Origin of the sequence: Ruegeria sp. ANG-R (genome assembly GCF_000813985.1) — a bacterium.
Taxonomy (GTDB): Bacteria; Pseudomonadota; Alphaproteobacteria; order Rhodobacterales; family Rhodobacteraceae; genus Ruegeria.
Genome location: NZ_JWLJ01000005.1, coordinates 1 through 57,671, shown reverse-complemented (window position 1 = coordinate 57,671; position 57,671 = coordinate 1). Strand labels below are relative to the sequence as shown.

The window sequence follows — 57,671 nt, the reverse complement described above, 5'->3', positions numbered from 1 at the left end:
GAAACGCAGTCATCAGCTTGTAGCAGGCATATGCGCCTACAGCCATGAACCCGCCGGTACCTAGCGATACCTGTCCGCAATAGCCCACCAGAATGTTCAGCCCGATCGCAGCGATGGCATAGATCAGGAATGGCAGCAGCAGCGCGTTGGCCCAATAATCGTTGATGATGAACGGAATGATTCCGAACGCCACCGCCAGCACGACGTAATATCGATAGCGGTCGAACTTGATCGGGAAAGTCTGGCTGTCAGCTACGTAGGAGGTCTTGAAGTCCCCGGCCTCACGATAGAACATATCTTACTTTCCCCATTCTTCCTGCGCCCGATTGCGGGCAGCGGCATCCAGTTGATTGGACCCTTTGGCATATCCAGTGGCCTCAGAGGCACGCACCAGCTTCATGTAAGCCAGGATGCCCATGACCAGCCCGGCAAAGGCCAGAAGCACTGCAATCACAAGCTGGCCTTCGCTCAGATCGCTTGATGTCAGGGCAATGTAGCCAAAGGCCCAGAACCCCGCCCATGCGATCACGTTGATGATGGCAATCAGCTTGGTCATACCCTACACCCTCTCGATGATCTTCTCGCCGAACAAGCCCTGCGGCCGGAACACCAGAAAGATCAACGCCAGCACATAGGCAAACCAGTTCTCGGTCGCACCGCCGACCAAGGGGCCGATGGCAAACTCGAACAGTTTCTCGCCTACACCGATAATTAACCCGCCAACGATGGCTCCGGGGATCGAGGTAAACCCGCCCAGCATCAGCACCGGCAGCGCTTTGAGCGCGATGAGTGACAGCGAGAACTGCACGCCCGACTTGGTGCCCCACATGATGCCCGCGACCAGAGCCACGAACCCGGCCACAGACCAGACCATCACCCAGATGAAGTTCAGCGAAATCCCGACCGACAGCGCCGCCTGATGGTCATCAGCCACGGCGCGCATTGCCCGGCCCTGCTTGGTGTATTGGCTGAACGCGACCAAGGCCGCCACCAGCAGCGCCGCGATGATCGTCGCCACGATGTCGAGATTGTCGATGAAGAAGCCGTAGTCGAAAATGTTGAACGTCGTCTCATCGATCCACAAGTTGATCCCCTGCGGCAGACCAACATCCAGTGTCTTGATCTCGGATCCCCACATCAGGTCCGCGACGCCTTCAAGGAAATAGGCCAGACCGATAGTCGCCATGAACAGAATAATCGGTTCCTGCCCAACCAGATGCCGCATAACGAACCGCTGCACGCACCAAGCCAGCAGAACCATCACTCCCATGGTCAGAATGATCGCCAGCAGTGCAGGCACATTCCAACCGAAATAGTGGATATGGGTCCCGAAGATCGCATTGATCAGATGCGCAAAAGGCACCTGCCCGTTCATGATCCCGACCAGCGTCATCGCCGCGAAAAGGGCCATAACACCTTGGGCATAATTGAAAATCCCCGACGCCTTGTAGATCAGCACAAAGCCCAGCGCGACCAACGCATAGAGCACCCCGGCCATGAGACCGTTGAGGATGACCTCCATCGCAAATACGAGTTGTTCAGGCATTAGTTGCTGTCCTCTCTATGCGCATTTTTCTACATCGCTTCTTTGTGATCTGGCTGAATAGACTACCTGCTTAGATTTCGAGAGGTAGAGGGCGCTGATTATGAGATATGACCGTCCATACTCTGCTTCTGTGCATCCAGAAAACTTGAAGTTCGTTTCGGTATATGGGCGTTGACGCTCCAACCCGATCTGCTCCATCTGATTGGTGAGTTGCGCTGCGAAGAAACCCCAATCGAGCTTCGCTGAGTCAGCAGTCTGAAAACTACAGGTCTCTCGATGACCGCTGAACCTGTCCGCATTCAAAACGATTGAAACTGGTACGTTGTCCACCGTCAGAAACACTCTACCCTTCCGAAAATTCTGAAACTCAGCACCCTCGAATACTCGACCACCATCAAGCTTCAGTAGTGTTTGCACACACCGACTACTTACGCCTGATAGTACTTTAGATTCTTCGCTTGCCACTGCAAGCGAGGGCAAAACACAAGACGCAAAGGCCATCAGAAGAAAAATGATATTCTGGCGTAAGTACTCCGAGAGTTGATATCCAAGAGTGTCACATCTAATCATGCGACACCCCCAGATAGGCGTCGATGACTTCCTGATTGTTGCGCACCTCATCGGGTGTGCCGTCCCCGATCTTCTTGCCGTAGTCCATCACAACCACCCGGTCGCTCAGGTCCATCACCACGCCCATGTCATGTTCGATCAGAGCGATGGTGGTGCCGAACTCGTCATTCACGTCGAGGATAAAGCGGCTCATGTCCTCTTTCTCTTCGACGTTCATGCCTGCCATCGGCTCATCCAGCAGCAGCAGTTTAGGCTCCGCCGCCAGCGCACGTGCCAGTTCAACGCGTTTCTTCAACCCGTAAGGCAAGCGGGACACAGGCGTTTTACGGATGTGTTGAATCTCAAGGAAATCGATGATCTTCTCAACCGCCTCCCGGTTCTCGGTCTCTTCCGCCTCAGCCTTACCCTTCCACCAGGCTTGCTGAAAAATGTTGGTCTTCATGTAACCCAGACGCCCGGTCATGACGTTGTCCAGAACGCTCATCCCTTCAAACAGAGCGATGTTTTGGAAGGTCCGTGCAATACCCTGCTGCGCCACCTCAAAGGGCCGCATCTGAGGGCGCTTGGATCCGTGGAACCAGACCTCACCCTCCTGCGGGACATAGAAGCCCGAGATCACATTCAGCATCGAGGACTTGCCAGCCCCGTTTGGGCCGATGATGGCCCGGATCTCACCCTCACGTATGTCGAACGAGATATCCTTGATCGCCACAACACCGCCGAAGCGCAGAGTGATGTTTTTCATTTCCATCACCACACCGCCGATCTTGCGGCCGTCCTCGGTGACATATCCTTCGGAATTATCCAGCATCAGAACCTCCCTGACACAAAAACGGGATGGCGGGCGGGGCGATGACCGCAGGTCGAGCGGCGCACGACCGGCCATCATTCCGCCGCCACCTTGTGCTGCGCGACCGGCACAACCGGGGCGTCGACGATCTCCAACGTCGCAGAAATCGAACCCTTGCGACCATCTTCATAGGTCACCTCGGTGGTGGTCGACACTTGGCCAGACCCGTCATAAAGCGCAGCGATGATGTCGTGGAACTTCTCTTCCACAAACCCGCGCCGCACCTTGCGGGTCCGCGTCATCTCTCCATCATCCGCATCCAGTTCCTTGTGCAGAACCACAAAGCGATGCACCTGACAGCCCGAGAGCATCTCATCGGCCGCAACGGACTTGTTCACCGCTTCCACGTGGCCGCGAATCGTCTCTAACACACGTGGATGACCTGCCAGTTCCTGATAGGACGCATAGGCCACGTTATTGCGTTCCGCCCAGTTTCCAACCGCGGTCAGATCGATATTGATGAAGGCGACACAACGATCCTTGCCATTGCCGAACAGCACGACCTCGAGAATATCAGGATAGAACTTCAGCTTGTTCTCAACATATTTCGGCGCGAACATCGAACCATCAGCCATTTTGCCAACATCCTTGGCGCGATCGATGATCCGCAAATGGCCCGAGCTTTCTTCGATGAACCCGGCATCACCGGTTGCAACCCAGCCCTCGGCATCTTTGGTTGAAGCCGTGGAATCCGGATTGTTGTAATACTCAACAAACACCCCGGGCGAACGATAGTGGATCTCGCCGCTGTCATCGATCTTCAGCTCGACATCCGGCGCGGGAACGCCAACCGTGTCGGCCCGAACCTCGCCATCCGGCTGCACGGTGATGAATACTGTTGCTTCGGTCTGGCCATAGAGCTGTTTCAGATTGATACCCAAAGAGCGATAGAAATCAAAGATTTCCGGCCCAATCGCCTCACCCGCTGTATAACCCACACGGAAACGGCCATAGCCAAGCGTATCCTTGAGCGGGCCATAAACCAGCAGGTTGCCCAGCGCGTATTTCAATTTGTCGCCAAAGCCCACCGGCTTGCCGTCCAGCAGCAGACCGCCGACCTTCTTAGCGTGGGCCATGAAGTGGTGGAACATGCGCTGCTTCAGCTTGCCTGCATCCTCCATACGGATCATCACATTGGTCAGCTGGGTTTCAAACACACGCGGCGGGGCGAAGAAATAAGTCGGCCCGATCTCGCGCAGGTCGGTCATCATCGTGTCGGCGCTTTCGGGGCAGTTCACGCAGAAGCCGCACCAATATGCCTGACCGATGGAAAAGATGAAATCGCCCACCCAGGCCATCGGCAGGTAGGAGAGGATATCCTCATTCCGGGTCAGATGATCGAAGTCCGCTGAGTTCTTGGCGCTTTCGATGACATTCCGGTTCGACAGCACCACTCCCTTGGGCTTGCCCGTCGTTCCGCTGGTGTAGAGCATCACGCAGGTGTCGTCATAGGTGACCTCGGCGATGCGCTTGTCGAGTTCCGCATCAAACCGCGCGTGGCCGGCACTGCCCTCGGCCATGATGTCCTCAAGCGCGTTCATCTGGCTGTGGTCGTACTTCCGCATCCCGCGCTTATCAGTATACAGGATGTGCTTGATCTGATGTACTTTTTCCTGAATCTCGATGACCTTATCGACCTGCTCCTGATCGCCGCAGACGACATATTTCGCGCCGCAATGCTCCATCACATAGGTCATCTCTTCGGCAACCGCGTCTTGGTAGAGCGGCACCGGAATCGCGCCCACCATCTGCGCCGCGACCATCGACCAGTAATGCGCCGGGCGGTTGCGGCCTATGACAGCGATATGGTCGCCTTTCTCAACACCAAGTTCCAAAAAGCCCAGCGCAATAGCACGGATTTCCTTGGCAGCTTCAGTCCAGGTCCAGCATTGCCAGATCCCGAACTCCTTTTCCCGATAGGCCGGGGCATCCCCGAACTGGGTCGCATTGCGGTGTAACAGCGCCAGAAGAGAGTGCATCCCTTCAGCGCCCGACTGCGTCTGAGCCAATCTTTCTCTCCTCCCCATCCGACCCCTCCCTGGGTCGAAAATGGCGGGTTCGGGATGGTGCCCGAACGCCAACGCCCCGATTAGGGACATGCGAAGGATCAGCGTCAACTTTTTCCTGATGTTTTCTCAATTCTAACAAATTGTAACAAGGAAGCAGGGGCAATCGTTCGAATTGTACAAAACTTACATACCTTTGAATTGAACGATCCCATCATCCACCAGATCGCAAGAGATCTAATTGTCGCCCGTATTTAGCGGAAAGAACAAATCAAGATCACGAGTGGAGATAATAGGAACAGCAGCAGGGGTCCCTGAACGCAAAATACAGCGATCTGTGAGGCGAGGTAGACGACTGGCAGAAGGAACCAATGCGTCATAATTCCGCCGGTTTTTTGTGTGACTGGACTTATGTCGGGAGTTTCACGCGGGCGCGGCGCAATGGATCCAACAGAACTGGCACAGGTGGCCATCTCCAAAATCTCGGGCATTGCTGATAACGCAAACCTGCGACATTTTTGGGTATACGTTCTGTGCGGCATGATCATTGCAATCATTGCCCATCGGATTGGGGGAGATGACCGAAGGTTCCTTTCCGTTTTTTTCAGGAAAGAGGTTTGGCGATCCCGTTCGGCGTTTATCGACTACGTAATTCTCGTGCTTAATCCGGTCCTCTATGTGTTTGTACTCGATTGGATTGTGAAAACCCTTTGGCAACTGACGCCTGTAATCGCAGATGAGATCAGAACTCTGGGCGCAAATCTTCAAAATGAAGATGGTTCGGTTTGGGCCGCAGTTGCGCTGACCGTTACGTTGTATCTGGTCAACGATTTCATGCGCTGGTGGTTGCACTATCTACAACATAAGGTTCCATTGCTCTGGGAATTCCACAAGATCCATCACTCAGCAGAACATTTGAACTTTGCAACAGCCGAGCGACACCACCCGTTCGATACTGTGTTTTTCGTGTTTTGCACGGTAGGCGCAGCTGCGATAGTAAATGGTGTGTTTTGGGGCCTGTTTGGAGATCACCTGACGGTCTATCAAATTGGCGGGGCGAACGTCATTTTCTTTGCCTCCAACATCATCGGCGGTGTCCTGCGCCACAGTCCAGCATGGGTCAGCTTTGGCCCACGTGTTGAAAAATGGCTGATTTCGCCAGCAATGCATCAGATCCATCACTCAAGTGATCCCAAGCACTGGGATAAAAACATGGGTGGCGGGTTGGCGATCTGGGATAGACTGGGCGGGACGCTCTATGTGCCTCAAGGCCGCGAAGAACTACAATTCGGTATCGGGCCGGAAACCAAGGATTATCGATCACTTTACGGCGTTTACGTTGAGCCGGTGATGAAGGCAGCCCGGATTTTTCAGCGTAGCTGACCATTTTCGTGAAAGAAAAACTGCCTGTCACCCAGCCAGAGAATGAGACAGTTTGCGCAGCTTTTGACCTACAACCAATCCCGCAGGATCGGAATCAACGGCACGTCCGCCGCAGGCATTGGATAGTTCCGCAGATCATTCGCCCGCACCCATTTCAACGCCTGACCCTCTTTCGATTGCGGGATGCCCTCCCATTTGCGGCAGGCAAAGAGAGGCATGAGCAAGTGGAAATCGTGATAGCTGTGGCTGGCAAAGGTCAAAGGCGCGAGGCAGGAGGCCCAGGTGTCGATGCCCAACTCCTCGTGCAACTCACGGATCAGGGCGGCCTCGGGGGTTTCGCCGGGTTCGATTTTGCCGCCGGGAAACTCCCAGAGACCGGCCATCGACTTGCCCTCGGGACGTTGGGCCAGCAGGACGCGGCCCTCAATGTCGATCAGGGCGACGGCAGACACTAATACTGTTTTCACGAGCGGTAATCCGCGTTGATCTCGATATAGCCGTGGGTCAGATCGCAGGTCCAAACGGTGGATGCCCCCTCACCCAGACCCAGATCGACCGCGATCACCAGGTCCTGACTTTTCATATAGGATGCGGCATCTTCCTCGCGGTAATTGGGGCTGACCCAGCCTTTTTCGGCCACAAGGATATCTCCGAAGGAAATGCTCAGAAGGTCGCGATCCGCGGCGGCGCCGGATTTGCCAATGGCCATGACGATGCGGCCCCAGTTCGGGTCTTCGCCCGCGATGGCGGTTTTGACCAGAGGAGAGTTGGCAATGGCCAACCCGTGGGTCTTGGCGTCGGCATCCGTGGCGGCCCCAGTCACACGAATTTCTACGAATTTCGTGGCCCCTTCACCGTCGCGCACCACCTGCTGCGCAAGGCCCAGCATCACCTTTTCCAAAGCTTCAGCAAAGGCCGCGTTGCCGGTGGTATCGACGCCGGAGGCTCCGGTGGCACATAGCAGCAGCGAGTCTGAGGTCGAGGTGTCGCTGTCCACGGTGATGCAGTTGAAGGTGCGATCGGTCTGCCCGCACAGCATCGCTTGCAGTGCTGATTGCTCGACCTGTGCATCGGTGAAGATATAGACCAGCATCGTCGCCATATCGGGGGCGATCATGCCGGAGCCTTTCGCAATCCCTGCAATAGAGACTGTTTTGCCACCAATATCTACCTGCGCCGAGGCGCCTTTCGGGAAGGTATCGGTGGTCATGATCGCCCGTGCCGCGTCTTCGATGGCGTGGCGGCTGAGAGTGGATTTCAGGTCTTCGAGCTTGGCTATGATTCGGTCATGAGCCAGCGGCTCTCCGATCACGCCGGTGGAGGAGGTAAAAATCCGGCCATCGGCCACACCTGTGGCCTTAGAGACGGCCTGCGTCACCTCGGCCACCGAGGTCTGACCGTAATGGCCGGTAAAGGCATTGGCGTTGCCCGAATTTACAAGGATCGCCGCCGGGCCGTCGTTGGGGCCGCCGATCTTCTCCTGGCAGTCCAGCACAGGCGCCGCGCGCGTGGCTGAGCGGGTAAAGACCCCAGCCACCGACGTGCCCGGATCAAGCACTGCCAGCATCACATCGGTGCGGCCCTGATAGCGCACGCCTGCCTCAACAGTGGCAAAGCGTACGCCGTCGATGGCTGGCAAGTCGGGGAAAGCCGCAGGGGCCAGCGGCGAAACCTTGGTGATCGTGGCCACGCGCGTTACTCCTGTAACAGTTCGAACTGGCGCATGATCTCGGGCCCGGCCCCTTCCAGCGCGGGACGTTCTATCGTCGCTTGCTGGGTCAGTTCATCGATCTTGGCCTGGATCGCCTCTTGCCGGATGGTCTCGGCCAATTCAGCGCGCACGACCTCAAGCTCGGGCGCTTCCGTTTTTCGCTTGTCATTCAGCGTGACCAGATGCCAGCCGAATTGGGTTTGCACCGGTTCTGAAATCTGGCCCTTTTCAAGGCCCAAAACAGCGGTTTCGAACTCGGACACCATCTGGCCTTTGCCGAACCAGCCCAGCGCACCGCCATTGGGACCAGAAGGGCCGGTGGATTTCTCTTTCGCCAGTTCGGCGAAATCCGCGCCCTCGTCCAGTTGTGCTTTGATCGCTTTGGCTTCGTCTTCGGTTTCGACCAGAATGTGGCTGGCGTTGAATTCGTCTTCGCCCTCGAACTCGGCGAATTGTGCGTCATAGGCGGCCTGAATGGCCTCATCCGTGACCTCGGCGGCTGTAAGCGCCTCGACCGTTTGCACCGCGCGCAAAGAACGGGTTTCGTTTTCCAACCGCAGCGCGTTCAGCGGGTTCAGCGCCTCTTGTTCTTGCCCCAGCAGGTGCTGCTGGACCAGTTGTTCAAGGATGAAGTCATACAGGACGTCATCTTCCAACTGCTGATACTGCGCAGGCAGGGCCGAAGCGGTGGCGATGACGTGACCCAATGTGATCTCGTCGCCGTTCACGCGGGCAACAACGGTGTTGGCATCCGGTGCCTCCTGGGCGGCCAGCGGCAGAGCCATCACGGCAGCAAGCGCCAGCGATGGCAGAAAAGTGAGGCCTTTGGGCATGGAATCATCCTATTTCTTTGCCGCGACAGGGCGCGGCGTTGACACTTCAGAACCTGCCGCTTACATCGCTTTGAAGCCTTGGACAGGGCCGCCTTTCACCCCCCGTATCTATGGGTTGCGCGCAAGGTGGGCAAGCCTGTCGCAACCACGATAAGAACAGATCCGCTGGAGTGAACATGCTGGGACTCGGAACGCTCGCCAAAAAGGTGTTCGGAACACCGAACGACCGCAAGATCAAGGCGACCCGCCCCCTGATCGAAAAGATCAATGCGCTGGAGCCGGAGTTCGAGAAGCTTTCCGACGACGGTCTGATCGAAAAGACCGCCGAACTGCGCAAACGCGCGCTGGATGGCGAAAAGCTGGATGACCTGCTGCCCGAAGCCTTTGCCAATGTACGCGAAGGGGCGAAACGTGCGCTGGGTCTGCGGGCCTTCGACGTACAGCTGATGGGCGGCGCTTTCCTGCATCAAGGCAACATTGCCGAGATGAAAACAGGTGAAGGCAAAACGCTTGTCGCAACCTTCCCCGCATATCTGAACGCACTGACCGGCAAGGGCGTGCATGTGGTCACGGTGAACGAATATCTTGCCAAGCGCGACTCGGAATGGATGGGCAAGGTGTTTGCCGCAGTCGGCATGACCACCGGAGTGATCTGGTCGGGCCAGCCAGATGCCGAGAAGATGGCGGCGTATAACTGTGACGTCACCTATGCGACCAACAACGAGTTGGGTTTTGACTATCTGCGCGACAACATGAAGGCCGATCTGGAGCAGGTCTATCAGAAGCACCACAATTTCGCGATTGTGGACGAGGTGGATTCGATCCTGATCGATGAGGCGCGGACACCACTGATCATCTCGGGGCCGGCGCAGGATCGGTCGGACCTGTACACTGCCATCGATGCGGTGATCCCAACTTTGCAGGAAGATCACTTCTCGCTGGACGAAAAGACCCGCAACGTGACCTTCACCGACGAGGGCAACGAGTTTCTGGAAGAACAGTTGCTGGCTGCGGGTCTGATCCCCGAGGGGCATTCTCTGTACGACCCCGAAAGCACGACCGTCGTACATCACGTCAATCAGGGTCTGCGTGCGCATAAGCTGTTACAGCGCGACAAGGACTATATCGTCCGTGATGGCAATGTCGTGCTGATCGACGAGTTCACTGGCCGGATGATGCCGGGCCGCCGTCTGTCAGAAGGCCTGCATCAGGCCATCGAAGCCAAGGAAGGCGTACAGATCCAGCCTGAAAATGTGACGCTGGCCAGTGTGACTTTCCAGAACTATTTCCGCCTCTATGACAAACTGTCGGGCATGACCGGCACCGCTCTGACCGAGGCCGAAGAATTCCAGGAAATCTATGGCCTGGGGGTGGTCGAGGTTCCGACCAACAGACCGATTGCGCGAGTGGACAAAGACGATCAGGTCTATCGCACGACGGCCGAGAAATATGATGCCATTATCAAACAGGTCAAAAGGGCCGGTGAAAAAGGTCAGCCTTGTCTGGTCGGTACGACCTCGATTGAAAAATCCGAAGTGATCAGCCAGCTGCTGACCCAGGAAGGCATCGAGCACAATGTTCTGAACGCCCGTCAACACGAGCAGGAAGCACAGATTGTGGCCGATGCTGGCCGCCTGGGTGCGGTGACCATCGCCACCAACATGGCGGGCCGCGGCACCGACATTCAGCTGGGTGGTAATGTCGAGATGAAGGTGCTGAAGGCGCTGGCCGAAAACCCCGAGGCCGATCCGGCCGAGCTGCGTGCGACAGAAGAAGCCAGGCACGCGGAAGAAAAAGAAAAAGTGCTGGAAGCCGGTGGCCTTTATGTCATGGCTTCCGAGCGGCATGAAAGCCGCCGGATCGACAACCAGCTGCGGGGCCGCTCTGGCCGTCAGGGCGACCCGGGCCGCACCGTGTTTTACCTGAGCCTCGAAGACGACCTGATGCGCATCTTCGGGTCGGAACGGCTGGACAAGGTTCTGACCACGCTGGGCATGAAAGAAGGTGAGGCGATCATCCATCCTTGGGTGAACAAATCACTAGAACGGGCGCAGTCCAAAGTCGAAGGCCGTAACTTTGACATGCGCAAGAACGTGTTGAAATTCGACGACGTGATGAACGATCAGCGTAAAGTGATCTTCAGCCAGCGGCGCGAGATCATGTCGGCGGACGATCTGTCCGAGATTGTGTCGGACATGCGCGAACAGGTGATCGACGACATGATCGATGAATACATGCCGCCGAAAACCTACGCCGATCAATGGGACACGGATGGCCTGCATGAGGCAATCAAGGACAAGCTGAGCATCGATGCCCCGGTTCAGGACTGGGCCGCCGAGGAAGGCGTGGATGACGAGCAAATCCGTGAACGTCTGATCAAGTCCGCCGATGAAATGATGGCGCAGAAGGCGGTCGCTTTCGGCCCCGAGAACATGCGTAACATCGAAAAGCAGGTTCTGCTGCAGACCATCGACGGCAAATGGCGCGAGCATCTTCTGACGCTGGAACATTTGCGCTCGGTCGTGGGGTTCCGCGGCTATGCGCAGCGCGATCCGCTGAACGAGTACAAGAACGAAAGTTTCCAACTGTTCGAAGGAATGCTCGATTCGTTGCGTGAAACCGTAACGCAGCAATTGTCGCGCGTGCGTCCGCTGAGCGAAGAAGAACAGAAGGAAATGCTGGCGCAGATGGCGGCGCAGCAGGCCCAGGCTCAGCAAGCGGTCGATAAGGCAGCGGGTAGGGCCGAGGCTCTGGCCGAGGCCGAGGCTTCTGGCGATGCCCGCCCCGGCTTTGTCGAAGATGATCCGGCAACGTGGGGGAACCCGTCGCGCAATGACCCGTGCCCCTGCGGATCAGGCAAAAAGTTCAAACACTGCCACGGAAGATTGACCTAAGGTCACCTGCCTTCCGACACAATGAGTCCGCCTCACGGCCACATATTGGCCGTGTTTCAGCATCAGATTGCAACTCGCTCCTTCAACTGGGGAGGGTGTCTTGTTTGTAATAAAGAACTACGTGACCACGGGCGGAACCGTTGCCTGCGCCGTGGCCATCGGATATCTGATGCAAAGCGGTTCGGCGCCGCAGCCCGCCGCTGAGCAAAGTGGCGCGCGCATCGCTTCGATCTCGGACCAGGACTCGGGCCTAGTCGGGCTCAGGGATGTTGTTCTGACCTCCTCCTCCCCGGCAGAAACGAGCCACGATATATTGCCTGAACCCTCGCGACCAAGCCCGGAACAAAGCCGTTTGCCGTCGAATTGCGATCTGAGCGCACGCGCTCTGGCGGTGCCCGGCGCGAATGTCCGGTTGCGGGTCAAAGCCCCTTGCCATGCGAATGAAACCATCGAGGTTCACCACAACGGGCTTGTTTTCAGTACCGAAACAGATTCGCTTGGCGGCCTGAACCTGACGGTACCGGCGCTGTCCGAATATGCCATTTATCTCATCTCATTCCCCGATGAGAAAGGCACGGTTGCGACGATTCATGTGCCCGAAATCAACAGTTTCAACCGGATCGCGCTGCAGTGGCAGGGTGAGACAGGCCTGCAGCTGCACGCGCTTGAATTCGGCGCCGGTTATGGAGAAGAGGGTCATGTCTGGTCCGGTTCCGAGGCCGGCGGGACGGGCTCGGTGATCCATCTGGGACAGGGCGGTTCGGACACCGCGCGCAACATAGAAGTGTATTCCTTCCCCGTTCAGTCCACGACCGAGACCGGGACAATCACTCTTTCGGTTGAAACCGAGGTCACCGAGGCAAATTGCGGCAAAGCTCTGAACGTGCAATCGCTGGAATGGCGCACAGATCAGCGCCTTCGGTCGCGTGATCTGACGCTGGATATGCCCGACTGCGATGCAGCGGGTGATTTTCTGGTGTTGAATAATCTGTTCTCAGACCTGACAATCGCTGCCAGATAGGCAGCAGGCAGTTCAACGGTCTCTTATGAAAATTCTTCGTGCGGCACAGGCCGCGCTTTTGGCGCTGTTTTCGGCACAGGTCGCTACGGCGCAGGACATCACCCTGACCTCACATGACGGCAAGGTCGAGGTGGTCGGAACCCTGTTGGGATATGACGGCGAGTTCTACCGTGTCGACACTCAGTTCGGCGAGCTGACGATTGATGGTTCGGGCGTCACCTGCGATGGGCCTGCCTGCCCTAATCTGACCGATTTTGTGGCCGAGATCCGGTTCTCCGGCTCATCGGTCATGGCCGAGACCCTGCTACCCGCACTTGCCCAGGGATTCGCAGCGCAGGAGGGGCTGATACTATCGCAACCCGAGGGTGCCGAAACGCAACATGTGTATGCTCTGCATCATCCTGATCGACAGGCCCCTCTGGCCAGGCTGACATTTCACGCCGCGGACACTGCCCGAGGCTTTGCCGATCTGGCTGAAAACAGCGCCGATATTGTGCTGGCACAACGCGAAATCCGCCCGGATGAGATGGAGCTGACCCGCGATGCCGGACTAGGGAATCTGACGCAAGCGCGCCGGTCACGCGTCGTGGCGCTGGATGCGATGGTGCCGGTTGTATCGGCTGACAATCCGGTACGTCAGATATCCCCGGCTGATCTGGCGAAGGTCTTCGCGGCCGAGGTCATCAACTGGACCGATCTGGGCGGCCCCGACGCACCGATCTCGCTGCACCTGCCGCAAGCCGGATCGGGTTTGGCGCAGGCGGTCGAAGACCTGCTGCTGGCTCCGGCGCACTCCGCGGACATCACGCGTCACGTGCGCAGTAGCGATCTTGTCCGGACGGTCTCATCCGACCCGTTTGCGATCGGTATCGCGAGCCTTGCCGAGGCCGACGATGCGCGCGCGTTGCCACTGACCGGCGGCTGCGGTCATGCCCTCTCGGCAACACGGCAATCGGTAAAAACCGAGGATTATCCGCTGACCTCGCCCCTGTTCATCTATCTGCCACAAAGGCGATTGCCGCGCATCGCGCGACAATTCCTTGCCTATACCCAAAGCGACGCGGCGCAGCCGGTTATTCGCAGGGCAGGCTTTGTCGATCAATCACCCGAGATGATACACGTTGGCCTGCAGGGCGATCGGTTGGCCAATGCCATCACAACCGGGGGTTCCGAGGTCGGGCTGGAAGAACTGCAGCGGATGATCGAAACGCTCCGCCCGTTGTCCCGGCTATCTTTGTCGTTCCGATTTGAAGCGGGATCTTCCCGGCCCGACGCGCAGTCTCGGTCCAACATCCTGCAACTGGCGCAAGCGCTGGAAAGCGGTACGCTTGATGTACAGCAACTGACCTTCGCGGGGTTCAGCGATGGGGAAGGCGCGGCCTCTGCCAATGCGCGCATCGCTCTGCAGCGCGCCAAAACGGTGCGCAACGCGGTCCTCGCTGCGATCGAGACAAGCATCCCGGACAGTATCGAGATCACCGTTGAGGGATTTGGTGAAGCCATGCCCATGGCTTGCGATGACACCGAATGGGGCCGCAAGGTGAATCGCCGGGTTGAGGTCTGGGTTCGGTAAACCTTACAGATACCCTTGCGCCCGAAAGCTAAGCTCGGTTGATTTGCCGATGATCAGGTGATCATGCAGGGTCAGGCCCAGCGCTGAACATGCATCCTGTATCCGATTGGTCATGTCGATATCCGATTGCGAGGGTGTCGGATCGCCGGACGGGTGATTGTGCACAACAATAAGTGCCGAGGCGTTTAGTTCCAGCGCCCGTTTCGCCACCTCGCGTGGATAGACGGGAACGTGATCTACGGTGCCCTTGGCCTGTTCCTCATCCGCGATCAGAACGTTCTTGCGATCCAGATAGAACACCCGAAACTGTTCGGTCTCGCGATGCGCCATCGTTGTGTGGCAATAATCCAGAAGCGCGTCCCAGCCCGAAATCACATGCCGTTGCATCACCCGGGCGCGGGCCATGCGGTGAGCGCAAGCCTCAAGGATTTTCAGATCGGTGATGACGGTATCGCCTACGCCTTTGATCTGGCGCAGCCGTTCCTCGGGCGCGGTCAAGACGCGGTTGAAATCACCAAACGCGTCCATCAACGCCCGCGCCAGTGGTTTCACATCCTGCCGGGAGATGGATCGGAACAGCACCAGCTCCAGCAACTCGTAATCCGGCATCGCCGCCGAGCCGCCGGACATGAACCGTTCGCGCAGCCGCTTGCGGTGATCTTTGATGTAGGAGGGTAACCGACCACTCGGCAGCGGCTGCGCTGGCGCTTCATCCGTATCGAACAGCATCGGGGCTTCGGCAAAGGCGTCCTGTGTCATGGGTTCACCCTGCCGCAGAATCGGTTTCCGATTGGTTAACGCATCTCGCCGGCCATGCCTGCCGTAGCACGGCGGACAATCATATGCAGCAAGATCGAGAACACCCCCAGCGTCAGCATCGCCGCGAACATCAGGTCGGTCTTGGCGCGGCCATTGGCCAGCAACATCAGATATCCCAGCCCTTGCGAGGACCCGACCCACTCGCCAATCACCGCGCCGATCGGTGCATAGACCGCTGCCAGCCGCATCCCCGACGCCAGCGACGGCAGGGCCGCGGGAATACGGATATGCCACAGAACCGCGCCGCGGCTGGCCTGCATCGTGCGCGCCAGGTCCAGATATCCGGCAGGCGTGCGCATCAACCCGTCAAAGAAGGACGAGGTGATCGGGAAATAGATGATCAGTACCGCCATGGCGACCTTGGACCACAGGCCATAACCAAGCCATAGCGTCAGCAGCGGAGCCAGCGCGAACACGGGCAGAGCCTGAGTGAACACCAGCATCGGCTGCACCAGCACCCGCGCGACGCGCGAATTTGCCAGTTGCAGCGCAGTGACCACCCCCAGAAGCGTCCCGCAGGCAAGACCGATGACAACTTCGACAGCGGTGGTCCATGTATGTTCGGCAATCAGCCAGCGGTTTTGCCACCAGGTTTCGGCCACCAACCCCGGACCGGGCAGGATGAATTTCGGCAGGCCGGTCAGCGAAACAACGCCCTGCCAGACGGCCAGCGCAAATAGTGTCGCGGCAAGGGCCGAGAGGTATCTCATGCTGCCTCTCTCAGCAATTTCAGCAGCGCACCCTGCGTTTCCAATGCGTTGGGATCGTCCACAGCGCGCGGCGCAGGTGCCGCGGGCGGATCACAGGGCGTCAATCCGTGTTGCGTCATCACCACTATGGATTGACCCAGGCGCGCGGCCTCGGCCGGGTCATGGGTGACCAGCAAAACGGTCCGACCCCGCAGCGCCTCGGCAGCCAAATCCTGCATGTCTGCGCGGGTGCGGGCGTCAAGGGCCGAGAAGGGCTCGTCCAGCAGAACGATGGGGCGGTCCTCCATCAGCGTGCGGGCAAGGGCCACGCGTTGACGTTGGCCGCCTGACAGTTCCGATGGTTTCCTGGTCAAGTGATCCTGCAGGCGCATCCGTTCGATCAGCCGATCTCGGCGGTCCAGATCGACGGTTTCGCCCCGCAAGCGGGCCCCCAGCGAGACATTCTGCGCCACGGTCGCCCATGGCAACAGCAGATCGTCCTGCGCCATATAAGCGACACGTTCGGACACAGGCCGACCGTCGCTCGCGGTGATCCGGCCGGTGAATTCAGCCCCGGTCTCCAAACCCGCAATCAGCCGCAGAACGGTGGTTTTTCCCACGCCCGATCCACCCAGCAGACAGGTCCACGCCCCGGCCCCAAGGGTCAGGGTCAACGGCGCGAACAGGGTCGCGCCATCTATGGTGGCCGTGCCGCTGATCGACAAATCGGGCGCGGGTGTCATGGGGTCAGGCCCATTTGCCAGAAATTGACCTCCAGAGCGGTGGCTGTCGTGAAGGTCTGGCACAGGCGATCCCAGCGCGGGGAGGTCTCAAAATCCGCCCTAATGCGCCGTGTTAGAGCCTGATCCATAAGCTCTCCAACCGCTTTGCACGCAGCTTGGTAATCCTCACCGGCATAAGTGTTGATCCAGTCGCGATAGGTGTCCGAGGTCGCCTCGATCGCCAGCCGCGCGCCGATCTCGCCATAGCCCATGACACAAGGCGCAAGTGCCGCCAGCAGATCCAGCAGATCGCCGCTGTATCCGGCCTCAAGCACAAATCGCGTGTATGCGAGGTTTTCCTGCCGCTCGGGCGTTGCGAACAGCTGATCCTGTGGAATACCTTCGGCTTCGCAAATACCGATATGCAGCTTCATCTCTTCGCTGATAAGCCCATTCACTGTACGCGCTGCGGCCAGCATTTCCTCATGCGTTTCCGATTTCACCACCGCCAGCGCCCAGGCACGCGAGAAATGGATCAGGAACACGTAGTCCTGCTGCAGATAGTGCAGGAACGCCTTGCGCGGAAGCGTTCCGTCTTTCATGCCTTCGACAAAGGCGTGGCGGGTATAATCCCGCCACGGGTCCCGCGCCGCATCCCGCATCAGGGCGAAGGCTTTGCCATAGCCGCTCATTGCGCGGTCACGTCGATGGCAATGTCACTGACCGGATTGACGCTGTCGATCATGCCGCTGTCGTTCAGGAACGCCTCGAACCTTGCATAACGACCGGCCTCAAGACCCGCCGGGCGCAGGGCAAAACGCGGCAACGTGTCGACCCAGGCGCGGGCGTTCAACTCGTCCTGCAGTTCAGGTGAGGTGGCTGCGAAGATCTCCCAGCTTTTTTCCGGGTTGTTGACGATGAACTGAGTCGCTTTTTCGGTCGCGGCCAGGAAACGGGTTACCTTGTCGGTATCCATGGTTTCGGGATTGGCGACGTAGATCAGCTCGTCATAGGCGGGCACGCCCTCTTCCTCGATATAAAAACAGGTGCCGGGGGCGCCTTCGATATCCATCTGGTTCAGCTCGAAATTGCGATAAGCCCCGATGACCGCGTCCACCTGCCCGGACATCAGCGAAGGTGAAAGCGAGAAGTTGACGTTGATCAGTTCGACCTCGTCGAGTTTCACGTCGTACTTGCCCAGCACAGTGCCCAGAACCGCCTCTTCCACGCCCGCGACCGAGAAACCGATCTTTTTATCCTTCAGGTCCGCAGGCGATTTGATCGGGCCGTCCTTTAGAACCAGCAGGCAGTTCAGAGGCGTGGCAACCAATGTGCCGACGCGCTTCAGGGGCAGGCCCTCGTGAATCTGAAGATGCAGCTGCGGTTGGTAGGACACGGCCAGATCGGCCTGACCGGCGGCAACCAGACGTGGTGGCGCGGACGGATCGGCGGGCGGGACGATTTCAACCTCAAGCCCCTGCTCGGCAAAGTAACCGTTTTCCTGCGCCACAATGATCGGACCGTGATCGGGGTTGATGAACCAGTCCAGCAGGACGGTCATCTTGTCCTCGGCCCAGGCGGGTGCGGCGGCCAACAGAGCAGCGGCCGTGATCAGTTTTTTCATGTCTCGCGTTTCCTTCTGTTCACGAGGTTGAAGCCGCGACGAGAACGATCTCGCCCGGCCAATCTGGTTGGATTTGTTCGGCTGCGCGCCAGGCGCGCAGCCCGGTGGCGCAGCACAGCGCCAGTCGTTTTCCTTTGTTAGGCTCTGATTTTCGAAGTTCGTCCAAAGGCACGCGCTGTGCATCCGGGTGTATTCGGACCGGTGCTTCGTCCTCGCCCCGCAGTTCGATAATCCGATCGTCGGAGGTGAGCTGGCTGGCCGAGAGAAAGCGGAAACAATGGTTCGGCTCGGCTGCGTCGTCAAATCTGAACGAACTGCCGCGGAGCGTACCGCCATCATATTGGACCATCTGGCCCAGAGGCGATGGCCCCATGCCCAGAAGCAGGCTCAGCACCATCTGCGCCTGCATCGCGCCCGTGACGCCAACAACGGGACCCAGAACTCCGGCCGTGGCGCAGCTGGCACCACTGTCAGGCGCATCAGGGAACAACGCCCGCAAGGATGGGGCACCACCGCAGAAGCCGCCAACATAGCCCGATAGGCCAAGCACCGACGCGCTGATCAGGGGCTTGCCTTGGGCCAGACAACTGTCCGACAGGATATAACTCGCCGCATAACTGTCTGCGCAATCGAGGATCACATCCGCCTGGGCAACGAATGCGGCCACATTCTCGGATGTCAGAGCCTGTGCGTGGCCGATGGCCTCGACTTCACTGTTCAGCGCACCACAGCGATCAGCGGCGACATCTGCTTTGAACCGTCCGCGATCCGCTTCGGCAAACAAGGTCTGGCGATGCAGGTTGGAAAGATCGACCGTATCGCCATCCACTATCGTGATTCGCCCGACCCCGGCACCAGCCAGCAAGGGCAGAGCCGGAGCAGCCAGCCCACCGGCACCCACCACCAGCACGCGCGCCGACGCCAGGCGCGCTTGTCCGTCGGCCCCAACCTCGGGCAGTAACATCTGGCGGGAATATCGGCTCATCTTGTGGCCTCAATCCACGCGCGCACACGCGCCTCGGGGTCGCGGTTCAGGGTAATATCCGTGACGACCGAGACGATATCGGCCCCCGCTTCCAGCACACCCGGCGCGCGTTCAACACTCATACCGCCGACGCCGACCAGTGGAATATCACCGACACGGGCTTTCCACTCGGTAACGCGCGGCAAGCCCTGCTGATGCCATTTCATCTTTTTCAGGATCGTCGGATAGACAGGGCCCAGCGCGACATAGTCCGGGTCCATCGTCAGGACGCGCTCAAGCTCGTCATCATCGTGGGTGGAAACACCCAGCTTCAAACCCGCTTTTCGGATGGCTTTCAGGTCTGCTTCGTCCAGATCCTCCTGCCCCAGATGAACCCAGTCACAGCCCAGATCAATTGCGTCCTGCCAATAGTCATTCACCACGAGAACAGCACCGTGTGCCCGACAGAGATCACGTGACATTGCAATCTGCTCGTGCACCACCTCTTCTGGCTGGTCCTTTACCCGCAGCTGCACCAACCTGGCTCCCAAGGGCAACATGCGTCGCAACCAATCAGAATGGTCGAAAATCGGATAAAAACGATCCAGCGTCATGACAGGAAGGCCTTACCGATCACCGGGGTCGAAGGCTCGGCCATATCTCGCGGCTCGATCGGGTCAGCTTGATGAGCCAGCATCCCTGCTTCAATTCCCCGAGCCATGGCCCTAGCCATCATTTGAGGATCTCCGGCGCGAGCCACGGCGGTGTTCAGCAGCACGGCGTCATATCCAAGCTCCATCGCATGGGCGGCATGGCTGGGCAGGCCGATCCCCGCGTCGATGACCAGCGGGACATCAGTAAATTCCGCCCGCATCGCCCGCAGGGCGTATTCGTTGTTCAGACCGCGACCCGAACCAATGGGTGCGCCCCAAGGCATCAACACCTCGCATCCGGCCTCAAGCAGGCGTTCGCCGACGATCAGGTCGTCGGTGGTGTAAGGAAAAACCTGAAACCCATCCTCGGTCAGGATGCGCGCAGCCTCGACCAGTTGGAACACATCCGGTTGCAGACTGTCTGTATGGCCGATCAGTTCCAGCTTGATCCATGGCGTCTCAAAGACTTCGCGCGCCATGTGAGCAGTGGTCACGGCTTCCTTCACCGTATGGCACCCTGCCGTGTTGGGCAGGATCAAAACGCCCAATTCGCGGATCATCTGCCAAAAGGTTTGCCCGGCACCGGACTCACGCCGCAGCGAGACCGTGGCAACCCCGGCGCCACTTTCACGAAATGCCCGCTCCAGAATGGCAGGGCTGGGATATTGCGCTGTGCCCAGCATCAGTGGATTGGGTAAGCGGGTTCCGTAGAAGGTTTTCATCCTCAGCCCCCCTGCATTGGGGCGACGACCTCGACCCGGTCACCATCTGCCAATCGGTGAGAGATGCGCAAACTTGAGGCCACGAAAACTTCGTTCACGGCGGTGGCCACACGGCCCGAGAACCCGCACTCCTCAAGCAATTCTGACAGGGTTTGGGCGCACACTTCACGCGGCGCGCCGTTAAGCACGATCTTCATCGACCATCTCCGAATGTTTGTTTTCCAACGCCAAATCAGCCACGCCCTGTGCCAGTGCGGGCGCCAGCAGGTAGCCATGCCGGTAAAGACCATTGGCATAGATGGTCCGGCCCAATCGTCGGATGCGGGGCAGGTTGTCCGGGAAGGCCGGGCGCAGATCGACACCGATCTCCAGAACCTCGGCCTCACCGAAGGCAGGGTTAAGGGCATAGGCCGCGCTGAGCAATTCCAGCATCGAGCGGGCGGTGATGCGGCTGCTGTCCTCGGATTCGATCATCGTCGCGCCCAGCATGTAGATACCGTCACCACGCGGCACGATATAAAGCGGCATCCGCGGGTGCAGCAGACGCACCGGGCGCGTCAGCGAAACATCGCGGCAGCGGATAACCAGCATCTCGCCCTTTACGCCGCGCAAATCAGAGAGCAGATCGCGCGCGTGCAAACCGCGACAGTCGATCGCGTTCTCAAGACGGCTGGGCGCGAGTTTGCGGTGAAACTCGACCCCCTTGTTACGCAGCTGGCGGCACAGGTCCTGAAGGGCCCGGCGCGGATCAAGATGCGCCTCGGACCGGAAGTAGAGACCCGTGCCGAACGCGGATAAATCAGGCTCTAATAAAGCAATCTCATCGCGACTGACTTCGGAAAAGCCTTCGGTCCGCCGGGCAAACCGGCGCAAATCCGGCACATCCCGGGCGTTCGCAACAACCAATGTACCGCCGCGGTGCACCTGCGTTCGAGCGGCCCACCAATCAATGGCTGTCTGACCCATGCGAAGCACCGGTTCTTCGGCGTTTTCATACTCACACCACGGCGCAAGCATCCCTCCGGCCCACCATGAACAACCATGGGGGCCCGGCAGACCACCGGGGTCGAACACCTGCACCTTTTCGCCACGCGCTGTCAATTCGCTGGCCACTGCCAGACCAGCCACGCCAGCCCCTATGACCGACCAGATTGTCATGCTGGCCAAATCCGATGAAAGTGATGCACGGGCCCATGACCCTGACCGATACCAAGGTCGTCCGCCTGTGCGATAGCCCCTTGCAGATAGTCATGCGCCTGCGCAACGGCTTCCGTCAGCGGCAGGCCCTTGGCCAGGCCTGCGGCAATCGAAGACGACAAGGTGCAGCCAGTGCCATGGGTGTTCTTCGTATTCCGTCGCGGTGCCTTTATCTCGGCAATCACGCCCGAAGCATCAATCAGAAGGTCGTGGCAGATATCCCCGGAACCGTGCCCTCCCTTCATCAGCACCGATTCTGCGCCGATCCCGCAAAGATCGATACCCTGCGAGATCATATCATCCACCGTCGCCGCACTCTGCCCATCCAACAGACGCGCGGCTTCCGGCAGGTTCGGGGTCAAAACCGTCGCGCGTGTCAGCAACACATCGCGCAGCGTCCGAACCGCTTCGTCAGCAAGTAGCGGATCGCCCGATTTGGCCACCATTACCGGATCTAGAACAATCGGACCGCTGAAATCTGCGATGGCGTCCGCCACCGTATGAATGATCTCAGGGGTCGCCATCATGCCGATTTTGATGGCGTCTACATCCAGATCCCCCAGAACTGCATTGATTTGCGCCGCAACCACATCCAGCGGAATGCCATGCACCGCCGTCACGGCGTGAGTGTTCTGGGCCGTCACCGCAGTAATGACACTTGCGCCGTAAACACCCAGAGCCGACATAGCTTTGAGGTCAGCCTGGATACCAGCGCCGCCGCCGCTGTCCGATCCGGCAATTGTCAAAGCGATATATGCCATCTGCGTGCTCCATTTGTTTAGGCAACGGAGCACGGAAAAACGCCAGGCGTGTTTTAAGACCGTTCCCTCCGCCGGTATTGCCCGGATCAGGTTCGATGGGTTAGCGCATCCACGCCTCTCAGCCCTTCAATCAGGGCACCCCAACGGTTGTGGCGACATTCTCAGACGCCGGATTGGAAATCAAGGAGGAAACAGGGGCAACTAAGGCCAGTCTAAATGATAGAATAAGGCCAAGCGCGCCGCGAGATCGGGGGTATTTGCGAGGCTCTGCCTCGCGCTCCGGGATATTTATAGCCAGATGAAGAGCGGGTCCCTGCTTCATCTGGCCAAAATACTCCGGGGGAGTCGCGGCTTGCCGCGGCGGAGGCAGAGCCCCCTTGCCCGGAGGAGAGGCTGATTAACCTTTCATGCCGTCCCAAAAAGACTTTACAGACGAGAAAAAGCTTTTCGATTCCGGATGGTTGTCTTCGCCCAGATCATCAAACTCGCGCAGCAGTTCTTTCTGGCGGCTGGTCAGGTTGACCGGAGTCTCGACGGCCAGTTCGATGAACATATCGCCGACACCTCCACCGCGCAGAGCCGGCATTCCCTTGCTGCGCAAGCGCATTTGGCGACCGGATTGGCTGCCGGCGGGAATCTGGACGCGGCCGCGACCGCCATCGATAGTGGGCACCTCTATCGACCCGCCAAGCGCAGCCTTGGCCATGCTGACCGGCACACGACAATAGAGATTCACGCTGTCGCGCTCGAACAATTTGTGTTCGGACACTTCGACGAAAATATAGAGATCGCCCGGAGGGCCACCGCGCATACCGGCCTCACCTTCGCCCGCCAACCGGATACGGGTGCCGGTTTCGACGCCTGCCGGAATATTCACGGACAGGGCACGATCCTTTTCGACCCGCCCGGCGCCATTACAGGATTTGCAGGGGTTCTTGATGATCTGGCCCAGACCAGAGCACGTCGGGCAGGTACGTTCGACCGTGAAGAAGCCTTGCTGCGCGCGAACCTTGCCCATGCCGGAACAGGTCGGGCAGCTGGTTGGTTCTACGCCACCTTCGGCGCCCGTCCCATCGCAAGAAGAACACGCGACCGCAGTAGGAACATTGATGGTTTTCTGCAGGCCAGCATAAGCCTCTTCCAGCGTGACCCGCAGGTTATAGCGCAGGTCTGAACCACGTGCGGCGCGGCGTCCGCCGCCTGCCCCACGCTGGCCGCCCATGAAATCACCGAACAGGTCATCGAACACGTCCGAAAACGCGCTGGAGAAATCGCCCTGCCCGCCAAAACCACCACCGGGACGCCCGCCGCCGCCCATTCCATTCTCAAACGCGGCATGGCCAAAGCGGTCATAAGCGGCTTTTTTGTCGGCATCGCGCAGAACGTCATAGGCCTCGTTGGCCTCCTTGAACTGCGCTTCGGCGTCAGGATTGTCCTTGTTGCGATCGGGATGCAGCTGCTTGGCTTTCGAGCGAAAGCCTTTCTTGATTTCATCCGCTGAAGCGCCCTTGGACACGCCGAGCACTTCGTAATAGTCGCGTTTGGACATCAGTATTTCCTTCTGCCTCAACGTAATCGGGCCGGCCCGGCAACCGGACCGGCCCAAATTGGCCCGGTTACCCGTTAGTTACGCTTGTCGTCGTCCAGATCTTCGAACTCGGCGTCGACAATGTCATCGTCACCCGGCGCGGCATCTGCGGCGGCAGGCTCATCTTCACCCTCTTCCGCTTGTGCCTTATAGATCGCCTCACCCAGTTTCATGGCCGCTTCGGTCACGTTCTGGATGCCCGACTTGATCTTGTCGGCATTGTCCGTTTCCAGCTCATCCTTGAGCGCGGCAACAGCCAGTTCGATCGCTTCGACGGTCGACGGGTCGACCTTGTCGCCATGTTCCTCGATCGATTTCTCGGTCGCGTGAACAAGGCTTTCGGCCTGGTTCTTGGCTTCCACCAGCTCTTTGCGGGCCTTGTCTGCCTCGGCGTTTTCCTCGGCATCCTTGACCATCTTGTCGATATCTTCGTCCGATAGACCGCCCGATGCCTGAATCGTGATCTTCTGCTCTTTGCCGGTGCCTTTGTCTTTGGCCGAAACCGAGACAATGCCGTTGGCGTCGATGTCAAAAGTCACCTCGATCTGAGGCATTCCGCGCGGCGCAGGCGGGATTTCTTCGAGGTTGAACTGACCCAGGATCTTGTTGTCCGCAGCCATTTCGCGCTCACCCTGGAAACAGCGGATGGTCACGGCGTTCTGGTTGTCCTCGGCGGTCGAGAAGACCTGAGACTTTTTGGTCGGGATCGTGGTGTTGCGGTCGATCAGGCGGGTGAACACGCCACCCAGCGTCTCGATCCCCAGCGACAGAGGCGTTACGTCCAGCAGGACTACGTCTTTGACATCACCCTGCAGAACACCGGCCTGAATGGCGGCACCCATGGCAACAACTTCGTCCGGGTTCACACCCTTGTGCGGCTCTTTACCGAAGAACTTGGTGACCTCTTCGATCACTTTCGGCATCCGGGTCATACCACCGACCAGAACAACCTCGTCGACGTCGCCCGCCGACAGGCCCGCGTCTTTCAGAGCAGCCTGACAGGGCTTCATCGACTTCTTGATCAGGTCACCGACCAGCGATTCCAGCTTGGCACGGGTCAGTTTCATGACCATGTGCAACGGCTGACCGTTCGAACCCATCGAGATGAACGGCTGGTTAATCTCGGTCTGCGAAGTCGAAGACAGTTCGATCTTGGCTTTCTCAGCGGCTTCTTTCAGACGCTGCAGGGCCATCTTGTCGGCAGACAGATCGACGCCGTGCTCCTTTTTGAACTCATCCGCCAGGTAGTTGACGATGCGCATGTCAAAGTCTTCACCACCCAGGAAGGTGTCGCCGTTGGTCGACTTAACCTCGAACAGGCCGTCGTCGATTTCCAGAATGGTCACGTCGAAAGTACCGCCACCAAGGTCATAGACCGCGATGGTTTGGGTTTCTTCTTTGTCCAGACCATAGGCCAGCGCGGCGGCGGTCGGTTCGTTGATGATCCGCAGCACTTCCAGACCAGCGATTTTACCGGCGTCTTTGGTGGCCTGACGCTGGGCGTCGTTGAAGTATGCCGGAACGGTGATGACTGCTTGCGTGACGTCCTCACCCAGATAGCTCTCGGCAGTTTCCTTCATCTTGCCCAGAGTGAAGGCCGAGATCTGGCTTGGGGAGTACTTTTCACCGCGGGCTTCAACCCACGCGTCGCCATTGCCGCCATCGACGATGGCATACGGCACCATTTTCTTATCTTTTTCGACTTCGGCATCATCCACGCGACGACCGATCAAGCGCTTGACGCCAAAAATCGTGTTGTCGGGGTTGGTGACCGCCTGACGTTTTGCAGGCTGACCGACCAGTCGCTCATCTTCGGTGAAGGCGACGATCGAGGGCGTGGTCCGCGCCCCTTCGGCGTTTTCGATGACCTTCGGCTGCGAGCCGTCCATGATGGCCACACACGAGTTGGTGGTACCGAGGTCAATCCCGATTACTTTTCCCATAATTTTGATCCCTTTCAATTTAAGGCGATGTCCCGAGGCCTGAACCCGTTACGGCATCCCGGCCCCGATCTGATGTGCGCGACAGCACTACACCATCGCGCGTCGAGGCGTATATAAGGGCGCAAACTGGGGCCTGCAAGCGGTCAGAAACGCAGGTTTTCGGGAATTTGTGGCCTTTTTTGGCAAGGTTCTGGCAAGGTTTGGGGATTCTGTTATGGCGCGGCTGCTTTTGCGCGGATTCGATATCCGCAAAGGCTATTTGAATACGGCGGCGCAGACCGGTCTGATTGATCTGCTGCGGCCGATTCTGAAAGCCGCGCCGCTGTATCGACCCGTGACTCCATCCGGCAAGGAAATGTCGGTGCGCATGACTTCGGCCGGGACGCTGGGCTGGGTCACGGACCGGGCGGGGTATCGGTATCAGGACACTCACCCAAAAGGTATGGCCTGGCCCGCGATTCCGGATGAGATTTTGACGATCTGGCAAGACCTGACCGACGCGGAACATCAGCCCGATTGCTGCCTGATCAACTACTACGGCGAGGGCACAAAGATGGGTCTGCATCAGGACAAGGACGAGGCTGATTTCTCGTGGCCCGTCCTTTCAATCTCGCTGGGCGATGATGCGCTGTTCCGCATCGGCAACACCACGCGGGGGGGCAAGACCGAGTCGATCTGGCTGAATTCGGGTGATGTCGTAGTTATGGGCGGTCCGGCACGGCTGGCCTATCATGGGGTGGATCGTATCCGGTTCGGCTCGTCCCGGCTGTTGCCAAAAGGCGGACGCATCAACCTGACCCTGCGGGTGGCAACGTAAAGCGCAATCCGAAAACCGGTTCCGAACCAAATTTCGCGCCCGGCATGGATCAGCGGCGGGCATCCCAGCTTTTTGAGACCTGCTTGCGGGTATAGAACTCACCCAGCAAGCCGATCATGGTCAGAACAATCCCCACCCAAAGCGCGTATTCCCAGCTGGTGTTGCGCGGAAAATAATTGCGGAACACGAAGCCGCGGCACTGGTCGATGATGTGAAACAGAGGATTCCAGGCAAACATAGTCAGCATGAAACCACCCAGAGCGTTGGCGACAAACATCTTTCCCGAAAACACCATGTTCATGCGGCGATACACATTGGTCAGAATCGCAACCGTGCTGGGAAACCAGGGTTTGAGCGCCAACAACACCAGACCCACCGAACACCCCGTGAACCAGGCCAGCACAAGCATCGCGAAGGCTCCGCCGGGGTCCTGAATCTCAAGCGGTGAGACGGCAACGCTGTAGACAAAAAGGATCACAAGGATCGAGATGAGTTGTGTATAAAACGTACCAAAGGCCGCAGCGGCAAGCATCACCATCATGGTCATCGGCGAATGCAGGGTCATCGGGTTGTTGCCATCGCCGACACCCGCGATGGACGTGGCCGATTTGATATTTGTCATGAACAGAAAAACACCTGAGAGCAGGAACAGAATGAACTCTCCCCGTATCTTGGCAATCCGGGTACCCATGAAAGAGAGGATGAGGTAGAACGCCCCGGCGACAACAACAAGCTGAACAATATTGATCAGAATCGCCATGACCGCATTAGAATGCTGTGATCGGATATTGCGCACAACCGCATGGAATATCAGCTCTGCGGTGGTAAAGGCCCCGCCCAGCAATGTCTGATTTCGCTTGTAGTGAAACACTCGACCACTCTTTCCTGCTCTTGTCGCCCTCAATCTGGCACGAAATTCTTGCTGTTCCGTATCCACCGCATCATAAGTCCGTGAACGACCCTGATCAACAAATCACAGGAACGGAGCTTTTTTGTGACCTATGACGCCCTCATCCCCGTCATCCGACGGCTGGCCCTTCAGGCAGGCGACAAGATCATGCAGATCTATGAGGCCGATGACTTCGACGTCAAAGTCAAATCCGATTCCAGCCCGGTGACCGAAGCGGACGAGGCTGCAGACGCGCTGATCTCAGCCGGATTGCGCGAAGCCTTTCCCGATATCCTGCTGGTGACCGAGGAACAGGCGGCCTCGCATTCGGAAAAAGGCGAGACATTCCTGATCGTTGATCCTTTGGACGGTACAAAAGAATTCATCAACCGTCGCGGCGACTTTACGGTGAACATCGCGCTGGTCGAGAACGGCGTACCAACCCGAGGCGTGGTGTACGCACCTGCGCGGGGCAGGGTGTTCTATACGCAGGCCGACGGGCAAGCGGTTGAGGAAACCGGTGCTCTGAACAAGGATCAGCCGGGTCATGTAACTCCGATATCAGTCTCTAATCCCGACAATTCGGCGCTGATGATCGTTGCTTCCAAGTCGCATCGTGATCAGGCAACCGAGGATTACATCAGCAAATATCAGGTGCGCGACAGCAAAAGTGCCGGATCGTCGCTGAAGTTCTGTCTGGTGGCAACGGGTGAGGCCGACCTCTATCCCCGCGTGGGCCGCACCATGGAATGGGACACCGCCGCGGGTCATGCGATTCTGGCAGGCGCAGGCGGCCATGTGGTGCGCTTCGATGACCATTCGCCGCTGGTTTATGGCAAGGATGGCTATGCCAACCCGTTTTTCATCGCCTATGCTCCGGGCGTAGACCTGAAGGAAGCCTGATGTCCGTTCTGATCGCTATCCCCGCCCGTTACGCCTCGACCCGTTATCCCGGCAAACCTCTGGTCCCGTTGACAGGCGCCAATGGCACCAGCATGACCCTGATCGAGCGTTCGTGGCGCGCCGCGATTTCCGTTGCGGGTGTCGACCGGGTGGTCGTGGCCACCGATGATGACCGCATTCGTGAAGTATCTGAGGGGTTCGGGGCCGAGGTTGTGATGACCTCGGAAACCTGCCGGAATGGTACCGAACGCTGCGCCGAGGCCCATGCGGTGCTGGACAGCGGCTATGACATCGTCGTTAATCTGCAGGGTGATGCGCCGTTGACGCCGCATTGGTTTATCGAAGACCTGATCAGCGGATTACGTGCGGCGCCCGACGCAGGCGTGGCCACCCCGGTGCTGCGCTGTGATGGCGACGCGCTGAACGGGTTGCTGAACGATCGTAAACATGGTCGAGTTGGGGGGACGACAGCCGTGTTCGGCAACGATCACAGCGCGCTCTACTTCTCGAAAGAAGTGATCCCGTTTACCGCCGAGACCTATGCCAGCACCGATCCGACCCCGGTCTTTCACCATGTCGGCGTCTACGCCTATCGCCCCGATGCGCTTGACGCCTATCCGTCCTGGCCAAGTGGCCCGCTGGAAACGCTGGAAGGGCTCGAGCAGCTGCGCTTTATGGAAAATGGACGCAAGGTTCTGTGCGTCGAAGTCGAAGCCAAGGGTCGGCAGTTCTGGGAGCTGAACAACCCGCAAGACGTCGCCAAGATCGAAGAGATGATGACCGCCATGGGGCTTGAATGACCCATATTCTGGTTACAGGTGGCGCCGGATATATCGGTTCACATGCCTGCAAGGCGCTGGCACAGGCGGGTTATACGCCGGTAACTTACGATAATCTGGTCACGGGCTGGCAAGATGCCGTGAAATTCGGCCCGTTTGAGCAGGGCGACCTGCTCAACAAGGGTCGGTTGGACGAGGTTTTTGCCAAGTACCAACCCGCCGCCGTGATGCATTTCGCCGCCCTCAGCCAGGTGGGCGAGGCGATGGCGGAGCCCGGCAGATACTGGTCGAACAATGTGACCGGATCATTGACGCTGATTCAGGCTGCAGTGGACGCCGGATGCCTTGATTTCGTCTTCTCCTCGACCTGCGCCACATATGGTGAACACGACAATGTCGTGTTGGACGAAAGCACGGCGCAGCATCCTCTGAATGCCTATGGCGCCTCAAAACGCGCGATCGAGGATATCCTGCGCGACTTCGAGGCCGCTCATGGGCTGAACCATGTCATCTTCCGCTATTTCAACGTGGCCGGTGCCGATCCTGAGGCGCAGGTGGGCGAGTTCCATCAACCAGAAACCCATCTGGTGCCGTTGATGCTGGACGCGATTGACGGCAAGCGCGACGGGTTGACGGTGTTCGGCACCGATTACGACACGCCCGACGGCACCTGCATCCGCGACTACGTCCATGTCTGCGATCTGGTTGATGCGCATATTCTGGGTCTGAACTGGCTGGAGCAGGGCAAAGGCTCCCGTGTGTTCAATCTGGGCACCGGATCGGGGTTTTCTGTGATGGAGGTGATCGAGCATTCGAAAGCCGTTACCAACCGAGCGGTTCCTTACAACATCGGCCCCCGCCGGGCCGGGGATTGCACCCGGCTAGTTTCAGGTTCCGTCCGCGCCGAAGAAGAACTCGGTTGGACGCCGAAAAGATCAACGTTAGAGACAATGATCACCGATGCCTGGCGCTGGCACCAGAATGGCAGCTACAAAAAGTGAACCGGGGTGAACCGCCGCTGAACTGGATGCAGCGTTACAAGTTGCGTCTGAAACGCAAGCGGCTTTTGTGGCGTTCCTTCCGCAGCCGTCGTCAGTTGACCGGGCTCTCCGACCAGACACAACGGATTGCGCCGGGGGCAATCCTCGCCTTCACCACTCTGCGAAACGAAATCACCCGTTTGCCGTGGTTCTTTCACCATTATCGCAGGCTGGGTGTCGATCACTTTCTGATGGTGGATAACGGCAGCGATGACGGGTCGGTCGCCTATTTGCAGGATCAACCCGATGTGTCGCTGTGGCGGACCACAGAAAGCTATCGCGCATCGCGTTTTGGGCTGGATTGGCTGACATGGTTGCAGTGGAAATACGGTCACGGGCATTGGACGCTGATGGTCGATACCGACGAACTGCTGATCTATGCCCACCATGACAGGCGCTCGCTACACGATTTGACCGCGTGGCTGGACGTGCATGGGCAGGCGGCGTTTGGCGCGCTGATGCTGGATCTCTATCCCAAAGGGCCGTTGGGCGCGCAGAGCTATGATCCGCAATCCGATCCAACCGAAGTTCTGCGCTGGTTTGATCCCAGCCCTTACCGCGCTCTACGCCAGACCCCGATGGGCAACCTGTGGGTACAGGGCGGGGTGCGCGAGCGGATGTTCTTTTCGGACCGGCCCGAAAGATCCCCGACGCTCAACAAAATCCCTCTGGTACGCTGGGCACGGCATTATGCTTATGTGAACTCCTGCCACTCCGCCCTGCCTCGATCGCTGAACTTCGCGTATGACGGGCCCGGAGGTCAGGCCCCGTCAGGCGTATTGCTTCACACGAAATTCCTGCCGGAGGTTGTCGAAAAATCGCAGATCGAAAAGCAAAGGCGTCAGCATTTTCACGATCCCGATCAGTTCGGCGCGTATTATGACGGAATCATCGGCGGACCCGATCTTTGGACACCCAGGTCTGCTGAACTGCGCGATTGGCGGCAATTGCAGGATCTGGGCTTGATGAACGCGGGCGGATTTCAGGCCACAGCGGGGAAGTAAACCGGATTTAAACCCGTTGCTTCGCAAGCTGTGTAAATGTCATAAAACGGTAATAGTCCGGCTCCACTCAGGCCTCAGGCGGCCCCGGGCAGACGCGCGTATCAAAAAAGGTTGGGCAGCTGCGTGAGCCTTTTGGATTCCTATCGCATGAGATTGCGGCGCAAGCGCCGTCTTTTGCGATGTTTGCGCAGACGGCGCGATCTGAAAGCGGTGGACGACAATACCGCCAACATCAAACCAAACGATATCCTGTTGATGAGCGTGGTGCGGAACGAGAAAATCCGCCTGCCCTATTTCTTAGAGTACTACCGTAAGCTCGGCATCAACCACTTCCTGTTCGTGGATAACGACAGTGATGACGGCACACGCGAATACCTGAGCAGCCAGCCCGACGTTTCGCTGTGGTGGACCGATGCAAGTTATAAACGGTCGACCTTTGGTCTGGATTGGTCGAATTACCTTCTGCGCCGCCACGCTCATAAACACTGGGTTCTGACCGTCGACCCCGATGAGTTCTTTATCTACCCTTTCTGCGACACCCGTCCAATCAGCGCCCTGACCGACTGGCTGGACGACACCGGCGTGCGCAGTTTTGGAACCATGCTGATCGACATGTATCCCGAAGGCGTGATCGAAGATGCGCCCTACCATGAAGGTCAGAACCCCTTTGAGATCGCGCCCTGGTTCGATGCCGGAAATTACATGATCACGCGCAATCCGACCTATGGAAACCTTTGGATTCAGGGCGGCGCGCGGGCGCGGGCATTCTTTCAGGACAAGCCCTCGAAAGCCCCTGCACTGAACAAGATACCTCTGGTGAAATGGCACCGCCGTTACGCCTATGTCAGTTCGACTCACGCGCTGCTCCCGCGCGGGCTCAATCAGGTCTACGAGGAACAGGGCGGCGAGAAAACCAGCGGAGCGCTGCTGCACGCAAAACTGATTGACACGCTGGGGGATAAGGCGCGGGAAGAACTGCGGCGACAGCAGCACTATGGTGCATCGGGCGAATATAAGGCTTACGCCAGCCAATTGGACGACAAACCGGTTTTCTGGAACAAGTGGTCCGAGAAATACATCAACTGGCGACAGCTTGAAATCCTCGGCCTGATGTCAAAAGGGAACTGGGCATGAACAGTCTGGGCGTCGTGATGCTGGTGCACACCGCGCTGGACCGGGTTGAGCAGGTGGCGCGACACTGGACCGCCTCGGGTTGCCCGGTGGTGATTCATGTGGATCGCAAGGTGGGCGATCCGGACTATTCCGATTTCGTCGCCGCCTGTGCCGATGATCCGCTGATCCTGTTTTCTGAACGGCACGTCTGTGAATGGGGCGGGTGGGGTATCGTCGCCGCATCGCAATCCGCCGCCGCCCTTATGCTTGAGCGGTTTGAGGACGTCCGGCATGTCTACCTCTCTTCGGGCGCGTGCTTACCGTTGCGCCCGATTGCAGATCTGATCGACTATCTGGCCGATCGGCCCCGGGTCGATTTCATCGAAAGCGCAACCACGCGGGATGTAAGCTGGACCATCGGCGGTCTGGATCTGGAGCGTTTTACCCTGCGATTCCCGTTCTCCTGGCGCAAACAGCGAAAACTGTTTGATTTTCATGTGCGTCTGCAGCGTACTCTGGGGCTGCGTCGGACGATCCCGGATGGTCTTGTGCCCCATATGGGCAGCCAATGGTGGTGCCTGACGCGACAAACCCTGTCCGCAATCCTTCAGGACCCCAAGCGCAAAGAGTATGATCGCTATTTCCGCCATGTCTGGATTCCGGATGAGAGTTATTTCCAGACGTTGGCGCGGCTTTATTCCACCCATATCGAAAGCCGGTCACTGACCCTGTCAAAGTTCGACTATCAGGGCCGTCCGCATATGTTCTACGACGATCACCTGCAACTGCTGCGCCGGTCCGACTGTTTTGTGGCACGCAAGGTCTGGCACCGGGCGGAGCGTTTATATCAGGCTTTTCTGACCGATCAGGACAGCGCGTTAACCCCGGCCGAACCCAACCCCGGCAAGATCGACCGCGTGTTCTCCAAAGCTGTCGAGCGGCGCGTTTACGGGCGGGACGGGCTGTATATGCAAAGCCGTTTCCCCCGCGCGGCCAACGAACGCAGCCTGACCGCATTCCCCTATTCCGTGTTTCAGGGGTTTACCGAACTGTTCGAGGATTTCGAACCCTGGCTTGCAAACGCCACCGGGGCGCGGGTGCATGGGCATCTGTTCCATCCGGAGCGGGCGCAATTCGCCGGGAATGAAACAATGATAAATGGCGCACTCAGCGATTGCGCCGCTCTGCGTGACTATAACCCGTCGGCCTTTCTGTCGAATGTCATCTGGAACACGCGGGGAGAGCGTCAGTGTTTTCAGTTCGGACCATCCGACACCCAGAAAATCAATGAATTCCTGGCGCGGGATCAGAATGCGCAGATCGCGATCATCAGCGGGGCCTGGGCGGTTCCGCTGTTCCGCTCGAACCTGAACTTTGCCGATATCCGGTGCGAAGCAGCCCGTTTGCAGCAAATCGAGAGCAAACAGCTCAGGCTTCTGGATGCCGCGCGCGCAAAAGCTCGAATCCATATCTGGACGATGGCGGATTTTGTGGAATCGCCTATCGAACCGCTGCAAACCATCCTCGAGGACATGGGTGCCCCCCAGCCTACCCACCTGACCGAACCACCCACGATGATTGATCTGTCCGGGTTCGGAAAATTCTTGCAGAACCTCAAAAATCAGGGGATGCATCCTTATCTGATGGGGGATTTTCCGGTGAATGACGTGTTCGGCGCGCAGGCGAAATCGTTCAAGAAGCCTTATCTGGTGCAGTAACGCAATATGACCCGCCGCTTCGATTACTTCATCGTTCTGGCCGACATGCGCACGGGATCAAACCTGCTTGAATCGCAACTGAACACGCTGGACGGCGTCACCTGCCATGGTGAGGCGTATAACCCCTATTTCGTCGGGCTGCCAAAACTGGATGAGGTTCTGGGCTTTACTCTGGAAGATCGCGAACGTGACCCGCTGGCGCTGATGGACGCGATCCGAAACGCACCGGGTGAGATGAACGGCTTTCGCTTCTTCAGCGACCATGACGCACGCGCGCTCGCCCCTGCGCTTGACGATCCGCGCTGCGCCAAGATCATCCTGATGCGCAACCCGCTCGACAGCTACATCTCGTGGAAGATTGCATTGGAAACAAAGCAGTGGAGGTTGGTGAACATCAAGCAACGGCGCGAGGCTGAGATCACGTTCAACGCCGAAGAATTCGCCGATCAGCTTGATCAACGACAAGCGTTCCAGCAGACCATTCTAAAGCACCTTCAAAAAACCGGGCAAACGCCATTCTATCTGGACTATGACGATCTGAATGATCTTGAGGTACTGAATGGTCTTGCCGCCTGGTTGGGCATCACCTCGCGACTTGAGGCGTTAAACCAACACCTCAAGCGTCAGAATCCCGCCCCGGCCCTGTCGAAAGTGACCAACCCGGGCGAAATGGAACAGGCGCTGTCACATTACGACAGGTTCAGGCTGCACCACATTCCGAATCTCGAGCCCCGGCGGGGACCGGCGGTATCCCGCTATGTCGGCGCGGCAAAGACGCCGCTGATGTACCTTCCCGTACGCGGCGGCCCCGAAACTGAGGTGGCGCAGTGGCTTGCCGATCTGGACCGGGTCACGAAAGAGGACCTGATCGCGGACCGCAACCAGAAACAAACTCGGCAATGGATGCAATCCCATCCCGGACACCGCAAGTTCACGGTATTGCGCCACCCGCTGGCGCGTGCACATGCGGTGTTCTGCGATCGTATCCTGCACACCGGCCCCGGCGCCTATGTGAGCATCCGCAACATGCTGAGCAGGCGGTACAAAGTGCCACTTCCAACCAAAGGTGATTTGGCCAGCTATACCCTTGATCAGCATTATGAGGCGTTTTCGGCATTTCTGGGGATGCTGCGCAGTATTCTGGCAGGCCAGACGCCGATCCGCGTCGATGGAGAATGGTGCGGCCAAGCGCAAACACTGGAAGGGATGGCCAGTTTCACCATGCCCGACCTGATCCTGCGCGAGGATGAGATGGCATCGGCCCTGCCCGAACTTGCCCGTAAGGTAGGCCACAAGACACCGCCAAAGCCGGTCAAAGCACGGCCAGATGCGCCATTTTCGCTCGACCAGATTTACGACGCACAGCTGGAAGCGCTGGCAACCGAAGCTTACCTGCGCGATTATACGGTGTTCGGGTTTGGTGATTGGAAACCGCTCTGACCTGCGCTCAGGGGCGTAGTGTAATCACGGTTCCTTCGTTCACCATCGCATAGATCTCTTCGATCTCATCATTCTTGACCGCTATGCACCCCGCCGTCCAATCCGGCGTCTTTTTCGCGCGCTTGAACTCGGATCGAAGGTTGGGCTGACCATGAATGAAGATATCGCCCCCCGGATCAACGCCAGCCGCCTTGGCTTTCGCCCGATCTTCCGAGTTGGGATACGAGATGCCCAGCGACAGGTGATACCGGCTGCGGGGATTGCGGCGGTCGATCAGATAGGTACCTTCGGGCGTGCGACCATCGCCTTTTTTGGTCTTCGTGCCATTGGGTGCAAAGCCAAGATCAACATCATATTCACGCAGAATTTGTTCGTTATGAAGAAGATACATCTTACGTGCGCCCTTGTTGATGACCAATGACGTCACCTCGGGTCCGCGGTAAGAAAGAAATCTGGGTTTGGCTGAGGCACATGCCGAAAGGCTCAGTGTAGCCGCCGCCCCCAATCCAAATGCTCGACGATCCATGTTTTTACTGCCTGCTGCTCTTATTATTGGCGGTTATTATGCCAGAATTGCGCAAAACTTAAATCACTTTTTGATGTTCGCCTGTTCGATCAGGCGTTGTTCGATGGCTTCCAGACGCTCCAGCACCTCGTCCCGATAGGCGTCGGTTTTTACCTCATCCTCGGCATGATGCGCGTCCTGCATCGAGTTCACGATCAGACCGACCAGCAGGTTCACCACCGCAAACGTGGTGACCATGATAAAGGGTACAAAGAACAGCCAAGCGTAGGGATAAACTTCCATCACCGGGCGGACGATACCCATCGACCAGCTTTCCAGCGTCATGATCTGGAACAGCGTATAGGCCGAGAGCCCCAGATCGCCAAACCAGTCAGGGAAGGTACCCGAGAACAGCTTGGTCGAGATCACCGCGCCGATATAGAACAGGATCGCCATCAACAGGAACACACTGGCCATACCGGGCAGAGCCGAGATGAAGCCCTCGACCACGCGACGCAAACGCGGGGCAACCGAAATGACCCGCAATACCCGCAGGATACGCAGAGCCCGCAACACCGACAGACCCGCACCGCCGGGCACCAGTGCGATACCCACAATGATGAAATCGAAGACGTTCCACCCGCTCGTAAAGAACCTGCGCCCGGTTGCGATCAGTTTCATCGTGATCTCGGCCACAAAGATCGCAAGGCAGAGGCCGTCGAGCGTTACGATCAGCGGACCCATCGCCTCCATCAGAGTGGGCGAGGTTTCCATCCCCAGCAGAATCGCATTGAAAATGATCACAGCCGTGATGAACCGCCCGAAAGCCGGGGCTTCGATGATGGTCAGCAGGCGTTGGGTGGTCCCCATGCGGATGGTCCTCGTGTCAGGGTTTTGGGTTCAGTATGAAACGGGCGGCCAGTTCGGTGTGTGACGACCATCGAAATTGGTCAACCACCTGCACCCATTCAAGGGTATAACCGGCGTCGACCAGCATTTTTGCGTCCCGGGCGAACGTGACCGGATTGCATGAGACATAGGCGACGATCGGGCATTTGGCCTGCGCCAGTTCGGCCGCTTGCGCCTCGGCCCCGGCGCGGGGCGGATCGAGGACCACGGTGTCGAACTTGCTCAGTTCATCGGGCATCAACGGACGGCGGAACAGGTCCCGCGCCTCGGTCGTGACCTGTTTCAGACCTTGCGCCTTGCGCCAGCCCAGATCGAGCGCCCTGGTCATTGCGGCCTCGCCTTCAACCGCGTGTACTTCGGCGGTCTGCGCCAGCGGCAACGAGAACGTTCCGCATCCTGCGAACAGGTCGACGACCCGCTTTGCACCATGCGTTGCTTCGGAAACAGCCTTTAACAGAGCCTGTTCTCCGTCTTTCGTCGCCTGCAGAAACGCTCCGGGTGGCGGGACAACGCCGGCTGTTCCAAAGTGTTGAACCGGCGGCTCGCGCATGGCGATCACTTCGTCATCCCAACTGAGCCTCGCAAGCCCGTGATGTTCGGTCGCTTGCGCCAGCGCCAGTTCCAATGGGCCATCCAGCGGCTTGCCCCCTTTGACCGCTACATCCAGACCACCTTCAGACAGGGTCAGCGTCACGGCCAGCACACCTTTGCGGCTGCCACCCAGCAGGGCCAAAGCCTCGGCTACTGGAATAGCGTTAATCAGGGCCGGATGCAGCAGATGACAATCAGGGATCTCGGTAATCGTATCCGAAGCACGGCCATGGAACCCAGCCAACGTGCTTTTCTTGGTGCGGCGCACAGCGATGGTAGCACGGCGGCGGGATCGCTCAGGAGAGGTGTGAATTGGCCGCATCGGGGCATCGAGCCCCTGCGCGGCCAGCGCGTTGCGCACCACCGCGACTTTCCAATCGGCCACAAACTCATCGGCGGCGTGCTGCAATTGGCAACCACCGCAGGCTTTGTAATGACGACATGGGGCTTTGACCCGCTGATCCGAAGGCGTCTCGACGCGGATATCGCTCAGGAATTGCCCCAGCAGGATGCCGCTGACCACCTCACCCGGCAGGGTGCGTGGCGCATAGATCGGCCCATCGGCGATGCCGTCGCCCTGATGGCCCAGGCGAATTATGGTGTAGTGCTGCGTCATAGGGGCCTGATAGCGAGGGTTCGAGCACAACAAAACCCCCTATTCGGCTGCCTCCGCCTGAATGAACCCACCGGACTGGCGATGCCAGAACCGGGCATAGAGCCCACCCTTCTCCAACAGCGCCTCATGCGTACCGCTTTCGACGATGTGCCCGTGATCCAGCACGATGATCCGGTCCATCTCGCTCAGCGTGGACAGGCGGTGGGCAATTGCCAGCACGGTTTTGCCTTGCATGACCCGGTGCAATGCCGTCTGGATCGACGCCTCGACCTCGGAATCCAGCGCCGATGTCGCCTCGTCCAGAACCAGAATCGGCGCGTCTTTCAGAATGGCGCGGGCGAGGGCAATCCGCTGCCGTTGCCCGCCACTGAGCTTCACACCCCGTTCACCCAGATGCGCGTCATAGCCTTTGCGGCCATGTGCGTCCTCGAGGCCAAGGATGAATTCATGCGCTTCGGCCTTGGTGGCGGCGTCGACCATCTCGGGCTCGGTGGCATCCGGTCGACCGTAGAGAATATTTTCACGCGCCGAGCGATTGAACATCGCGGTTTCCTGCGTAACCATCCCGATCTGGCGGCGCAGACTGTCCTGGGTCACCCCGCTGACATCCTGCCTATCGATCCGGATAGCACCACTTTCCCCTTCATAGAGCCTGAGCAGGAGCGAAACCAAGGTAGATTTCCCGGCACCCGACGCGCCCACAATGCCCAGCTTTTCACCCGGGGCAGCGGTGAAATGCAGATCAGATACACCGCCGACATCACGCCCATAAGCAAAGCTGACGTGATCGAAAGCGATCTCGCCTTCTGTCACCGCAAGCACGGACGCGTTCGGGGCATCCTCGACCCGGTCCCGCCTGGCCAGCGTGTTCATTCCGTTCTCAATCTCGCCGACATTGGCGTAAAGACCCATCAACGTGAAACTGACCCACCCGGTCATCTGCGCAATTCGGATTGATACGGCACCGGCGGCAACGATGTCTCCGGCAGTGGCGCTGCCTGCTTGCCAAAGCCAGATCGTCGCTCCGATCAACAGAACCGGCAATATTCCGGCCAGCGTCATCAGGACGAACCGGAAGCTGGCGGACAGCTTGCCGAACTCCAGCGACCTTTCGCGCAGGTCCACCATCGAAAGACGGGCCGCCTGATCTTCGAACTCGGAGTGGGCGAACAGCTTGACGGTTTTGATATTGGTGATCGTATCGACCACCTGACCAGACACCATCGCCCGCGCCCCGGCCCGCGCGGCCGAGCGTTTACGGATACGGGGCAGATACCAGCGCACCAGCAGAAAATAGACCGCCAGCCAAATCACAAACGGGATCATCACCATAGGATGAATAGACCCTAACAAAAGCAAAGAACCAGCAAGCGAGGCCAGAGCAAAAACAATGGCGCTGATCGTTTCGGACACGACCTGCGCCATGGCGTTCGACGTCTGCATCTGTTTCTGTGCGATCCGACCCGCGAAATCATCGTCGAAATAAGTCACCGATTGGCCCAGCGTCCAGCGGTTGAGCTTGGCCAGCACCAAGGGGGTGATATTCGGCATGACGATGTAGTTATTCGCCACCGACGACAGGCCAAACAAAGCCGGGCGCAACAGCATGAAGAACGCAACCGCGCCCGCAATCATCCACATGTTGCTACCGGTTAGAAATGTATCTGGCTCGCTGGCGGAAACCACGTCGATCACGCGACCCAGAATCCAAGCCGTACCAGCCTCCATGGCGCCCGCAAAGGCCGAGAACGCGGCGGCGACGAACAGCATGGGCCAGGCACCGGACAAGCTCCAGCGAATGAACGCCCCCAACGTTTGCGGCGGGGGCGTTTCAATATTCTTGAACGGATTGATGAGGTCGGCGACCCTCATTCTGCAGCCTCCGGGTTCAGGAAGCCCCCGGATTGCCGCGCCCAGAACTGGGCGTAAAGCCCGCCCTGCGCCAACAGGTCGGAATGTCCGCCCTGTTCGACGATCCGACCGCCATCCATCACCAGAATGCGGTCCATCTGCGCAATCGTGCTGAGCCGGTGCGCAATGGCGATCACGGTCTTGCCTTGCATCATGCCGTAAAGCGTCTCCTGAATTGAAGCTTCGACCTCGGAATCTAGGGCGGATGTCGCCTCGTCCAACAGCAAAATCGGAGCATCCTTCAGGATCACCCGCGCAAGGGTGATCCGTTGCCGTTGACCCCCCGACAATTTCACCCCGCGTTCACCCACATGCGCATCGTAACCGGTACGCCCTTTGGGGTCTTGCAGATCAAGGATGAACTCATGCGCCTCAGCCTGTTTCGCCGCGTCGATCATCTGGCCTTCGGTCGCACCGGGACGGCCATAGAGGATATTGGCCCGAACCGAACGGTGCAGCAAGGCACTGTCCTGCTGGACCATCCCGATATGGCTGCGCAAACTGTCCTGCGTGACACCCGAGATATCCTGACCGTCGATCAGAATCGCGCCCTGTTCGACGTCATAAAATCGCAGAAGCAGCTTTACCAGAGTCGACTTCCCAGCGCCCGAACGTCCGATCAGACCGATCTTTTCACCCGGTTTGATGGTCAGGTTGATATGATCCAGGCCACCTGTTTCACGGCCATAATGATGCGACAGATCGCAGATGTCGATCTGACCCTTTTCCAGCCGCAGGGGTTCGGCCTCGGTGCGATCCAGCAGTTCGATGGGTTGCGCAATCGTCTCCATCCCCTCGGCCACGATCCCGAGTTGACGGAAGAAGCTGGTCAAGGCCCACATGATCCAACCCGTCATCGAGTTGAGCCGCAGCGTCAAAGCCGTAGCAGCCGCGACGACGCCGACCGAAGCGCTGCCTTGTACCCACAGACCAAGTGCCAGACCGACAACACCCACGATCAACATTCCATTCAGCGTAACCAATACGGCATCCATGACGGTGAAGATCCGCATCTCGATCTGAAAGGTGCGCCGGGTGTCTTCGATGGCTTCCCGGGCATAATCCAGCTCCTGCGAGTCATGCGCGAACATCTTGACCGAGTGAATGTTGGTATAGCTGTCCACCACCCGCCCGGTTACGGCCGAACGCGCATCGGAGGCCGCCTTGGAGGCCGGTCCAACCCGCAGAACGGCCCAGCGCACCAGCAGCGCATAAAGCGCGAACCAAATGACCAGCGGCAACAGCAGCCGGGGATCGGCGGCCATCAACAGAATCCCTGCGCCCACCAGATAAGCCAGCGAAAACGAAATGGCGTCAAAGACCTGAAAAACAGCCTCTCCTGCCGCCGGAGGGGTCTGCATGATCCGGTTCGCGATACGCCCCGCAAAATCGTTCTCGAACCAGCCAACCGACTGACGCAAAACATGTTTATGCGCACGCCACCGGAAGATGGTGCCGATATTGGGCAGAATCGCGTTGTTGAGCAGCAGCACATCCACCACATGGAGCAAGGGCCGCAGCAACAGAACAAACGCCGCCATCAACATCAGTTCGGTGCCGTGTGCCTGCCAGACCTCGGACGGGGTGCCAGACAACAAGTCGACGACACGGCCCATGTAATAGATCAGCCCAACTTCGACCGCGGCCACAACGACCGAGATCAGACCCGTCCACAGAAACACGCGGTAGAAAGGCCGGGTATAGTCCAGCATGAAGGGCCACAGCCGCGTTGGCGGCGCGTCGACTTCTTCATAGGCGACAAAAGGGTCAACAAGATTTTCGAAGTAGCGAAACATGGAGAGTGCTCCGATTGAGCAGTAAATAGGTCATGCGAAGAAAGATGGCGCCAGAACACCACCCCTACGGGTCAAAGTGTTCCGGGTTTTAGCCGAACCAGATCCCGTAATACATTCGCATTCCTCCCTCCATATGAGTCAGGTGCACCCTGCCAAATCAAATCGGGTTTGTCATCCCCTTTTGAGACTTCATTTTATTTGGCCAGCAATTCTTCGCGGCTGAGCGCGAAATCCGAAGCGATCCAGCGCGCCTCGAGCTCGGCCAGTTTCGCGCCCAGCGCGGGGCCCGAGAAGGCGGGAATCAGGTCAACGGCCTTGATCGGAAAGCTGGCTGCGGCCCCGTGTTCCAAGGCCTCGATCAGATCGCCCGACCACGGCTGTTCCTGGAACGCACCGCGCAGAAGCGTCTCGTGCAGCCCGCCCGCCGCGCCGTAGCGATAGCCCAGTTCCGCAACGCTCGTTGTCGCCATCGCTTCGTCGCGCATCCGGGTCAGCCGTTGCAATTGTGCCCGGCTGAGACGCAGGGTTCTGGCAACTTCGACAGGCGCAATCGCGGCCAGACGGCGAATCGCTTCGGGGCTGGCCCCGGCGTCCTGTTCCAGTTTCACCAGTATCGCCAGCGCAGTATCGTCCGCCCCCGGCAGAAGCCTTGTCAATACGCCTGAACTGCGCATCGCCGCCACTGATGGCGCGGGATCAGGTGCCGCCAGAAGCTTTAGCATCTCGGCCCCGACGCGTTCGCGTGACAAAGTCTCTAACCCGCCCAAATTTGAGGCAATCGCAGCCAGGGCGTCGGCATCAAACCCGGCATCTGCATCGCCATACCAGGCGTGAAAGCGAAAATAACGCAGCGACCGCAGGTAGTCTTCGCGGATACGATCACGCGCCGCGCCGATAAACCGCACACGCCGCGCTTGCAGGTCGGGCAAGCCGTCCAGCGGGTCGAGGATCGTGCCGTCGGGCCGCGCATAGAGCGCATTCATGGTGAAATCGCGGCGTGCGGCATCCTCTTCGACCTTGTCGGAAAAAGCCACAACCGCACGTCGACCATCTGTTTCGACATCTCGTCGAAACGTGGTGACCTCATGCGGGATGCCTTTGCTGATAATGGTCACGGTGCCATGATCGATCCCGGTCGGGATCGGTTTCAGCCCAGCTTTTTGCGCCAGCTCTACGACCCTGTCAGGTCTCGCATCCGTGGCGATGTCGATGTCCGAAACCGGGACCTGCAGTAAAGCATTGCGCACGCAGCCGCCGACGAACAACGCTTGCGCCCCGCCATTGGTCAGGGCAGCGCATACATCCTGCGTGGCTTTTTTGGTTATCCAGTCTTCCGTGATCCGCTTCATTCGCTCATCCGCGCCGCCAACCCTCGCAGCATCCGCGCCGTGGCACCCCAGATGTAATAGGGGCCGTAGGGCACGGCATAGTAATACCGTCTCTGGCCACGCCAGCGCCGCGACTCGACGACATAATTCTCTGGGTTCAGGACATGCGCAAGCGGAACCGAAAAGACCTCATCAACTTCTCCGGGTTCGGCGATAGTTTCAAAACCGGATTCAAGGATCGCGACAACGGGCGTGACCGAAAACGAGGTCACGGTTTCATGGGTCGGAAGATGGCCCAGAATGCGAGGCAGTTCGGGCGGCAAGCCGATCTCTTCCCGCGCTTCGCGCAGGGCGGTGGCGGTGACATTGGCATCGCCTTCATCCTGCTTTCCACCCGGAAAGGCAATCTGACCTGGGTGGTGCTTTAGCGCAGACGAGCGTTTGGTCAGGATCAGCTGCGGCGCATCACCGACTATAGAAACAGGCACTAACACTCCAGCGGGGCGCAATTTGCGCCCCGCTGGCAGAACAGTTTCCGGGTTCAGATCAAAGTCACTGGACCCAGCGCCATCGCGGCCCAGCGCCGACGTCAAGTCTGAGATCAGATCACGCGCCATCCGAACCTTTGGCCTCGAACCCGACGGTCGTTGGGTCCAGCACGTAATGCGCACCGCAGAATTGACAGTCAGCTGTAACGGTGCCTTCATCCGTGGTCATTGTTGCGATATCCTGCGCCGAATAGATCGACAGGCTTTGGCGCACGCGATCTTCGGAACATGTGCAACCGAATTTTACCTGCTGCGCGTCATAGACCCGGGGCTGTTCCTCGTGGAACAACCGCACCAGCAGGTCGGTCGGCGCAATCACCGGACCGATCAATTCCAGATCGTCCACCGTATCGAGCAGGATATTGACCCGGCCCCAGTTCTCACCTTCTTCGCCATCGACCAGATCGGCGGCGGTCAGGATATCTCCGCTGCCTTCGTCAGAGGCGGCAAAGGGCGAGGCTTTGGGCATGTGCTGCAACATGATCCCGCCCGCGCGCCAATGCTCATCCACGCCGGGCTCGGTCGATTTGCCGAAGCTCAGAGAGAACCGGGTCGGCAGCTGTTCGGACTGTGCAAAGTAAGCCTCGGCACAGGCGCTCAGCGATCCACCGGTCAGCGGCGTGATGCCCTGATACGGCTGCGTGCCCTCACCCTGATCGATCATGATGGCGAAATATCCCTCACCTACCTGATCGAAGGGGGCCGCGTCGGTCAGACGGTCCCGGTCAAAGCTGGCATAAGCGCGGATTTGCGCAGGCTCACCTTCGACCTGCGGCGCGTAGTAGTCGGTTGCGATCATCCGCACGGCGCCCTTGGATTGCACCTGCAGCGACAGTTTCCAGCGCAGCGATACCGTCTGCCCGATCAATGCGGTCAGCAGGGCCATCTCGGCTACCAGCGCCTCGACCACCTGCGGGTAGTCGTGCTGTTTCAGAATGCCGTCCAACACGCCGTCCAGCCGCGCCACGCGGCCGCGCATGTCAGGTATATCGAGTTGAAAGGGCAGGACGGTGTCGTCCCACGCGATTTTGGTTCCAATAGACATGGGGTTTCCTTAAACGCCACAGGTTGGCATACCGCCACCATATAGGTTGAACAGTTCGGGTTGAAAGGGGCCTTACATGATCAGACGGTTCGGCGAAAGCCCCGAGGCAGGTCGCAAGTATACCCGACGCGCCGGTGCGTATGCCCTGCTGCCCCAGGGGCATCATTTGCTGGTGACATGGTATGACGATGGCAAAAACCCGGAATTGCAGTTACCGGGCGGTGGCATCGATCCCGGGGAATCGCCCATTGCGGCACTGCACCGCGAGGTCTATGAGGAAACCGGCTGGCTGATCGCTGCACCCCGCCGTGTCGGTGCATTTCGCCGCTTTACCTACATGCCGGAATATGACCTGTGGGCCGAAAAAGTCTGCCTGATCTACCGCGCCCGTCCCGTGCGCCGCATTGGCCCCCCGACCGAAGCCTTTCACGAAGCCCTATGGATGGAAACAACCGAAGCCGTTCACCAGCTGGGCAACGAGGGCGACACCCATTTTGCCTTGCGCCACCTTCAAGGGCTTTAAGTCCCGTTATACTCGAAGAACACGGCTGACACGTCATCCGTCATACCGCTGTCTGGCGACATCACCTGGGTAAGGCGCCAGAACATGTCATCCAGAAATTCCGGACCTCCGTGATCTGCAGCGCACTCGACCGCCATCGCCCTCAGGCCGTCATCGTCCAGCAAACTGCCGTCGGCAAGCTGGCATTCGGTAAACCCGTCCGAATGCAACAGCAGCTTATCGCCCGGCTGCATATAGGTTTCCGTTTGCTGGAACTGCGCATCCGGCAGCAGGCCAATCGGCAAGCCGCCTTCGCCCAGAAACTCGGTTTCGCCATTATGGCGCAGCAGCAGCGGGTGCGGATGCCCGGCCTGCACCATTTTCAGATGCCCGTTTCGAAGATCAATAATGGCGTAGACCATCGTGAAATACTCTTCGACCCCTGCGTCGGCGATCAGGCGAGAATTGAGCAGCGACGCGACCTCTTCAGGCGGCAGCAGGGCGTAGAACTTGTTGAACCTGCGCTCCATCGCAATGTTCTGATCGAAATGTTTGCTGGAGAGATACCCGCCAAGCCGTGCCGTCATCATTGCGGATGTAATCCCGTGGCCCGAGACATCGATGCTGTAGAATCCCAGCCGATTGACACCGGGCGAGAACATCCCCACAAGATCACCGCCAATATGGCCACAAGGTTTCAGCAATAGGCTGACCTGAGACTTTCCGAATGTTCCCTTCAACTCGGGTACTAACGATTCCTGTATCTTGCGCGCCTGCATCAGATCCTTGTCGATCGCGTCATGGGCAAGCTTCAGTTCATTCAATGCCGTTTCGATCATCTGGTTTTTTCGCGACAATTCCCGCTGCATGTCCAGAATGCGTGCACCCGCCGAGATGCGTGCGCGCAGCTCATCCGCCTCCAGCGGTTTGATCAGAAAATCATCTGCCCCGGCGTCCAGCCCGCGCGCGACCTCCTGCTTTTCGCTTTTTGAGGTCAGAAGGATGAAGTAGCTGTATTGCTCACGGTCCAGATTTCGGAAGGCCCGGCAGAACTCCAGCCCCCCCATCCCCGGCATGACCCAATCGCTGAGCACCAGATCGGGCGGATCGGTAGCGCAAAGCTCGATCGCCGCCTCGCCGCTGTCCGCCTCAAGAACCTCGAATCCCCACTTTTTCAGCGAGGCCACCAGAATGCGCCGCTGCAGACGGCTGTCGTCCACAACAAGAACCTTGCGGATCGCGCCAAAATCCAGCTCGACCCGGGTCTCAACATGACTGGCATCCGGCACCATGAAGTCCCTGTACTTGCTCAACTCTCCAGTTGTCGCAACGCTAAGGCCGTCAGCTTAACATCCGATGAAAGATCACATGGGCGCAATTTAACGTCACGTTTACCCGGGGCGGGCTACCAACACGTAACCGCAAGAGGGTGGCATGATTAAGTGGTCCAGAGTCAGACAGTTGCGTGATGAGGTCGGCGCAGACGAGTTCGACGAAGTTGTCGAGATCTTTCTGGATGAAGTGCAGGAGGTCATCGTCAGGCTGCGCAATGACACCGCCCGGACCGAGATTGAGCAAAATCTGCATTTCCTGAAAGGAAGCGCGCTGAGCCTTGGTTTCGACAGTTTCTCAAAACTCTGTCAGGACGGCGAGCGGCGCGCGGCCGCCGGTGAAAGTGCGGCGGTCGATTTGCCCGCGATATTCTCCGCTTACAGCGAATCGAAAGCACTGTTTCAGACGGGTCTCGCTGAGAACCTGCGCTAGATTACAAACTGCGCCAGCGTTTCATCTTCGGTGATGTCGGTATAGGTGAAACCGGCTTCGTCCAGATGCGCAAACAGGCGCATGAAATTCTCGGGCTTGCGGGTTTCGATCCCGATCAGGACCGAACCGAAATTGCGCGCCGATTTCTTCATGTATTCAAAACGGGCGATATCGTCTTCGGGGCCAAGAATGTTGAGAAACTCTTTCAACGCGCCGGGACGCTGCGGCAGGCGCAGGATGAAGTATTTCTTCACTCCGGAATACCGCTGCGCACGCTCCTTGACCTCGGGCAGACGCTCGAAATCGAAATTACCGCCCGAGGTGACACAGACCACGGTCTTACCGCGTACAAAGCTCTGCACATCCCCCACCGCCTCGACCGCCAGAGCGCCGGCAGGTTCGAGCACGATACCCTCGACATTCAGCATCTCGATCATCGTGGCGCAGATGCGGTCCTCGGACAAGGTCAGCACATCCGACAGGTGGCGTGACCTCAACAGCTCGAACGGCTTCTCGCCAATCCGGCCCACCGCCGCACCATCGACAAATGTGTCCACGTGATCCAGTGAAACCGGATGCCCCGCCGCCAGGGCTGCGCGCAGACAGGCCCCGCCCGCAGGTTCCACGAACAGACAGTGGGTGCGATCCCCGAACCATGTCGCCACACCTGAAGACATACCGCCGCCGCCAACCGGCAGAACAACATGATCCGGAACACGGCCCAATTGTTCTTCGATCTCAACCGCCAGAGAAGCCTGCCCCTCGATCACGTCTTCATCGTCGAATGGAGACAGGAAATGGCCGCCCTGTTCGGCGCACCAGCTTTGCGCGGCGGTCAGGGTGTCGTCGAAATAGTCTCCGGTCAGATGAATCTCGATGTTGTCACCACCGAAGATGCGGGTTTTCTGGATTTTCTGCTGCGGCGTTGTGACGGGCATGAAAATCACGCCCCGCACGCCCAAATGCTTGCACATATAGGCCACGCCCTGCGCGTGATTGCCTGCACTGGCACAAACGAACAGCTCCTGCTCCTGCTGCTTGCGCATCGCGTTGAAAGCGCCGCGTATCTTGTAGGACCGGACCGGGCTGAGGTCCTCACGCTTGAGCCAGATATCCGCGCCATAACGGTCGGACAGATGGGCATTCCGCTGCAACGGCGTTGCCGGAAACACAGAGCGCATCGCCTGTTCGGCAGCGCGGGCGCGGGTCATGAAATCTGTCATGTGCCCGTCGTGACTTATCCTGATCAAAAGAGCAAGGAATACATATGTGTACGGGATTAGCTGAGTTCGCGCTTTTCGATGAACACACCATAGATCGTCGTCAGGATGCTGACATTGATAAGCGGCAGGATCAACATTCCCGCAAATATCACCAAAACGGGCCCGACCACAGGAATGACGACAAACATCCCGGCAAGAAACTGGATCAGAAGCTGGAACAACGCTGATAAAACGACCAACACTACAATTGCGCCGCTCCCTCCGGATGTTGCCGCCCATGCCTGAGAGAAAGTAAGCGGTTTGCCGATGGCGGCTCCGGGCAAAATCGGGGATAGCCGGTAGAATCCGACGCTCAAAAGCACCACCAGTCCCAGCCATATGAAAATGCCGAGAAGCGCTGAAGCGCCAGCAACAGCTCCAATCACAAACGACACCGGAAGAAGTATGATCACACCCAATAATACAAACAGCAATATCCGGCCGAAATAGGCCAGAATCCGGTCGACCCTGAATTCGGGCACAACACCGCTTGGATACTCTTCAAGCAAAACAAATCGGTGCCATGACACGATGATCCAGAATGCTATGATCAGCAAAACTGTCATCGCACAAAAGATAAACATTGCAATAGACCCGGACGAGACAGCCCCCGAACTTTCGGCCGGGACGTTGCTGATCCCCTCGAGCGGAATCCCGAACATAAAGAACAGCCCAACGACCAGCAGACCGCCAATCAGCGCGGGTACGACGGAAATCTGCAACGCCTGCGTCAGGTTCCTGAGAACCATCTTCACCGAATGTACGAATATCTCCAGCCCCAGCATGAAACCCGCCCTCTCAACCAATCCTTGTTCTCTATCCGCCCGTTTCACCTCAAATCCCTGCCTGCGTCAATCCACACAGCTTGCCCCCGCGTGCAAAACCCGCTAGGGGCCAGTCGTTCTACGCATAAAGGGAAGTCAGATGTCCGCGCCCAAGAAAGTTGTTCTGGCCTATTCCGGTGGCCTTGATACCTCGATCATTCTGAAATGGCTGCAGACCGAGTATGGCTGTGAGGTTGTGACCTTCACCGCCGATCTGGGTCAGGGCGAGGAGCTTGAGCCTGCCCGTCAAAAAGCCGAGTTGCTGGGGATCAAGCCCGAAAACATCTATATCGAGGACATCCGCGAGGAATTCGTCCGCGATTTCGTTTTCCCGATGTTCCGCGCCAATGCGCAGTATGAAGGTCTATACCTGCTGGGTACGTCAATTGCGCGTCCGCTGATCTCGAAACGTCTGGTTGAGATTGCTGAAGCGACCGGCGCTGATGCCGTCGCCCATGGCGCGACCGGCAAGGGCAACGATCAGGTCCGCTTTGAACTGGCCGCTTATGCGCTGAACCCCGACATCAAGGTCATTGCTCCATGGCGCGAGTGGGACCTGACCAGCCGCACCCGTCTGCTGGAATTTGCCGAAGCGAACCAAATTCCGATTGCCAAGGATAAACGCGGTGAGGCGCCCTTCTCGGTAGATGCCAACCTGCTGCACACCTCATCCGAGGGCAAGGTTCTTGAAGACCCCGCCGATATGGCGCCCGATTATGTCTATCAGCGCACCGTCCACCCTGAGGATGCGCCGAACGAGCCGGAATTCATTGAGATCGGTTTTGAAAAAGGCGACGCGGTCAGCATCAATGGCGAGGCGATGAGCCCCGCGACCATCCTGACCAAGCTGAACGAATATGGTGGCAAGCACGGCATAGGCCGTCTCGACCTGGTCGAAGGCCGCTTCGTGGGTATGAAATCGCGCGGTATCTACGAAACACCGGGCGGCACGATATTGCTGGAAGCGCATCGTGGCATCGAATCCATCACCATGGACCGGGGCGCGATGCATCTGAAAGACCAGCTGATGCCGCAATATGCCGAGCTTATCTATAACGGCTTCTGGTACTCGCCCGAACGCGAGATGCTGCAGGCCGCCATCGACAAATCTCAGGAACATGTCACCGGCACCGTGCGTGTGAAACTGTATAAAGGTCTGGCCTCCACTGTGGGCCGCTGGTCCGATCACTCGCTGTATTCCGAGGCGCACGTGACCTTTGAGGAAGACGCAGGAGCATACGATCAGAAAGACGCTGCGGGCTTCATTCAGCTGAACGCGCTGCGCCTGAAGCTCTTGGCCGCACGCGATAAGCGGCTGAGCAAATAAGCATTCAGAACCCAAAAAATGGCCCCGGTGTACATCATGCACCGGGGTTTTTCTTTGTGCGGTTCCCGTGGGGTCAGGCTTGCTCGGGTCAGGCGTTTGTCTTTACGCATACGTCAATCAGAGAAGGATGGATCATGCTGCAGGACATCGCCGACGGAATTCAGAAAGGACTGAACGGCAAGAGCTTTGACGGATCGCTCAAATTTGATTGTGGCGACGAGGGCGTGATCGTTCTGGCGGACAATACCGCCTCGACTGAAGACCGCGAGACCGATTGCACCATCCGCATCTCGCGCGAGAACCTCTCCAAGCTTCTGACCGGCAAGCTGAACCCGATGACCGGGGTCGCGCTGGGTAAGCTGAAGATCTCGGGCAACATGGGTGTTGCGATGAAGCTGGGCCAGTTGCTGGGCTGATAAACTCGCGTCACCAGCGCGTGACAAATCATGTCAGCGCATTGCAAGCGCACGAAACTGCAGGCAGCTTGGTTTCGGAAGGAGACCTGCCATGCCCCGGACCACTTACCTTGATTGCCTGAAACCTTCTCTGCTGTTTGTACTGATCTTGCTGGCCGCAATGTTGCGCGCTCTGCCAGTACCCGCCGCCGGAACTGAAACGCTGACGGTTGCAGGTGGCTGTTTCTGGTGCGTCGAATCCGATTTCGAATCCGTTCCCGGCGTGGTCGGCGCTGTCTCGGGCTATACCGGCGGCAAAACCGAAAGCCCGACTTACGATCAGGTCTCAAAAGGCGGAACCGGGCATTACGAGGCGGTCCAGATCACCTTCGATCCCGCTCGCGTTTCCCGTGAAACCTTGCTGAGCATGTTCTTCCGTTCGGTCGACCCAACTGACGCGGGCGGCCAGTTCTGTGATCGGGGTGAGAGCTATCGAACCGCCATATTCGTCTCTAACACACGGGAAAAGGCGTTGGCGCAGCAGGCCAAGACCAGCGCACAAAACGCGTTGGGTCAAACGGTGGTCACACCGATCCTGCAAGCCGGAACCTTTTACCCTGCGGAAGCCTATCATCAGGATTACTACAAAGGCGACAAGCTGGTCCTGACCCGGTTTGGACCCAAACGCCAGAAGAACGCCTATAAAGCCTACCGCAAAGCCTGCGGTCGCGATGCGCGCGTCAAGCAGTTGTGGGGGAACGAGGCGCTCTTTGCAGGTTCTTAATTGAGCTGCGCGTCGCGCACTTCTTTCAGGTCGGGAATGACATCAGCCGTCCCGTGCCGCGTGACCATCAGCGCCGCGGCACGGTTTGCCTGGGCAATCGCCTGCGCCATTGGCATTCCCCGGTCCATGCCCGCCAGAACATACCCGGTGAAGGTGTCGCCTGCCCCGGTGGTATCGACCGCATCGACCTTATGGGCCTGAAACGCCTGCGGCTCACTGCCTTGATGATAGTAGCGTGCACCTTTGGAGCCAAAGGTTACGATAACATGTTCAACAGGCAGGTCTGACGGAGCCAGGCCCGTGGCCTGCTGCAGTTGCTCGGCCTCGATCTCGTTGAGGATCAGGAAATCCAGATAGGGCAGGACCGCCTGAACCGCCTCGGCCTGAAACGGGGCTGCCGCATAACAGACGGTCAGTCCCATTTCACGGCCCAGCTTGGCCGCCTCGAGCTGCGCATTGGTCTCGTTCTGCATGACGAGCAGATCGCCGGACGCCGCCGAGGACAAAGCCTGCCCCAGCTGATCGTCCGAAATGGCATGATTTGCGCCCTGAAACAAAACGATCAGGTTTTCGCCCTGCGCATCTACAGCGATAATTGCGTGACCGGTTGGCACATCGACCTCGGCAATATGCCGCGTATCGACGCCATATTCAGTCAGCCTGTCCCGCGCCCAGCGACCATCTGACCCGACCGCGCCAATATGCGACACCCGTGACCCTGCGCGGGCCGCCGCCACCGACATGTTCGCGCCTTTGCCGCCCAGAAACCTCTGCAGCCCGCTGGCTGCAAGAGTTTCACCCGCTTCGGGCAGATGCGGCATGGCATAGACCATATCCGCGTTGATCGAGCCAAGGTTCCAGATCGTCATGGTTTACCCGATATCGCAGGAGGCCAGAATGGCCATGTTCAGAATGTCATTCGCGGTTGAGACCGTCGAACAGATCTGGATCGGCTTGTCGACGCCAGACAGGATCGGGCCGATCACGGTGGCTCCACCCATTTCCTGCATCAGTTTGGTCGAGATCGAGGCGGAGTGCCGTGCGGGGACAATCAGGATGTTAGCTGGTCCGGTCAGGCGTTGAAACGGATAAGCTTCTTGCTGATCCACGTTCAGAGCCACATCAACCGTCATTTCCCCTTCGTATTCGAAATCGACGCCACGCGCGTCAAGAACAGTTGGGGCGACGTGCATCTTCTCGGCCCGTTCTGACACCGGATAGCCAAAGGTCGAGAAACTGACAAACGCAACTCTGGGTTCCAGCCCCATGTGGCGTGCAACAGCAGCGGACCGTTCGGCAATATTGGCCAGATCGTTCTCGTCCGGCCATTCGTGAACCAGCGTATCGCCGATCAGAACAATCCGCCCTTTATGTAGCAAGGCGGTGACACCCGCCGCGCCATGCGTGGCGTCTGCATCAAACACATGGTTGATCCGGTCCAGCACATGTGCAGACTTTCGCGTCGCGCCGGAAACCAGACCGTCAGCATGTCCATGCGCCAGCATTAGAGACGAAAATACATGTCGGTCACGTGCTGCGAGGCGGTGGATGTCTTTGCGGTCGAACCCCTTGCGTTGCAGGCGCTGATACAGGAAGTCCTTATAAGTATCGAGATGCGTAGTGTTGGCGGCGTTCACCACTTCAAGCTCTCGCACAGCATCACCCAAGCCGGCCGCCTCAAGCTTTTCTTTGACGTCATCCGGTCGACCGACGACCAGCGCCTTGCCGAAGCCCGAGCGTTGATACATGACGGCGGCGCGCAAGACGCGCGGATCGTCGCCCTCGGCAAAGATCATCCGGCTTTGCGCCGCACGGGCGCGTGCGTTCAGGCCGCGCAGGATGCTGGCCGTCGGGTCCATGCGCGATTTCAGGCTCAGCTCATAGGCGTCCATATCAATAATCGGACGTCGCGCCGCGCCAGTATCCATGCCGGCCTTGGCAACCGCAGGTGGAATGCGGTGAATCAGGCGCGGATCAAAAGGCGTCGGGATGATGTAATCGCGACCGAAGGTCAGCGACTTGCCATAGGCCATGGCGACTTCATCCGGAACATCTTCACGCGCCAACCGTGCCAGAGCGTGGGCGCAAGCGATTTTCATCTCGTCATTGATAGCCCGCGCGTGGATGTCCAGCGCACCGCGGAACAGGTACGGGAAGCCCAGAACGTTATTCACCTGGTTCGGATAGTCGCTGCGGCCCGTGGCAACGATGGCGTCCACGCGCACCTCGTGCGCCTCTTCTGGCGTAATCTCGGGGTCGGGGTTCGCCATCGCGAAAATCACCGGGTTATCCGCCATGCTGGCCACCATATCCTGCGTCACTGCCCCTTTGACGGACACACCCAGGAACACATCCGCACCCTTCATGGCATCTTCCAGCGTGCGCAGATCGGTGGTGATCGCGTGGGCTGATTTCCACTGGTTCATGCCCTCGGTCCGGCCTTGGTAGATCACGCCTTTGGTGTCACAGACGATGCAATTCTCGTGCCGCGCACCCATTGCCTTGAGCAGTTCGATGCAGGCAATCCCAGCAGCACCCGCACCATTCAGGACAATTTTCACATCTTCGATCTTTTTGCCTGAGATGTGCAGCGCGTTCAGCAAGCCCGCCGCGCAGATCACGGCTGTTCCGTGTTGGTCATCGTGGAAGACCGGGATATCCATCTCTTCCTTCAGGCGCTGTTCGATGATGAAACACTCGGGCGCTTTGATATCTTCCAGATTGATACCGCCAAAGGTCGGGCCCATTAGACGCACCGCGCGGCAGAACTCATCCGGGTCTTCGGTATCCAGTTCGATATCGATCGAGTTCACGTCAGCGAAGCGTTTGAACAGGACGGATTTCCCCTCCATCACCGGTTTTGAGCCCAGCGCGCCGAGATTCCCAAGGCCCAGAACGGCGGTGCCGTTCGAGATCACGGCAACCAGATTGCCCTTGTTGGTATAGTCATAGGCCGTCTCGGGCGCTTCGGCGATTGCTTCACATGGAACCGCCACGCCGGGGCTGTAGGCTAGCGACAGATCGCGCTGCGTCGTCATGGGAACGGTGGCCTGCACCTCCCACTTGCCGGGGGTCGGGTCGAGGTGAAAGGCCAGCGCCTCTTCTTTGGTGATCTTCGCTTTGGGCATCTTAACGGTCGTTTCCATGACTTCGGGGCTTTTGCCTCATAGCGCAGGCAGGGCCGCGCCTCAACGGGAATACTTTTCGCCTTTCGCAGCCAAGGCCGGGTTTGTAAGGTCGCGACCGGAATACGCCAGAAGGGGGCCGGTTTTGTCCACAGTCACGCCGATGATGGCGCAGTACCTTGAGATCAAAGAGGCTCATGCAGACGCCCTGCTGTTTTATCGCATGGGCGATTTCTACGAAATGTTCTTCGAGGATGCGGTGAACGCCGCCGAGGCGCTGGACATCGCCCTGACCAAACGCGGCAAACATAACGGCGAAGATATTCCGATGTGCGGCGTGCCCGTCCATTCGGCCGAGGGTTACCTACTGACCCTAATCCGCAAGGGTTTCCGCGTCGCGGTCTGTGAACAGATGGAAAGCCCGGCAGAAGCCAAGAAAAGAGGCTCTAAATCAGTCGTAAAGCGCGATGTTGTTCGGTTGGTGACACCCGGCACGCTCACCGAAGATGCTTTGCTCGAGGCGCGGCGACATAACTTTCTGGCCGCCTATGCCGAGGTGCGGGACGAAGCCGCGTTGGCCTGGGCCGATATTTCAACCGGGGCGTTTCACGTGATGCCGCTGACCTCAGTGCGACTGAGCCCCGAGCTTGCACGGCTGGCCCCCTCCGAGCTGATCGTGGCCGACGGGTCCGAGGAAAAGCTGCACGAACCGGTCATGGATCTTGGCATCTCGCTTACGCCGGTCGGGCGGGCCAGTTTTGACAGTACAGCGGCGGAAAAACGTATCTGTGGCCTGTTTCACGTTGGTGCGCTGGATGCCTTCGGCAATTTCGGACGCGCCGAAGTGTCTGCCATGGGCGCTTTGATCGATTATCTGGATATCACCCAGAAGGGCAAACTACCCCTACTGCAAACCCCGTTGAAGGAATCCGAGGATCGTGTGGTTCAGATCGACGCCGCCACGCGGCGCAATCTGGAACTCACCCGATCTTTGTCCGGTGGTCGTGCCGGGTCGCTGCTGTCGGTGGTCGATCGCACCGTTACGCCGGGCGGCGCGCGGCTGTTGGAACAACGCCTTTCCAGCCCGTCGCGCAATCTGGATGTGATTCACGACCGGCTGGATGCCGTTTCTTTCGCCGTCGAGGACAGCCTGATCAACTCGGACCTGCGTGAGGCCCTGCGTAAAACCCCCGATCTGGACCGCGCCTTGTCTCGTCTTTCGCTAGACCGGGGCGGTCCTCGTGATCTTGCGTCTATACGCAACGGGCTGACTCAGGCGGCGACAATAGCCGGGCTTTGCGTCACCCAGGACCTTCCTGTTCTGCTGGCGACCGCCATCCAGAATCTCATCGGGTTTGACGATCTTCTGACCCTGCTGGATGAGGCGCTGGTCGCCGACCCCCCCTTGCTGGCGCGCGACGGAGGTTTCATCGCCCCCGGTTTCGACCCCGAACTGGACGAAGCGCGTACCCTGCGGGACGAAGGCCGATCAGTGATTGCAGGCTTTCAGCAGAAATACGCGGAGCACACCGGCATCTCGTCGTTGAAAATCAAGCACAACAATGTGCTGGGCTATTTTATCGAAACCACGGCCACCCATGCCGAAAAGATGCTGAACCCGCCATTTAGCGAGACCTATATCCACCGCCAGACCACCGCCAATCAGGTGCGGTTCACGACCGTCGAACTCAGCGAGATCGAAACCCGCATCCTGAACGCGGGAAATCTGGCACTGGAGATCGAGAAGCGGCTCTATCAAAGGCTTTCGAGCGCTATTTTGGATCTGGCTGCACGGCTGAACCAAGCCGCCCGTGGGCTGGCAGAACTGGATTTGACAGCCGCACTGGCGGATCTGGCACGGGGTGAAAGCTGGTGCCGCCCGAAAGTGGACGGATCGCGCGCGTTTGACATTCTGGGGGGGCGCCATCCAGTGGTGGAACACGCGCTGCGCCAACAAAACGGGGAGGCATTCATCGCAAATGACTGCGATCTGAGCGCCGAAACGGGCGCGGCCATCTGGCTGCTTACGGGCCCCAATATGGCCGGTAAATCGACCTTCCTGCGTCAAAATGCGCTGATCGCCTTGCTTGCACAAATGGGCAGCTATGTTCCGGCGGAACAAGCGCATGTCGGCATCGTCAGCCAATTATTCAGCCGCGTCGGCGCATCAGACGATCTGGCGCGGGGCCGCTCGACCTTCATGGTCGAGATGGTTGAAACCGCCGCCATTCTGAATCAGGCGGACGACCATGCGCTTGTTATTCTGGACGAAATCGGCCGAGGCACCGCCACCTATGACGGGTTGTCCATCGCCTGGGCAACGCTGGAGCACCTCCATGCTGCCAACCAATGCCGCGCATTGTTTGCCACCCATTACCACGAACTGACGGCACTTGCCGGGAATCTGGATGGCGTAGAAAACGCAACCGTCGCGGTCAAAGAGTGGGACGGCGAGGTCATCTTTCTGCACGAGGTTCACAAGGGCGCCGCCGACCGATCCTATGGCGTGCAGGTCGCTCAACTGGCTGGCCTTCCCCCTTCAGTTGTTGATCGCGCCCGTATCGTATTGGACCAACTGGAAAAAACAGAACGCGAGGGTGGAAAACAAAAGGCGCTGATCGACGATTTACCCCTGTTTTCAGCAGCAGCGCCGCCACCCCCTCCGCC

Annotated in this window: 53 protein-coding genes and 1 riboswitch (1 of these 54 running past the window's edge); of the genes, 18 read left to right on the top strand and 35 right to left on the bottom strand. The window is 58.6% G+C overall.

Annotated elements, in window-relative coordinates; translation table 11 throughout:
• From RA27_RS14135 to RA27_RS14110, 5 genes are all read right to left on the bottom strand, one after another.
• Positions 1-295: the 5' portion of a branched-chain amino acid ABC transporter permease gene (locus RA27_RS14135; RefSeq protein WP_039540233.1), read on the bottom strand. 782 nt of this gene lie to the left of the window's left edge; only the first 295 of its 1,077 coding nucleotides appear in the window; its start codon is at positions 293-295; its stop codon lies off the left edge, out of view.
• 3 nt (positions 296-298) lie between these two features.
• Entirely contained in the window at positions 299-556 is a 258-nt protein-coding gene (locus RA27_RS14130) for a hypothetical protein (RefSeq protein WP_039540229.1), read from the bottom strand.
• Between the two features lie 3 nt (positions 557-559).
• On the bottom strand, positions 560-1,546 hold the full coding sequence (locus tag RA27_RS14125) for a branched-chain amino acid ABC transporter permease (RefSeq protein ID WP_039540226.1): 987 nt from the start codon (positions 1,544-1,546) through the stop codon (positions 560-562).
• Positions 1,547-2,108: 562 nt separating this feature from the next.
• Positions 2,109-2,927 carry an ABC transporter ATP-binding protein gene (locus RA27_RS14115; protein ID WP_039540371.1) on the bottom strand — a complete coding sequence of 273 codons (819 nt, stop codon included), beginning with the start codon at positions 2,925-2,927 and terminating at the stop codon, positions 2,109-2,111.
• Positions 2,928-3,001: 74 nt separating this feature from the next.
• Entirely contained in the window at positions 3,002-4,945 is a 1,944-nt protein-coding gene (locus RA27_RS14110) for an AMP-binding protein (protein WP_193746519.1), read from the bottom strand.
• 468 nt (positions 4,946-5,413) lie between these two features.
• On the opposite strand from RA27_RS14110, the gene RA27_RS14105 reads away from it, so the two are divergent.
• Positions 5,414-6,355: a sterol desaturase family protein gene (locus RA27_RS14105; protein WP_052265297.1), complete on the top strand. Its 942-nt coding sequence runs from the start codon at positions 5,414-5,416 to the stop codon at positions 6,353-6,355.
• A 68-nt stretch (positions 6,356-6,423) separates the two neighbouring features.
• Here RA27_RS14105 and mutT read toward each other — a convergent pair whose 3' ends face one another.
• Genes mutT through RA27_RS14090 form a run of 3 tightly spaced genes read right to left on the bottom strand, consistent with a single transcriptional unit; the run spans position 6,424 to position 8,899 of the window.
• Complete coding sequence (mutT, locus tag RA27_RS14100) at positions 6,424-6,822, bottom strand: 8-oxo-dGTP diphosphatase MutT (protein WP_039540217.1); 399 nt, start codon at positions 6,820-6,822, stop codon at positions 6,424-6,426.
• Positions 6,819-8,045, bottom strand: a complete 1,227-nt coding sequence (argJ, locus tag RA27_RS14095; RefSeq protein ID WP_039540214.1) for a bifunctional glutamate N-acetyltransferase/amino-acid acetyltransferase ArgJ — start codon at positions 8,043-8,045, stop codon at positions 6,819-6,821. Before argJ ends, mutT begins: the two co-directional genes overlap by 4 nt.
• A gap of 5 nt (positions 8,046-8,050) precedes the next feature.
• A complete protein-coding gene (locus RA27_RS14090; protein ID WP_039540212.1) occupies positions 8,051-8,899 on the bottom strand; it encodes a peptidylprolyl isomerase in 849 nt (282 codons plus the stop codon).
• 176 nt (positions 8,900-9,075) lie between these two features.
• Between RA27_RS14090 and secA the strand changes: the two genes are divergently transcribed.
• The 3 genes from secA (at position 9,076) to RA27_RS14075 (ending at position 14,387) form a co-directional block, all read left to right on the top strand.
• Positions 9,076-11,793 carry a preprotein translocase subunit SecA gene (secA, locus tag RA27_RS14085; RefSeq protein WP_039540209.1) on the top strand — a complete coding sequence of 906 codons (2,718 nt, stop codon included), beginning with the start codon at positions 9,076-9,078 and terminating at the stop codon, positions 11,791-11,793.
• Between the two features lie 100 nt (positions 11,794-11,893).
• Positions 11,894-12,814 carry a hypothetical protein gene (locus tag RA27_RS14080; RefSeq protein WP_039540206.1) on the top strand — a complete coding sequence of 307 codons (921 nt, stop codon included), beginning with the start codon at positions 11,894-11,896 and terminating at the stop codon, positions 12,812-12,814.
• A gap of 25 nt (positions 12,815-12,839) precedes the next feature.
• Entirely contained in the window at positions 12,840-14,387 is a 1,548-nt protein-coding gene (locus tag RA27_RS14075; RefSeq protein WP_039540203.1) for a phosphate ABC transporter substrate-binding/OmpA family protein, read from the top strand.
• A gap of 3 nt (positions 14,388-14,390) precedes the next feature.
• Here RA27_RS14075 and radC read toward each other — a convergent pair whose 3' ends face one another.
• The 13 genes from radC to dnaK all read right to left on the bottom strand — a co-directional run bounded on the left by radC (position 14,391) and on the right by dnaK (position 26,069).
• On the bottom strand, positions 14,391-15,146 hold the full coding sequence (radC, locus tag RA27_RS14070) for a DNA repair protein RadC (protein ID WP_039540200.1): 756 nt from the start codon (positions 15,144-15,146) through the stop codon (positions 14,391-14,393).
• Between the two features lie 35 nt (positions 15,147-15,181).
• On the bottom strand, positions 15,182-15,916 hold the full coding sequence (locus RA27_RS14065) for an ABC transporter permease (RefSeq protein WP_039540197.1): 735 nt from the start codon (positions 15,914-15,916) through the stop codon (positions 15,182-15,184).
• Positions 15,913-16,638 (bottom strand): ATP-binding cassette domain-containing protein, encoded by a 726-nt coding sequence (locus tag RA27_RS14060; protein ID WP_039540195.1) that lies wholly within the window; start codon positions 16,636-16,638, stop codon positions 15,913-15,915. Before RA27_RS14060 ends, RA27_RS14065 begins: the two co-directional genes overlap by 4 nt.
• Complete coding sequence (tenA, locus tag RA27_RS14055; RefSeq protein WP_082025131.1) at positions 16,635-17,309, bottom strand: thiaminase II; 675 nt, start codon at positions 17,307-17,309, stop codon at positions 16,635-16,637. Before tenA ends, RA27_RS14060 begins: the two co-directional genes overlap by 4 nt.
• Entirely contained in the window at positions 17,306-18,241 is a 936-nt protein-coding gene (locus tag RA27_RS14050) for an ABC transporter substrate-binding protein (protein ID WP_039540192.1), read from the bottom strand. The genes tenA and RA27_RS14050 overlap by 4 nt, the downstream gene beginning before the upstream one ends.
• 19 nt (positions 18,242-18,260) lie before the next feature.
• Positions 18,261-19,226 carry a HesA/MoeB/ThiF family protein gene (locus RA27_RS14045; protein ID WP_039540189.1) on the bottom strand — a complete coding sequence of 322 codons (966 nt, stop codon included), beginning with the start codon at positions 19,224-19,226 and terminating at the stop codon, positions 18,261-18,263.
• Complete coding sequence (locus RA27_RS14040) at positions 19,223-19,819, bottom strand: thiamine phosphate synthase (RefSeq protein ID WP_039540186.1); 597 nt, start codon at positions 19,817-19,819, stop codon at positions 19,223-19,225. The genes RA27_RS14045 and RA27_RS14040 overlap by 4 nt, the downstream gene beginning before the upstream one ends.
• Entirely contained in the window at positions 19,816-20,580 is a 765-nt protein-coding gene (locus RA27_RS14035) for a thiazole synthase (protein WP_039540183.1), read from the bottom strand. The genes RA27_RS14040 and RA27_RS14035 overlap by 4 nt, the downstream gene beginning before the upstream one ends.
• Before the next feature lie 2 nt (positions 20,581-20,582).
• Positions 20,583-20,777: a sulfur carrier protein ThiS gene (gene thiS / locus RA27_RS14030; protein WP_039540181.1), complete on the bottom strand. Its 195-nt coding sequence runs from the start codon at positions 20,775-20,777 to the stop codon at positions 20,583-20,585.
• On the bottom strand, positions 20,761-21,738 hold the full coding sequence (locus tag RA27_RS14025) for an FAD-dependent oxidoreductase (RefSeq protein ID WP_039540178.1): 978 nt from the start codon (positions 21,736-21,738) through the stop codon (positions 20,761-20,763). The genes thiS and RA27_RS14025 overlap by 17 nt, the downstream gene beginning before the upstream one ends.
• Positions 21,735-22,538, bottom strand: a complete 804-nt coding sequence (gene thiD, locus RA27_RS14020) for a bifunctional hydroxymethylpyrimidine kinase/phosphomethylpyrimidine kinase (protein WP_039540175.1) — start codon at positions 22,536-22,538, stop codon at positions 21,735-21,737. The genes RA27_RS14025 and thiD overlap by 4 nt, the downstream gene beginning before the upstream one ends.
• Before the next feature lie 46 nt (positions 22,539-22,584).
• Positions 22,585-22,691: riboswitch (TPP riboswitch) on the bottom strand.
• Positions 22,692-22,935: 244 nt separating this feature from the next.
• Positions 22,936-24,087: a molecular chaperone DnaJ gene (gene dnaJ, locus RA27_RS14015; protein ID WP_039540173.1), complete on the bottom strand. Its 1,152-nt coding sequence runs from the start codon at positions 24,085-24,087 to the stop codon at positions 22,936-22,938.
• Positions 24,088-24,161: 74 nt separating this feature from the next.
• The gene (gene dnaK, locus RA27_RS14010; protein WP_039540172.1) at positions 24,162-26,069 is read right to left on the bottom strand and encodes a molecular chaperone DnaK; all 1,908 of its coding nucleotides are present in this window, start codon (positions 26,067-26,069) and stop codon (positions 24,162-24,164) included.
• 214 nt (positions 26,070-26,283) lie between these two features.
• Between dnaK and RA27_RS14005 the strand changes: the two genes are divergently transcribed.
• Entirely contained in the window at positions 26,284-26,886 is a 603-nt protein-coding gene (locus RA27_RS14005) for an alpha-ketoglutarate-dependent dioxygenase AlkB (RefSeq protein WP_039540362.1), read from the top strand.
• Positions 26,887-26,935: 49 nt separating this feature from the next.
• Here RA27_RS14005 and RA27_RS14000 read toward each other — a convergent pair whose 3' ends face one another.
• A complete protein-coding gene (locus tag RA27_RS14000) occupies positions 26,936-27,757 on the bottom strand; it encodes an ABC transporter permease (RefSeq protein WP_039540169.1) in 822 nt (273 codons plus the stop codon).
• 123 nt (positions 27,758-27,880) lie between these two features.
• On the opposite strand from RA27_RS14000, the gene cysQ reads away from it, so the two are divergent.
• The 7 genes from cysQ to RA27_RS13965 all read left to right on the top strand — a co-directional run bounded on the left by cysQ (position 27,881) and on the right by RA27_RS13965 (position 35,772).
• Entirely contained in the window at positions 27,881-28,678 is a 798-nt protein-coding gene (gene cysQ / locus RA27_RS13995; protein WP_039540166.1) for a 3'(2'),5'-bisphosphate nucleotidase CysQ, read from the top strand.
• Positions 28,678-29,478: a manno-octulosonate cytidylyltransferase gene (locus tag RA27_RS13990; protein WP_039540163.1), complete on the top strand. Its 801-nt coding sequence runs from the start codon at positions 28,678-28,680 to the stop codon at positions 29,476-29,478. The genes cysQ and RA27_RS13990 overlap by 1 nt, the downstream gene beginning before the upstream one ends.
• On the top strand, positions 29,475-30,458 hold the full coding sequence (gene galE / locus RA27_RS13985; protein WP_039540160.1) for a UDP-glucose 4-epimerase GalE: 984 nt from the start codon (positions 29,475-29,477) through the stop codon (positions 30,456-30,458). The genes RA27_RS13990 and galE overlap by 4 nt, the downstream gene beginning before the upstream one ends.
• 26 nt (positions 30,459-30,484) lie before the next feature.
• Positions 30,485-31,501: a glycosyltransferase family 2 protein gene (locus RA27_RS13980; RefSeq protein WP_052265298.1), complete on the top strand. Its 1,017-nt coding sequence runs from the start codon at positions 30,485-30,487 to the stop codon at positions 31,499-31,501.
• 147 nt (positions 31,502-31,648) lie between these two features.
• Entirely contained in the window at positions 31,649-32,635 is a 987-nt protein-coding gene (locus tag RA27_RS13975) for a glycosyltransferase family 2 protein (protein ID WP_039540359.1), read from the top strand.
• Positions 32,632-34,332, top strand: coding sequence for a beta-1,6-N-acetylglucosaminyltransferase (locus tag RA27_RS13970; protein ID WP_039540155.1), 1,701 nt, complete (start codon positions 32,632-32,634; stop codon positions 34,330-34,332). The genes RA27_RS13975 and RA27_RS13970 overlap by 4 nt, the downstream gene beginning before the upstream one ends.
• Before the next feature lie 6 nt (positions 34,333-34,338).
• Entirely contained in the window at positions 34,339-35,772 is a 1,434-nt protein-coding gene (locus RA27_RS13965; RefSeq protein WP_039540152.1) for a nodulation protein NodH, read from the top strand.
• Between the two features lie 7 nt (positions 35,773-35,779).
• Here RA27_RS13965 and RA27_RS13960 read toward each other — a convergent pair whose 3' ends face one another.
• From RA27_RS13960 to RA27_RS13925, 8 genes are all read right to left on the bottom strand, one after another.
• Positions 35,780-36,298, bottom strand: a complete 519-nt coding sequence (locus RA27_RS13960; protein ID WP_039540147.1) for a L,D-transpeptidase family protein — start codon at positions 36,296-36,298, stop codon at positions 35,780-35,782.
• A gap of 63 nt (positions 36,299-36,361) precedes the next feature.
• On the bottom strand, positions 36,362-37,147 hold the full coding sequence (locus RA27_RS13955; protein ID WP_039540143.1) for an ion transporter: 786 nt from the start codon (positions 37,145-37,147) through the stop codon (positions 36,362-36,364).
• A 16-nt stretch (positions 37,148-37,163) separates the two neighbouring features.
• Positions 37,164-38,393 (bottom strand): methyltransferase, encoded by a 1,230-nt coding sequence (locus RA27_RS13950; protein WP_039540140.1) that lies wholly within the window; start codon positions 38,391-38,393, stop codon positions 37,164-37,166.
• Between the two features lie 39 nt (positions 38,394-38,432).
• Positions 38,433-40,265 carry an ABC transporter ATP-binding protein gene (locus RA27_RS13945; RefSeq protein WP_039540137.1) on the bottom strand — a complete coding sequence of 611 codons (1,833 nt, stop codon included), beginning with the start codon at positions 40,263-40,265 and terminating at the stop codon, positions 38,433-38,435.
• Entirely contained in the window at positions 40,262-42,100 is a 1,839-nt protein-coding gene (locus RA27_RS13940; RefSeq protein ID WP_039540134.1) for an ABC transporter ATP-binding protein, read from the bottom strand. Before RA27_RS13940 ends, RA27_RS13945 begins: the two co-directional genes overlap by 4 nt.
• Positions 42,101-42,294: 194 nt before the next feature.
• A complete protein-coding gene (locus tag RA27_RS13935) occupies positions 42,295-43,449 on the bottom strand; it encodes a CCA tRNA nucleotidyltransferase (protein WP_039540131.1) in 1,155 nt (384 codons plus the stop codon).
• The gene (locus RA27_RS13930) at positions 43,446-44,045 is read right to left on the bottom strand and encodes a CoA pyrophosphatase (RefSeq protein ID WP_039540128.1); all 600 of its coding nucleotides are present in this window, start codon (positions 44,043-44,045) and stop codon (positions 43,446-43,448) included. Before RA27_RS13930 ends, RA27_RS13935 begins: the two co-directional genes overlap by 4 nt.
• Positions 44,035-45,021 carry an Hsp33 family molecular chaperone HslO gene (locus RA27_RS13925; protein WP_039540125.1) on the bottom strand — a complete coding sequence of 329 codons (987 nt, stop codon included), beginning with the start codon at positions 45,019-45,021 and terminating at the stop codon, positions 44,035-44,037. The genes RA27_RS13930 and RA27_RS13925 overlap by 11 nt, the downstream gene beginning before the upstream one ends.
• Before the next feature lie 76 nt (positions 45,022-45,097).
• Here RA27_RS13925 and RA27_RS13920 point away from each other — a divergent pair, with 76 nt between their 5' ends.
• On the top strand, positions 45,098-45,544 hold the full coding sequence (locus RA27_RS13920) for an NUDIX hydrolase (protein WP_039540122.1): 447 nt from the start codon (positions 45,098-45,100) through the stop codon (positions 45,542-45,544).
• Here RA27_RS13920 and RA27_RS13915 read toward each other — a convergent pair.
• A complete protein-coding gene (locus RA27_RS13915; protein WP_039540119.1) occupies positions 45,541-46,815 on the bottom strand; it encodes a SpoIIE family protein phosphatase in 1,275 nt (424 codons plus the stop codon). The genes RA27_RS13920 and RA27_RS13915 overlap by 4 nt on opposite strands.
• Positions 46,816-46,957: 142 nt before the next feature.
• Between RA27_RS13915 and RA27_RS13910 the strand changes: the two genes are divergently transcribed.
• Complete coding sequence (locus RA27_RS13910) at positions 46,958-47,287, top strand: Hpt domain-containing protein (RefSeq protein ID WP_039540116.1); 330 nt, start codon at positions 46,958-46,960, stop codon at positions 47,285-47,287.
• Here the strand turns inward: RA27_RS13910 and ilvA are convergent.
• Positions 47,284-48,510, bottom strand: a complete 1,227-nt coding sequence (ilvA, locus tag RA27_RS13905; RefSeq protein WP_039540114.1) for a threonine ammonia-lyase IlvA — start codon at positions 48,508-48,510, stop codon at positions 47,284-47,286. The genes RA27_RS13910 and ilvA overlap by 4 nt on opposite strands.
• Positions 48,511-48,566: 56 nt before the next feature.
• A complete protein-coding gene (locus RA27_RS13900) occupies positions 48,567-49,334 on the bottom strand; it encodes a hypothetical protein (protein WP_039540111.1) in 768 nt (255 codons plus the stop codon).
• A 139-nt stretch (positions 49,335-49,473) separates the two neighbouring features.
• On the opposite strand from RA27_RS13900, the gene RA27_RS13895 reads away from it, so the two are divergent.
• The 3 genes from RA27_RS13895 to msrA all read left to right on the top strand — a co-directional run bounded on the left by RA27_RS13895 (position 49,474) and on the right by msrA (position 51,879).
• Entirely contained in the window at positions 49,474-50,700 is a 1,227-nt protein-coding gene (locus tag RA27_RS13895; protein WP_039540108.1) for an argininosuccinate synthase, read from the top strand.
• A gap of 134 nt (positions 50,701-50,834) precedes the next feature.
• Positions 50,835-51,116, top strand: a complete 282-nt coding sequence (locus RA27_RS13890; protein ID WP_039540106.1) for an SCP2 sterol-binding domain-containing protein — start codon at positions 50,835-50,837, stop codon at positions 51,114-51,116.
• Between the two features lie 91 nt (positions 51,117-51,207).
• Positions 51,208-51,879: a peptide-methionine (S)-S-oxide reductase MsrA gene (gene msrA, locus RA27_RS13885; protein ID WP_039540103.1), complete on the top strand. Its 672-nt coding sequence runs from the start codon at positions 51,208-51,210 to the stop codon at positions 51,877-51,879.
• Here the strand turns inward: msrA and RA27_RS13880 are convergent.
• Together RA27_RS13880 and RA27_RS13875 are read right to left on the bottom strand one after the other, a co-directional pair.
• On the bottom strand, positions 51,876-52,748 hold the full coding sequence (locus tag RA27_RS13880; protein ID WP_039540100.1) for a ribokinase: 873 nt from the start codon (positions 52,746-52,748) through the stop codon (positions 51,876-51,878). The two genes, msrA and RA27_RS13880, sit on opposite strands and share 4 nt — an antisense overlap.
• Before the next feature lie 3 nt (positions 52,749-52,751).
• A complete protein-coding gene (locus tag RA27_RS13875; protein WP_039540356.1) occupies positions 52,752-55,007 on the bottom strand; it encodes an NADP-dependent malic enzyme in 2,256 nt (751 codons plus the stop codon).
• 160 nt (positions 55,008-55,167) lie between these two features.
• On the opposite strand from RA27_RS13875, the gene mutS reads away from it, so the two are divergent.
• A partial coding sequence (gene mutS / locus RA27_RS13870) for a DNA mismatch repair protein MutS (RefSeq protein ID WP_052265296.1) occupies positions 55,168-57,671 on the top strand: 2,504 nt, incomplete at its 3' end.

What these genes read in the sequence shown, in the direction of transcription:
- RA27_RS14130 (WP_039540229.1), bottom strand. Translation starts at nt 556, where the DNA reads ATGACCAAGCTGATTGCCATCATCAACGTGATCGCATGGGCGGGGTTC.
- RA27_RS14125 (WP_039540226.1), bottom strand. Translation starts at nt 1,546, where the DNA reads ATGCCTGAACAACTCGTATTTGCGATGGAGGTCATCCTCAACGGTCTC.
- RA27_RS14115 (WP_039540371.1), bottom strand. Translation starts at nt 2,927, where the DNA reads ATGCTGGATAATTCCGAAGGATATGTCACCGAGGACGGCCGCAAGATC.
- RA27_RS14110 (WP_193746519.1), bottom strand. Translation starts at nt 4,945, where the DNA reads ATGCACTCTCTTCTGGCGCTGTTACACCGCAATGCGACCCAGTTCGGG.
- RA27_RS14105 (WP_052265297.1), top strand. Translation starts at nt 5,414, where the DNA reads ATGGATCCAACAGAACTGGCACAGGTGGCCATCTCCAAAATCTCGGGC.
- RA27_RS14090 (WP_039540212.1), bottom strand. Translation starts at nt 8,899, where the DNA reads ATGCCCAAAGGCCTCACTTTTCTGCCATCGCTGGCGCTTGCTGCCGTG.
- secA (WP_039540209.1), top strand. Translation starts at nt 9,076, where the DNA reads ATGCTGGGACTCGGAACGCTCGCCAAAAAGGTGTTCGGAACACCGAAC.
- RA27_RS14075 (WP_039540203.1), top strand. Translation starts at nt 12,840, where the DNA reads ATGAAAATTCTTCGTGCGGCACAGGCCGCGCTTTTGGCGCTGTTTTCG.
- radC (WP_039540200.1), bottom strand. Translation starts at nt 15,146, where the DNA reads ATGACACAGGACGCCTTTGCCGAAGCCCCGATGCTGTTCGATACGGAT.
- RA27_RS14065 (WP_039540197.1), bottom strand. Translation starts at nt 15,916, where the DNA reads ATGAGATACCTCTCGGCCCTTGCCGCGACACTATTTGCGCTGGCCGTC.
- RA27_RS14060 (WP_039540195.1), bottom strand. Translation starts at nt 16,638, where the DNA reads ATGACACCCGCGCCCGATTTGTCGATCAGCGGCACGGCCACCATAGAT.
- tenA (WP_082025131.1), bottom strand. Translation starts at nt 17,309, where the DNA reads ATGAGCGGCTATGGCAAAGCCTTCGCCCTGATGCGGGATGCGGCGCGG.
- RA27_RS14050 (WP_039540192.1), bottom strand. Translation starts at nt 18,241, where the DNA reads ATGAAAAAACTGATCACGGCCGCTGCTCTGTTGGCCGCCGCACCCGCC.
- RA27_RS14045 (WP_039540189.1), bottom strand. Translation starts at nt 19,226, where the DNA reads ATGAGCCGATATTCCCGCCAGATGTTACTGCCCGAGGTTGGGGCCGAC.
- RA27_RS14040 (WP_039540186.1), bottom strand. Translation starts at nt 19,819, where the DNA reads ATGACGCTGGATCGTTTTTATCCGATTTTCGACCATTCTGATTGGTTG.
- RA27_RS14035 (WP_039540183.1), bottom strand. Translation starts at nt 20,580, where the DNA reads ATGAAAACCTTCTACGGAACCCGCTTACCCAATCCACTGATGCTGGGC.
- thiS (WP_039540181.1), bottom strand. Translation starts at nt 20,777, where the DNA reads ATGAAGATCGTGCTTAACGGCGCGCCGCGTGAAGTGTGCGCCCAAACC.
- RA27_RS14025 (WP_039540178.1), bottom strand. Translation starts at nt 21,738, where the DNA reads ATGACAATCTGGTCGGTCATAGGGGCTGGCGTGGCTGGTCTGGCAGTG.
- thiD (WP_039540175.1), bottom strand. Translation starts at nt 22,538, where the DNA reads ATGGCATATATCGCTTTGACAATTGCCGGATCGGACAGCGGCGGCGGC.
- dnaJ (WP_039540173.1), bottom strand. Translation starts at nt 24,087, where the DNA reads ATGTCCAAACGCGACTATTACGAAGTGCTCGGCGTGTCCAAGGGCGCT.
- dnaK (WP_039540172.1), bottom strand. Translation starts at nt 26,069, where the DNA reads ATGGGAAAAGTAATCGGGATTGACCTCGGTACCACCAACTCGTGTGTG.
- RA27_RS14005 (WP_039540362.1), top strand. Translation starts at nt 26,284, where the DNA reads ATGGCGCGGCTGCTTTTGCGCGGATTCGATATCCGCAAAGGCTATTTG.
- RA27_RS13990 (WP_039540163.1), top strand. Translation starts at nt 28,678, where the DNA reads ATGTCCGTTCTGATCGCTATCCCCGCCCGTTACGCCTCGACCCGTTAT.
- galE (WP_039540160.1), top strand. Translation starts at nt 29,475, where the DNA reads ATGACCCATATTCTGGTTACAGGTGGCGCCGGATATATCGGTTCACAT.
- RA27_RS13980 (WP_052265298.1), top strand. Translation starts at nt 30,485, where the DNA reads ATGCAGCGTTACAAGTTGCGTCTGAAACGCAAGCGGCTTTTGTGGCGT.
- RA27_RS13975 (WP_039540359.1), top strand. Translation starts at nt 31,649, where the DNA reads ATGAGATTGCGGCGCAAGCGCCGTCTTTTGCGATGTTTGCGCAGACGG.
- RA27_RS13970 (WP_039540155.1), top strand. Translation starts at nt 32,632, where the DNA reads ATGAACAGTCTGGGCGTCGTGATGCTGGTGCACACCGCGCTGGACCGG.
- RA27_RS13965 (WP_039540152.1), top strand. Translation starts at nt 34,339, where the DNA reads ATGACCCGCCGCTTCGATTACTTCATCGTTCTGGCCGACATGCGCACG.
- RA27_RS13960 (WP_039540147.1), bottom strand. Translation starts at nt 36,298, where the DNA reads ATGGATCGTCGAGCATTTGGATTGGGGGCGGCGGCTACACTGAGCCTT.
- RA27_RS13955 (WP_039540143.1), bottom strand. Translation starts at nt 37,147, where the DNA reads ATGGGGACCACCCAACGCCTGCTGACCATCATCGAAGCCCCGGCTTTC.
- RA27_RS13950 (WP_039540140.1), bottom strand. Translation starts at nt 38,393, where the DNA reads ATGACGCAGCACTACACCATAATTCGCCTGGGCCATCAGGGCGACGGC.
- RA27_RS13945 (WP_039540137.1), bottom strand. Translation starts at nt 40,265, where the DNA reads ATGAGGGTCGCCGACCTCATCAATCCGTTCAAGAATATTGAAACGCCC.
- RA27_RS13940 (WP_039540134.1), bottom strand. Translation starts at nt 42,100, where the DNA reads ATGTTTCGCTACTTCGAAAATCTTGTTGACCCTTTTGTCGCCTATGAA.
- RA27_RS13935 (WP_039540131.1), bottom strand. Translation starts at nt 43,449, where the DNA reads ATGAAGCGGATCACGGAAGACTGGATAACCAAAAAAGCCACGCAGGAT.
- RA27_RS13930 (WP_039540128.1), bottom strand. Translation starts at nt 44,045, where the DNA reads ATGGCGCGTGATCTGATCTCAGACTTGACGTCGGCGCTGGGCCGCGAT.
- RA27_RS13925 (WP_039540125.1), bottom strand. Translation starts at nt 45,021, where the DNA reads ATGTCTATTGGAACCAAAATCGCGTGGGACGACACCGTCCTGCCCTTT.
- RA27_RS13920 (WP_039540122.1), top strand. Translation starts at nt 45,098, where the DNA reads ATGATCAGACGGTTCGGCGAAAGCCCCGAGGCAGGTCGCAAGTATACC.
- RA27_RS13915 (WP_039540119.1), bottom strand. Translation starts at nt 46,815, where the DNA reads ATGGTGCCGGATGCCAGTCATGTTGAGACCCGGGTCGAGCTGGATTTT.
- RA27_RS13910 (WP_039540116.1), top strand. Translation starts at nt 46,958, where the DNA reads ATGATTAAGTGGTCCAGAGTCAGACAGTTGCGTGATGAGGTCGGCGCA.
- ilvA (WP_039540114.1), bottom strand. Translation starts at nt 48,510, where the DNA reads ATGACAGATTTCATGACCCGCGCCCGCGCTGCCGAACAGGCGATGCGC.
- RA27_RS13900 (WP_039540111.1), bottom strand. Translation starts at nt 49,334, where the DNA reads ATGCTGGGGCTGGAGATATTCGTACATTCGGTGAAGATGGTTCTCAGG.
- RA27_RS13895 (WP_039540108.1), top strand. Translation starts at nt 49,474, where the DNA reads ATGTCCGCGCCCAAGAAAGTTGTTCTGGCCTATTCCGGTGGCCTTGAT.
- RA27_RS13890 (WP_039540106.1), top strand. Translation starts at nt 50,835, where the DNA reads ATGCTGCAGGACATCGCCGACGGAATTCAGAAAGGACTGAACGGCAAG.
- msrA (WP_039540103.1), top strand. Translation starts at nt 51,208, where the DNA reads ATGCCCCGGACCACTTACCTTGATTGCCTGAAACCTTCTCTGCTGTTT.
- RA27_RS13880 (WP_039540100.1), bottom strand. Translation starts at nt 52,748, where the DNA reads ATGACGATCTGGAACCTTGGCTCGATCAACGCGGATATGGTCTATGCC.
- RA27_RS13875 (WP_039540356.1), bottom strand. Translation starts at nt 55,007, where the DNA reads ATGCCCAAAGCGAAGATCACCAAAGAAGAGGCGCTGGCCTTTCACCTC.